Source organism: Pseudomonas sp. Sample_23, assembly GCF_004307595.1.
GTDB classification, from domain to species: Bacteria; Pseudomonadota; Gammaproteobacteria; order Pseudomonadales; family Pseudomonadaceae; genus Aquipseudomonas; species Aquipseudomonas atacamensis.
This window is the reverse complement of the sequence record NZ_RCNX01000069.1, coordinates 11,776-52,346: the sequence shown is the minus strand read 5'-3', so window position 1 is coordinate 52,346 and position 40,571 is coordinate 11,776. Positions and strand designations below refer to the sequence as shown.

Below are 40,571 nucleotides of genomic sequence, written 5' to 3'. Positions count from 1 at the left end.
GCGGCTTGGTGGAGTTTTTTTGAGTCGAGGGATTCGTAGGGGGAGGTGGGATCGGATTCTGGTGGGTTTGGTGTTGGTTTGATCATGGTGAAGCTCCTATTAGGTGGAGCCGTCAGGCACTGTCGCTAAACAGTGAGGTGGCGGCTGTACGCAGGTTAGCGAACCGGTTATAGGCACCCGGCAGACCCGAAGGTCTCCCACATACAGCCACCATGGCGCAGTCGCAGACATTGAACCCGCGACAAAGCATGGAACGCTGATGCACCTATTCAAGATCCGGGTCGCTAAACCCGATCGCTGATTCGTCAGCGACCGCACCACAATAGAACCCGCCCCCAAGGCGCACAAGCCGGCGGATTCTGGCTTGGCTGTAGGCAATGGCGCAAGGATTTGTAGCCTTGAGACCGTGTCAGCAGGTGTCTTTTAAACAGCTTCGTTTAAATCGAAGAATTGCGCCGAACCTGATGGCCTCTTCGCGAGCAGGCTCGCTCCCACATTGCAATTCATGGCGCCGCAGTCCACCGCACCAGCCCACATCACCCAACCTTATGGTTGATACGGAATCAACTTGTCCCGGTCCATTTCCACCAACAACTGGTCGAGCATCTGCCGTTTGTTCTCGACCCCGGGAATCGGCACATACCACGTCATCACGCTCCAGCCTTCGCGGGAGTAGTTGTAGGTTTTGAGCAGTTGGCCATCCTTGAAGACCGAGCCGCGCAGGTTGTCCTGGTAGTGGTAGGGCATCGGGAAGGTGAACAGGGTGAAGACGTTGACCAGCGCCAGCCAGTTGACCTTGCCGTCGCTGGGTTCGGTGATCAACAGGCTGTAGCCGTTGCGGGTGTAACCGCCGTCGAGCATCGAGAACGCGCCGGTCTTTTTCAGGACGCTGACGGTTTCGCGCTGATGCTGCTCGTCGATGCGCGTATACGCCGGCCCCATGCCGAGCGTGACCGGCACGTAGGCCTGATCGGCATGGTAATCGAGCGGCTGCAAGGTGTTGGCGCAGCCGCCCAGCATCAGTGAGGCACAGAGCAGGCCGGCGACTTTTATCATCGCGCGGTTCATTGCGCGACTGCCGGGATCAGCCGGTCCTGCTGCACATCCTGCGCGAAGGCGCGGGCGATGCGGCCGAGGTTCTGTTCGCGCATCTCGCCGCCCTGATCCAGTAGCCAGACGTATTTTTGAGTGATGTTGCGATAGGTGTATTGCTTCAGTCGCTTGTCACCCTGGAACACGGTGAATTCGGTTTGCGTGTCGAATTCGTTCGACAGCGGCAGCAAGAACAACGTCGCGGTGCTCAGCAGAATCACCGGAAACGGCGGCAGGTGACGTTCCACATTGAGTTTGACCTGCACGTTGTACTCGTCAGCTTTACCGCTGCCGGTTTCGATAGTGCGGAACACACCGGTCTGACGCAGGTGGTTGCGCAGGCTGGAGCCGTTTTCCGGATCATCGACCATAACGTGAATCGGCTGCAGATAATCCTGAGCGTCCGTAAGCGTGCGCTCGGGCAAGGTGTTGGTCGCCGCGCAACCGGTCAACAGAGCGGCGGCGGTGAGGGCGATGATTTTTTTCATGGTTTGGCATCCACGGCAATACCCGGAATGGGGCCGGTGAAGATGTAGGGCTGAGCACGGTTGAGGTCGAGTTTCAGCGGTTGCAGCGTTGGCAATCCTGGCGCCAGACGTTGCGCAATCAGCGCATCGCGGGCGTTCTGATCACTCCAGCGGAACGCGCAGAAACCGGCTGTCAGGCAGAACGAGCGGAACTCGCCGATGTAATAGGCCTTGCCGGGTTCCAGGCGCATCGGCAGGTTGAATTTTTCCCGCGCCTCTCTCGAGGTGAAAACAGTGCCTAGCCCAGGTTGATAACGTGCGGAAAAGAACTGGAAATCATAGAACTCGTAATCGCCCGGCTTCAGGGGAAGCACGAATACGCTCGCTGCGCCGACACCGTCCTGAACATCCTGCGGCGTGGAGTAAGCGCCGGCCATTTTCCAGACGCCGGCCGCACCGTATTCGGAACCGCGTTTGCGGAAAAAGATTCGCTGGTTGTCAGCGGCTGATTGCTTGAGTGATTGCGGCCCGATTGAGCCAACGAGATAACTGACTGGCTCGCTTGCCTTGGGTTGCAAGGGTTCGCTGACCCAGGAAGCGCTTTCGGTAATGCAGCCGCTGAGCGTCGCGGCGAGCACGACGGCCGCTCCGAGTTTGAATAGCTGAAACATGTACATCCCTGAATCTGCTTGCGTTGATTGACTACAAACAGGAAGGTCAATCAATGCCTTCCTGGCTTGGCTTTTTATGCGGGGGCGCAGAATAAACGAGGTGATGGCACTTGGCTAGCCGCTGTAGGCGCTGCGGTACGCTGAAATCAATTGATTTGGATCTCAGGGAGCAAACTCAGGGTTTGTGGCCGACGCAGGAACCTGTGGGCGGGTTGATCGTGTTACCTCAAAAACCCAACGGGTACTGGATGACCACGTAAATCCGGTCAATATCATCGCCAGCCTGCGCTTCGTTGGCGCGGTGGGTGACGTGCGACAGCTGCACCGACAGATCCTTCGCGCTGCCGGACTGCACGACATATTTCAGGTCGATATCGCGTTCCCAGTGTTTGCCGCCGCTGCCTTGTTGCGGTTGATAGTCGCCGCTCTCGGCGTCGAAAGGGTTGTAGGCGCCGCCCTTGGGCGCGTGCGTTCCGTCGATGTGGCTGCCGCTGACGTAGCGGGTCATGAAGTTCAGGCCGGAGATGCCGAAGGCGCCGAGGTCGAGGTCGTAGCGGGCTTGCCAGGAGCGTTCGTTGGCGCCGTTGAAGTCGGCGTATTTGATCGAGTTGGCGAGGTAGATCGAGTCGCCACCGACGAAATCGAACGGCGTGTCGCCATTGATGCGTTGCCAGCCGAGCATCACCGCGTGCGCGCCAAAGTTGTATTTGCCGGAGAGGCTGAAGGCGCTGTTGTCGATCTCGCCGGCCAATGCGCGGCCGGTGTCGCGGGTGTGGTAGAGGTTGGCGTCGAGCAGCACGCCGGACTGTTTGAAGTGCAGGTTGCCGTAGTACTGGTGCCAGGTGTCGCTCAGTTCCGAGGCATACAACGCGCCGCCGATCGGGCTTGAGCTGAACAGATCGGCACCGACGAAGCTGATGCCGCCCGCTTCGGTGTTGGCGCCGTATCCAAAGAAATCGCCTTGGCCGGAAGAGCTGTCCTGGTCCTTGAACGCGGTGAAATGCCCGGCGACCAGATTGACGTTGTCGAACTCGGCGCTGTTGAGCAAAAAGCCTGTGGCGTATTCCGGTTGCAGGCGTTTGTCGGAGGTGTCGAAGACCGGGGTTTCTACGGTCATTTCGCCGAAGGCCAGAGTGGTGCGCGAAGCTTTCAATTTGAGCGCACCGCCCGCGCTGGAATAGTCGTGTTCGCTGCGGCCATCGCTGTCGACCGGTAGCAGGCCGGTGCCGGAATGGCCCTTGCCGCCGTCGAGTTTCAGGCCGGCGAAAGCGTGGGCGTCGATGCCGAAACCGACTGTGCCCTCGGTGAAACCGGATGAGAAGTTGCCGATAAAGCCTTGTGCCCATTCCTGTTTGTAGTTTTTCCCGGAGGGCGTGGGCGAGCGGTAGTCGTTGCTCAGGTAGAAGTTGCGCAGCAGGACATCGCTTTCGGCGTCGTCGAAAAAGCCGCTGGCGTGGGCGGTGCCGGTCAGACCGCAGAGCATGGCAAGCAGGGTGAGGCGGGAGGGGGCGCGGTTGATCATGGTCAGGGCCGGTGGTAATCAGGATGGCGCTGATGATCGGCGGATTGGCCTGGAAAGGATTGGGCCGGTGTGCTGAGTTGGCAGCCCTCACACCAAACCCTGTGGGAGCGAGCCTGCTCGCGAATGCGGAGTGTCAGTTAACAAAAATGCTGACTGACACAGCGCTTTCGCGAGCAGGCTCGCTCCCACAGTTTGAGTCGGGGTAGTCAGTTGGAAATGTGGCGGCTGTCAGGCCGCCATCGCTGGCAAGCCAGCTCCCACAGTATTTGTGGGAGCTGACACAGTGCATTAAGCCAGCGGCGGTGTACGCGGTGGGATCTGGCGTTTGCTGCCGGTGGATTCGAAAGCGGCGGCGAAGCGCAGCAGGTTCGAGTCGTCGTAGGCGCGGCCGGCGAAGGTCAGGCCGACGGGCATGCCGATGTCGGCCATCACACCCATGGGCACGGTGACGGTCGGCACGCCGAGGTGGCGGATCGCGAGGTTGCCGTTGGCCACCCAGACGCCGTTGCTCCAGGCGATGTCGGCCGAAGCAGGATTGACATCGGCGTCCGCCGGGCCGACGTCGGCGACGGTCGGGAACAGCACGGCGTCGAGGCCGAGGTTATCCATCCAGTCTTCAAGGTCGATGCGTCGGGTCTGCTCCAGACCGCGCAAACCATCAGGCACGGTTGGGATTTCATTCCACGGCGTGATGCCGCGTTCGGCCATGCGCACGTATTCGTCCATGCCGGCGGCCAGATCGCCTTCGCGGTTGGGCAGGGTGCCCGGGTCGTGCGGGAAGATCTTCGGCCCGTCGACGTCAACCAGACGATTAAGCTTCGGGTCGCCGTTGGCTTGCAGGAAGTCGTCGAATGCCCAGGCAGTCAGATCCCACAGTTCATGGTGGAGGAATTCTTTCGACACCAGCCCACGGGTGAACACGGTCGGCGCGCCAGGGCGGTCGCCTTCGCAGTTGGAAACCAGCGGAAAGTCGGTTTCGACGACTTCGGCGCCAGCGGCTTCCAAGGCCTGACGCGCCTGTTTCCACAAATCGATCACGGACGCGCGGGTGTTGATGCGCTGACCGGTCGGGCCGCCAATGCCGGGGGCTTCGCTGGTGCCAGCGTCCGGGTCGGCATTGATGTACATGCGCGGGATGGCGAAGCGTTTGCCGGCCAGGGCTTTGGCGTCGGCGGCCAGTTCGCTGTACGCAGCCGGGCGCACTTCGCTGACACGCGGGATCGGCACCCACGGCTGCAAGCGCCAGAGGTCGCCACGGGTGTCGGTATCTTCGGCGACGACCACGTCGAGCACTTCGAGCAGGTCGGCCATGGTCCGCGCGAACGGCACGACGACGTCCATGGTCGGGGTCAACGGCCAGTTGCCGCGCACCGAGATTACGCCGCGCGACGGGGTGTAGGCGCACAGGCCGTTGTTCGACGCAGGGCCGCGACCGCTCGACCAGGTTTCCTCGGCCAGGCCGAACGCAGCGAAACTCGCAGCGGTCGCGGTGCCGGCGCCGTTGGACGAGCCGGAGGCGAACGGTGCGGTCAGGTAGTCAGCATTGTACGGGCTTTCAGCGCGGCCATAGACGCCGCGTTGCATGCCACCATTGGCCATCGGCGGCATGTTGGTCTTGCCCAGGCAGATCGCCCCGGCAGCGCGCAGGCGCTCGATGGTGAAGGCGTCGCGATGGGCGACCAGATCGGCGAACGCCGGACTGCCGGAAGCGGCGGTCAGGCCCTTGACCAGATAGCTGTCTTTGGCGGTGTAGGGGATGCCATCGAGCGGGCCGAGGGTCTCACCTTTGGCACGGCGGGCATCGGAGGCGCGGGCTTCGTTCAGTGCTTCGGGGTTGCGCACGACGACGGCGTTGAGTGCCGTCGGGGTGTCGGCGCCATCGTAGGCATCAATGCGTGCCAGATAGGCCTGCACCAGCTCCACGGCAGTGGTCTGGCCGGATTCGAGGGCGGCGCGCAGTTGGGCGATGGAGACTTCGGTGACTTCGATCATGGGGTCACCTGTTGAGCGTGGATGTTCTGGGCAGGGGTTTTCATAGCGGTTCTCGTGGCACGGCTTGAAGCGACAAGGTCGGGACTGGCGCCTATTTAACACCATGCGGCGGGCGGAGTAATCGGTGGGGTGATGGTTTTGTTGGTAGATGGCCTGAGCATCCGTGCTGCCTGACCTTGCGCTTTCGCGAGCAGGCTCGCTCCCACACCGTGTTGCGTAAAGCGATAATCCCGCGCCCCGCAGGAAGACCGGCCGAACATGTTCTAGGCTCAGCGCATCCCGAATGCTGCACCGCTCAGGAATGTTGCCATGGAAGAAAAGCCGCTGATTGCCTTCAACAGTTCCAAAGCCTTGCTCGACGTGCTGATCCGCGCCGGGTTGATCGCGACCCTGGTGCTGTTCTGCTACGACATTTTCCATCCGTTTCTCAATGTGATGCTGTGGGCGTTGATCCTCGCAGTCACGCTGTACCCGCTGAACCAGAAACTCGGCGCAAAACTCGGCAACCGTTACGGTTGGGCGGCGATTGTGCTGGTATTGCTGGGGCTGGTGATCCTGATGGTGCCGCTGAGCCTGCTCGGCGCATCCGTGGCCGATTCGGTGAAGGTGGGCATGCAAACTGTTGAAGCGGGGCAGTTCGAGATTCCGCCGCCACCCGCCAATGTCGCCGACTGGCCGCTGATCGGCGCGCCGTTGTATGGCATCTGGATGCACGCTTCGCAGGACCTGAGCTGGGTGTTCAAGGAACTGGCGCCGCACCTGACCAGTTGGGGGCGGGTGCTGTTGCATCAGGCCGCCGGCGTCGGCGCAGGCATCGTGGTGTTTGTCGTTGCACTGATTGTCGCTGGACTGATCATGACCCACGGCGAACGCGGCCATCGCACAGCGGTGGCGATCACCACGCGGATTTCCGGCCCGGTGCGTGGCCCGCAGATCGCGCAACTGTGCACCTCGACCATTCGCGCGGTGGCGCAGGGCGTGGTCGGTATCGCCTTTATCCAGATGATCCTGATCGGTGTGGCGCTGGTGATCATGGGCGTGCCCGCTGCCGGCGTGCTGGCGTTGATGGTGTTGCTGCTGGGCATCATGCAACTGCCGGTGCTGTTGGTTACCGTGCCGGTGGTGGTGTTCGTCTTTGCCCATGACGGCGTCGGTGCCGGCACGATCATTTTCGCCGTGTGGATGGTGATCGCCGGGCTTTCCGACAACGTGCTCAAGCCGATGTTGCTCGGCCGTGGCGTTGCCGTGCCGATGCCGGTGGTGCTGATCGGCGCGCTGGGCGGCATGGTCACCAGCGGCATCATCGGCCTGTTCACCGGGCCGGTGATCCTGGCGGTCGGTTATGAATTGTTCATCGGCTGGGTCTATCAACCGGCCGACGTCAGCGAAGTGCTGGACGAAACCTCTCACGACAATCAGCCATAAGGAACGGCGCATGGGTAACAGGCTGATGGTGCTGGCGATGCTGCTGGCTGCAACACTGTGGTCCGGGCTCGGCCAGGCACTGGAAGACACCACGACAGCAACGGACGAAGCGGTAGAACTGAAAGTGGCCAACCGCAGCATCATGCTGTTTCGCGCAACCATTCTTGGCGAGGCGCCGGCCTCACGGGTCAAGCGGGCGAAGCGGGTGATCAGTGAAGCGCTGGAGGAAGACCCGGAACTGAAAATCAGCACTGATTCGATCCAGAACAGTTACATGGTGCTGATCGGCAATACCCGTGCGTTCATCGTTGCACCGAAAGACGTCGACAGCCTGGCCTATTCCTCGGTGCAGGAAGCCGCCGAGGGCGCAGCGGAAAAACTGCGCCAGGTGGTCAACGAGACCCGTGAGGCGCGCAACGTGCAGATGATTGTGCGTTCGCTGGCGCTGGCGGCGGTGGCCACGCTGATCTATCTGGCGCTGCTGTGGTGCCTGTCATGGCTGCGCCACAAGCTGTTGGCGAAACTGCCGGCGCTGATGGATCGGCACACCAAGGCGCTGAAGGTCGGGCGGGTGCAACTGATCGATTCGAATTTTCTCTACCCGTTGGTCAGCCGCTGTCTGTTGTTCCTGCGTTGGTTGCTGATCCTGCTGCTGTCCTACGAATGGCTGGGTTTTGTCCTGTCACGCTTCCCGTATACGCGGCCGTGGGGCGAAAGCCTCAACAACTATCTGGTGGAACTGGCCGGTTATCTGTTGCAGGGCATCGTCGATGCGATACCGGGGCTGGGCGTGGCGCTGGCGATTTTCTTTATCGCCCGGGGCGTGACCGCATTTACCCGACGCATCCTGCGCCGGATGGCCGCGCCGGGGACGTTCAGTTGGCTCAACCATGAAACCCTGCAACCGACGCAACGCCTGACCGCACTGGCAGTCTGGCTGTTTGCGCTGGCGATGGCTTATCCCTATCTGCCCGGCGCCGGGACCGATGCGTTCAAAGGCTTGTCGGTGCTGATCGGCCTGATGATTTCCCTCGGCGCCACCAGTGTCGTCGGGCAAGCGGCGGCCGGGTTGATCCTGACCTACACGCGGACTTTGCGCCCCGGCGAGTTTGTCAGGATCGGCGAGTACGAAGGCACCGTCACCGAGCTGGGCATGTTCACCACGCGGATTCGCACCGGCCTCGGTGAAGTGCTGACGCTGCCCAACTCGATGATCACCGGCACCGTGACCAAGAACTACTCGCGTACCGTGCAAGGTCCGGGCTACGTGGTCGACACGGTGGTGACCATCGGCTACGACACGCCATGGCGCCAGGTCGAAGCGATGTTGCTGGAGGCGGCCAAACGCACGCCGGGCGTGCTCGAAGACCCGCCGGCGCAGGTGTTCCAGACCGCGCTGTCGGACTTCTATCCCGAGTATCGCCTGGTGGCCCAGGCCATCCCCAGCCAGCCGCGCCCGCGTGCGGTGTTGCTGAGCATGCTCCACGCCAATATTCAGGACGTGTTCAATGAATACGGCGTGCAGATCATGTCGCCGCATTACCTGGGCGATCCGCAGCAGGAAAAACGCGTGCCGCCGGAGCAGTGGTTCACCGCACCGGCGCAGGCACCGAAGGATGAGTGATCCCTAGAAACGCCAGACCACGCCGCCGCCCAGCACATGCAGGGCGGCGTTTTTGTATTCGCCGGAGACCGAGCCGCCGGAGCGCGCTTTGGTCTGTTGCACGTCCATGTCACCGAGGTAGATCAGCGTGTAGCTCATGTGCACATCGACATCTTCCTGCAACGCATAGCTGACCCCGGTCGCCAGGCGCCAGGCTTCGTTCATCGGGTTGTCGACGGTGCGATCCTTGTCGTCCACTGCCGAGGAGTCGTAACCGAGGCCGACGTTCCAGCGCAGTTTCGGGTTGATCTGGTGCTGCGCGCCGATCGAGGCATGCCAGGTGTCCTTGTATTGCCGCTGCGCAGTTCTGGAAGTCGAGCCCAGGTCGGTATCGACTTCCACGCCGACCTTGCCGAAATCGCTCCAGTCCTGCCAGCCGAGGCTGCCGAGCAACGTCCACTGCGGATCGAGCTGGTAGGACACGCTGGTGGTGACGGTCTGCGGCACGTTCATGTCGACGTTCAGCTGATCGGCGTCAAGACGGTTGAGCGCCAGACGCAGCAGCGGATTGGTGATTTTCTTAAGCTCGGGTTTGTCTTCGAATTTGAGCTTGATCTTGCTGGTCCACGCCAGCCCGAGTTTGGTCCGCTCGTTGAGGTTGTAGAGCACGCCGACGTTGGCGCCCGTGCCCCAGTCGGTGTCCTTGTAACGCAACTGACCATCCTCGGCGTTGCCCAGACCGAGCACGTTATTGTTGACCGCCACTTCGGTGCGGAAGTAGCCAAGCATGAAGCGCGGGCCGAGGCCGACGGACAGGTCGTCGGTGATCTTGTAGGCATAGGTGGGCTGGAATGACACACCGATAATGGCCGACTCCTGAGCGAAATAGCGCCCGGCCCAGTCATCGTCGTAGTCCAGCGCCAGACCGAAATTGCCGTACATGCCGAAGCCGATCGAGGAGCGCTCATCGAGTTGATGGCTGATGAAGAAGCTGGAGCCGGGCAGGTACTTCAAGGCGTTGCCACCTTCGTTGCCGCCGAAGGTATTGGCGTTGTCGCGGGAGAAGCTGACGTCGCCGAGGATCAACTGCGCGTTGAAGTTGATCTGCGTGCCCGCCAGTTGGCTGATGCCCGCCGGGTTGGTCATCAGAATGCTCGGGTCGCTGGCCATGACCGCAGAGCCGGCGTTGGCCAGCCCGGTGCCTTCGTGGCCGGCCTCGTAAATCATGATGCCGCCGGCTTCGGCCTGGAGGCTGGCGAAGAGCAATCCGCCAGCGACCGAACTTTTCATCAGCTTGAACATGTGAACTCCTTGAATGGCATGCGATCCGGTTTCAAGGCTAGCTCAAGCTCGGCGCGGCGTCGGACCGATTGCCGACGCCGCACTGATCAATCGATGCGCGGATGCTGGAGCGCCAGTTCCTTGCGCTTGGCTTCCAGCGCGGCGATTTCGGCATCGATGTCTTCGATTTTCTGCTCGATGTTGTCGTGGTGTTCCTGCAACAGCTCCTTGGCCTCTTCGAGGTCGGAAGCCGCCGGGGCCGCGCCGCGCAGCGGCTTGTTGGCGGTTTCCTTCATGGTCACACCAGTGACCAGACCGACCACGGCGATGACCATCAGGTAGTAGGCGGGCATGTACAGGTCGTTGGTGCTTTCCACCAGCCAGGCCACGGCAGTCGGGGTCAGACCGGCGATCAGCACCGAGACGTTGAAGGCACTGGCCAGCGCGCTGTAGCGGATGTGCGTGGGGAACATCGCCGGCAGGGTCGAGGCCATCACGCCGATGAAGAAGTTGAGCAGCACCGCGAGGATCAGCAGGCCGGAGAAGATCAGGCCGATGCTGCCGCTGTTGATCAGCATGAACGCCGGAATGGCGAAGATGAACAGGCCAATGCTGCCGACGACGATGAAGGGCTTGCGGCCGATCTTGTCGCTGATGAAACCGATCAGCGGCTGCACGAAGAGCATGCCGACCATGATCGCGATGATGATCAGCACGCCGTGGTTTTCGCTGTAATGCAGGTTGTGCGTCAGGTAACTCGGCATGTAGGTGAGCAGCATGTAATAGGTGACGTTGGTCGCCGCCACCACGCCGATGCAGGTCATCAGGCTGCGCCAGTGTTTGGTTGCGACTTCCTTGAACGACACCTTCGGGCCACCGGCGAGGCCTTCGCGGTCGCCTTGTTCGAGTTTTTCCACGTGCTGCTGGAACGCCGGGGTTTCTTCGAGGGCGTGGCGCAGATACAGGCCGATCATGCCCAGCGGCAGGGCGAGGAAGAACGGAATCCGCCAGCCCCATTCTTCGAAGCGCTGTTCACCAAGAATCGTCGAGATCAGCACCACGACACCGGCGCCGAAGACGAAACCGGCGATCGAGCCGAAATCCAGCCAACTGCCGAGGAAGCCGCGCTTTCGGTCGGGCGCGTATTCAGCGACGAAGATTGAGGCGCCGGTGTATTCGCCACCGACCGAGAAACCTTGGGCCATTTTCGCCAGCAACAGCAGGATCGGCGCCCAGATGCCGATCGAGGCATAGGACGGAATCAGGCCGATGGCGAAGGTGCTCAGGGACATGATGACGATGGTCGCGGCGAGGACTTTCTGCCGTCCGTATTTGTCGCCGAGCGCACCGAAGAACAAACCGCCAAGCGGACGGATGAGGAAGGGCACGGAGAAGGTCGCCAGCGCGGCGATCATTTGCACGCCGGGATCGGCGCCGGGGAAGAAGACCTTGCCGAGCACATAGGCGACAAAGCCGTAGACGCCAAAGTCGAACCATTCCATGGCGTTGCCCAGTGCGGCGGCGGTGATCGCCTTGCGCATCTTGGCGTCGTCGACGATGGTGATGTCTTTCAAACCGATCGGTTTGACGGTGTTCTTGCGTGATTTCATTGCGCTGTTCCCGCTCGCTGATCCAGATTACCGCTGCGATGCCATCTCCATGATGGCGCCGGCTCTTCTGGCTCAGATACATGCAGACACGAAATAATTCACCGATAGGCTGGAATTAATTTCGACAGGTGGGGCGGGTGGTCGGTGCGCTGAAGAGCTTGGTTGGAGCATTCAAGATAGTTGTTGCCTGAGCCCATGCCATCGCGAGCAGGCTCACTCCTACAATTTTGCGCGGCGAATCACAATTCCCTGATCCAACACAAATCCCCTGTGGGAGCGAGCCTGCTCGCGATGACGGCAGCCCTTTCACCACAAGGTTAAAGCGCAGCCTTCACCTGCAAACCCACCACCAGCGCATTATCGATGTCCTGCCCGGAAAACGCCCCCGGTTCGATGATGTATTGCAGGTTCGGGCGCAGGGTCAGCCATGGGGTGGCCTGGTAGCCGTAACCCAACTCGATCAACTGCTCGGCGCTATCGAGGTTCGGGAACGCAGCACCATTGGCCAGCGCGGCATCCTGCTGCACATCGCGGCTGCGCGGGTTTGGCACGGCGCGGCCGTAGCCCAGCGCCAGGGTGTCACGCGGGCGGCCTTCGAACGGTTTGTACAAAACCACACCGGTGCCGTACCACTTGCTGAACGGCGAGGCCGCTTCGCTGGCCGCCGAATACTGACCGAAGGCATGCAGGCTGCGGCCTTCGGAGGTCGGCGAACGCCATACGGCCTGATCGATCAGCAGATAATGCCCGCCACGCCCGGACACTTCGTCGTCGCTGCCAATGCGTTTGACGTCGGAGCTGTCGTAGTAATAGCCGAGCTTGTACTCACCCGGAAGCTCGCCGGCGTGCTTGTACACCAGCTCGATCGGCACGACGGTGCCGGTGGTGTGCTTAGGCCCCAGATGCCAGGCGCGACTGGAATTGCCGTTGCTTTCTGGATCGACGTTAAACGCCGCCACACGCAACTGCCAGGACGGCGACAGGTCGTATTTGACCCGCACGCCCAGACGCGCGTTGGGGTAGTTGGTCCAGCCGCTGCCGCCGGACATGTTCAGCGGGTGACCGCAGAAACCGGCGTTCATGAAGTTGCACAGAATGCCGCTGTCGAGGCCGCCGAGGTCGTTGCCCATGGCCATGTAGCCGAGCTTCACGTTCAGCGCCGGGGTGAACAGGCTGCGCTCATAACTCAGTTCAGTCAGGCGCGTGTACAGGCCGCCGTAGTTTTCCTGAATCGGCAGGCGGTTGCCGACCAGATCTTCCGAAGCGCTGTTGCCGCGCCGGTCGTTGATGGTCAGTTGCACTTTGCCGGCGTTGTCGACGCCGTAGAGTTTGCTCAGATCAAACTGCACGCCGAGTTTGATGTTCTGCGAGTAGCGCGCCGAACGGTGCAGGCCGCCGTCGGCGTTGTAAGCGGTTTCGCCGCTGTAATCGCCAGTGAACTTGACGCCGTCTGCATCGAGTTGATGACGCAAGCCGCCCCAGTCACCGGTCAAGGTGCTGCGGGTCAGCAGATCGGAGTCGCTGGCGGCCAGCGCGGGGAGGGCAGTGGTGCAGCTCAGGCCCAGCAACAGGCCAGTGGAAAGCGTGGTTCGAGAAAAGCGAACAGCCGATGACATGTGAATCCTTCCTGCTGAAATCTTTAACGCAATAAAACGGCGACGCGGTGCTTGGGGCACCGCGCGCTTGGAGGAGGTTGGTGGTGCGGCAGCGAGTTACGGCAGGGCGTAAGCCATCACGTAATCGCCACGATCGGTCGACTGGCGTGCGCCGCCAGCAGTGACGACGATGTACTGCTTGCCGGTCTTCGGCGAGACGTAGGTCATCGGGCCGCCTTGGCTGCCGACCGGCAGACGGGCTTTCCAGACTTCTTCGCCGTTGCCGCTGTTGAAGGCGCGCAGGTAGAAGTCCTGGGTGCCGGCAATGAAGATCAGGCCGCCCTGGGTCGACAGGGTGCCGCCGAGGGTTGGCAGACCGATCTTGATCGGCAGGTGCATGCGGATGCCCAGGGGACCGGTGTCTTCAACGGTGCCGACCGGAACCTGCCATGCGACTTTCTGGGTCTTCATGTCGATCGCGGTCAAAGTGCCGAACGGCGGCGCCTGGCACGGAATGCCGGCCACCGACAGGAAGCGGTTCTTGTTCACCGCGTACGGCGTGCCTTTGAGTGGAACAGCGCCCATGCCGGTGTTCAGCGCTTCGCCACCGCCAGCGGCCTGGCCTTTGTTCTGCGACGGGATCATCTGGATCCACAGACCCAGGCGCATGTCGTTGACGAAGATGAAACCGTGCACCGGGTCAGTGGAGATGCTGCCCCAGTTCATGCCGCCCAGCGAACCCGGGAAGCTCAGCGATTTGTCGGTACCCGGCGCGGTGTATAGGCCGTCGTAGCGCATGCTCTTGAAGTCGATGCGGCAGAGCAGCTGGTCGTACGGCGTGGCGCCCCACATGTCCGATTCGGTCAGGTGCTGCGCGCCGATCTGCGGCATGCCCACGGATTTCGGCTGAGTCGGCGAGTACGGCTCGTTAGGGATGTTCGCGGCTTTCACCGGTACTTCCTTGACCTCGGTCAGCGGCTTGCCGGTGGCGCGGTCGAGCACATAGATCTGCCCGGCCTTGGTGCCGATGACCAGCGCCGGAACGCTTTGGCCGTCCTTGTCGAAGTCGATCAGGCTCGGCTGCATCGGCAGGTCGAAGTCCCACAGATCGTTGTGCACGGTCTGGAACACCCAGCGTTCTTCACCGGTGCTGGCGTCCAGCGCGAGGATCGAGGCGCCGTACTTGTGGTCCAGTTCGCTGCGCTCGACACCATAGATGTCGGTGGACGAGCTGCCCATCGGCAGGAATACGGTGTTGGTCGCCGCGTCGTAGGACATCGGCGCCCAGCTGTTCGGCGTGCTGCGTACGTAGGTTTTGCCGTCGGCCGGCGCGTTGCGATCCTGCGGGTTGCCCGGGTCGAACGCCCAGCGCATGGTGCCGGTGATCACGTCAAAACCACGGATCACACCGCCTGGCATGTCGCTTTGCACGTTGTCGGCAACACGACCGCCAACCACCACGGTGGTGCCAGCCATCAATGGCGCGGACGACAACTGATAGTAGCTGTCCGGAACATCACCCAGACCGGCCTTCAGATCGACCTGGCCGTTGTTGCCGAAACCCTGGCAGAACTCGCCGGTGTCGGCATCGACCGCGATCAGGCGGGCATCGATGGTGTTGGTCAGCAGACGACGCTGGCAGTTGGCGGCCGGCTCGGGTTTGGCTTCGATGATCGAAGAGTTGCTCGGCTGAGCGATGGTGACGGTGGCATCGAAATAGGCCATGCCACGGCAGCGCTGCCAGACTTTCGACTGGGCGTTGATCTGGTTTTTCCAGATTTCCTTGCCGGTGTCGGCGTCCAGCGCGATCAGGTTGTTGTGCGGGGTGCAGATGAACACCTTGTTGCCGACCTGCAGCGGGGTGAGCTGGTCTTCGGCGCCGTTGCCATCGCTCTCGGCGACGTCACCGGTGTGGTAGGTCCACGCGACTTTCAATTTGTCGACGTTGTTGCGGTTGATCTGATCGAGCGCGGCGAAGCGGCTGCCACCTTCGGTGTTGCCGTAGTGCGCCCAGTCTTTCTGCGCCTTGGCCGGCTCGACCGGTGTCAGGCCCGGGCCAGCGCCAGTCGCCGCAACCGTCGGGTGAGCGACAAACATGTTGCCCGCCGCAACCGCGACACCGACCGCGAGCACAGCGGCCACGGCATACGCGCCACGACCCGCCTCGCGGCCACTGGCACGCGCCAGCAGCGGGTAGACCAGAGCGACGACCATACCGATCGCGCTGAACATGAACAGCCGCGAGAACACCGGCCAGAACACCAGCCCCGCGTCAGCCACGGCCCAGATCGCGGTGGCCACGAGAAATGCGCCGAACAGCCAGGCGCCTGCAGTTTTCTTCAGTGCGATCAGCACCCCGGAAACGGTCATCGCCAGACCGCCGACCAGGAAGTACCAGGAACCGCCCAGGCTGACCAGCTTCACACCGCCGGCCGCGAGCGCCAGACCGAGCAGGGCGATGATCACGCCAAGGCCGACCAGAATGAACGTTGAAACGCCTGAGACGCGTTGACTGTGGTTCACATTGAAAGTCCCGTTTGAATGAAGCGCGGGATTATAACGGTAACTAACCATTCAGTTAACCGCAGTTTTGCCAGGAAAACGTGCACTTCTGTGAATCACAGCGTGGTGCAGGATGGGCAAAATGCAAGTTGAGAGGGGTTTCTCGACGTTTCAGCGGGGGATGGCGAGTCGGGCTTGCAGTTGCAATGCACATATACAAACACCGCGCTGAATTCACCCCTCACCCCAGCCCTCTCCCCGAGGAGAGGGAGCTGATTTGTGGGCTTTTTGGGATATATGTTCGACTCGGTATCTCAGGTCGGCGTTACTCGCGCATTCAGCTCGGTCAGTTCCTTCTCCCTCTGGGAGAGGGTTAGGGTGAGGGCGTTTCAGGATCGATCACGATGGCAACCTTGCCCTTGGCCCGACCTTGTTCAACGTAGTGCAACGCGTCAGCTATCTGATCGAACGGAAAAGTGCGATCAACCACCGGTTTGATCACTCCTGCCTCAATCAATGCAGTGATTTTTTGCAACTGAGCGCCATCGGCACGCATGAACAGAAACGAATAACCCACCCCACGCTTGCGCGCCTTGCGCCGAATGCCACTGCTGAGCAGACGCATGACCAGCCCCAGCAGCCAGGACAAACCATGCTCCTGAGCGAACTGCGCAGTCGGCGGCCCTGACAGGGAAATCAGCTGCCCGCCCGGTTTCAACACCTTTAACGATTTCTCCAGCACATCGCCGCCGAGGCTGTTGAGCACCACGTCGTAGTCGCGCAGCTCAATGGCGAAATCCTGTTGCTTGTAATCGATCACTACATCAGCGCCCAGCGCCTTGATCCACGCGACATTCGCCGTGCTGGTCGTAGTCGCAACAAAAGCGCCGAGGTGTTTGGCCAGTTGAATGGCGACCGTGCCAACGCCACCGGAGCCGGCGTGAATCAGCACTTTCTGGCCTTTTTGCACGTTGGCGACTTCGACCAGGGCCTGCCACGCCGTCAACGCCACCAGCGGCATGCAAGCCGCCTCGGTCATGGCGAGATTGGCGGGTTTCAACGCGATCGCTTGTTCGTCGACAGCGATGCGTTCGGCAAACGTGCCAATCCTGTTTTCAGGCGCACGCGCATAAACCTCATCGCCCGGCTTGAAACGCTTGACCGCCGCACCGGTGCTGAGCACCACACCGGCGACATCGTTGCCCAATATCAAAGGCATTTGATAGGGCAGGATCATCTTGAATTCGCCGCTGCGAATCTTCAGATCCAGCGGGTTGACGCTGCTGGCGCGCACTTCGATCAGCACGTCGTGCGCGCCGACCTGCGGTTCCGGGATGTCGCCGATCCGGCCGTTCTGCTTGCCATAGCGCTCGATGAAAAATGCCTTCATTGCGGATGCTCTTGTCGGTAGAAACCCGCCGGCATAGCGGCGGGTCTGGATGAGGTCAGGCTTGCGTCAGATAACGTTGCGCGACCGCCGACTGGCGGATCTGCCCCAACAGGCCTTGCCGCGCCGCTTGCAAGGCATCCCAGCGCTCGCCTTCGTGCAGCGGCGGGATGGTCACGACTTCGCGACGGTCGAAGCCGACCAGCGCGGCGTCGACCATGTCGCCGACTTCCATGATGTCGGTGAGGGTGTTGATGTCGATACCGGCGCGGTCCCAGATTTCCGTACGAGTGGCCGCAGGCAATACGGCTTGCACATACACGCCTTGTGGCGACAGTTCCAGGCTCAGGCCCTGGGAGAGGAACAGTACGAACGCCTTGGTCGCGCCATACACCGACATGCCGAACTCCGGCGCCAGGCCCACCACCGAGCCGATGTTGATGATCGCGCCGTCGCCGGCCTTGGCCAGACGCGGGGCGATCGCACTGGCCAAACGCACCAGCGCCGTGGTGTTCAGCGCGACCAGTTGCGCCACGCTGTCGGTGCTCTGCTCGATGAAGGTACCGGACTGCGCGGCGCCAGCATTGTTGACGAGGATACCGATGCGCGCGTCGTCACGCAGACGCGCCTCGACGCTTTGCAGGTCGCTCAGTTGCGTCAGGTCGGCCTGTAGCACTTCGACATTGACGTTGTGCTCAGCGCGCAAACCGGCAGCAAGGTTGTCCAGGCGCGCCTGGTCACGGGCGACCAGCACCAGATCGTGCCCGCGTTGGGCGAAACGTGCGGCGTAGACCGCGCCGATGCCGGTGGAGGCGCCAGTAATCAGAACAGTAGGGCGAGTAGTCATGGTGTGGGCTCTTTGTCAGTTGAAGACTGATTGCGGGCCTTTAGGATGATGATCGAAATCTAACCTGTCAATGGTTTTGATTATGGCCAACATCTATGTATCATCGGCCCATGAATTTTCAGCGCTGGAGGTATTCAACATGCGCGTATCCAAGGCTCAGGCTCAGGCCAATCGCGAGCACATTGTCGAAACGGCATCAGTGATGTTCCGCGAACGCGGTTATGACGGGGTCGGCGTGGCTGACCTGATGGCGGCCGCCGGTTTTACTCACGGCGGTTTCTACAAGCACTTCGGCTCCAAGGCCGACCTGATGGCCGAAGCCTCGGCCAACAGCCTGGCGCAGTCCACGGCCGCCGCCGAAAGCATGAGCGTGCAGGATTTCATCAATGTGTACGTGTCGCGCGAGCATCGCGACGGCCGTTCCACCGGTTGCACCATGGCAGCGCTGTGCGGCGATGCGGCGCGGCAGTCGGGGGATGTCAAAGCGGCGTTCGCTGAAGGTATCGAGCGCACGTTGCAGACGCTCGGCGAGAAATACCCGACGGCAGCGGATGCACCGCAAGGTGAGGGCCGAACCCGGATGATCGACCTGCTGGCCCGCGCCGTCGGGGCGATCATGCTGTCGCGCGCCTGCCCGGATGACTCGGCGCTGGCCGATGAGATTCTGGCGGTGTGTCACGCTTCGATGACTGAGTCGCTGCCCGCGATCGAAACTGCGGAACAAGCCACGCAGGACAGCTGAAGCGATCAGTGCTGACGGTGCAGGGCCTTGTCGAGTGCCGCCAGCAAAACCTCTTCTTCGAAGGGTTTGCACAGGCATTCAAACGCCTGGTAATGCCCGGACTCAGCCAGCGCCGCTTCGTCCCAATGGGCGGACATGCAGATCACCGGAAACTGTCGCGGCAGCTGGCGCATCACGTCGATGCCGGACAGGCCGGGCATGCGCAGATCCAGCAGCAGGCAGGCGATCTCGGCGAAGTCGGCTTCGCCGAGAAACGCTTCGCCACTGGCATAAACCTGCGCGCGATACCCGACCGAACGCAGCAGATTCGACAGGCTTTTGCGCACCGACGCGTCGTCATCGACGATGCAGACAATCGTCGGTCGGGGGTTCTCGATCGCCGTCGGACGACCCGCCGGGGCGCTCACGACAGGCTCGATGGGCCAGGCGAAGGCGCAGCGCTGATCAGTCCGTAGAGTTCGACGAGGTTGACCAGCGAGCGGGTCTGCATCTTCGCCATGATGTGTTTGCGATGAACCTTGGCGGTCACTTCACTGGTGCCCAACTGGTTGGCGATCTGCTTGTTCGACAGGCCACCGACAATCAGCGGCAGCACCTCGCGCTCACGCGGTGTCAGCTGCGCCGCCAGTTGCCGCACGTGCTGAACCCGTTGCCATTGATTGAACGCAGTCGCGGCGTGTTGACGGGTGCTGCGCAGAATGCCGAGCAGTTCATCGTCATCGAATGGTTTGGTCAGGAACTCCACCGCGCCGGCCTTCATCGCCTGCACCGACATCGGAATCGTGCCGTGGCCGGTCATGAAGATCACCGGCCACGGCAAGCCGCGCTCGTTCAGCGCTGCCTGCAATTGCAGGCCTGTGGTTTCGGGCAGGCTGACGTCGAGCAACAGGCACGCCGGGCCATTGGCGATGTCGGCCTCGAGCAGTTCTTCGGCGGACTGGAAAATCCGGTGTTCGATGTCTTCGGCGCGCAACAAGCGGCTCAATGCGCTGCGCACGCAGGCCTCATCGTCAACGATGAACACCGGCACCGATTGCGTATCGACCAACGGCGGCTGCGCCACCATCGGCGCCGAGGCCAGGGCGTTGAACACGGGCAGTTTGGGTTCGCGGTCTTTCAATAATCGGTAACCTCGACGGGCAACCGTCTGGATGATTTCTTTTTCCCCGAGCAGTTTGCGGAGAGAGGAAATCTGCACTTGCAGATTGTTCTCTTCGACGACGATGTCCGGCCACACCTGATTGATCAGCTCGTCCTTGCTGACGATGCGCCCATCGGCCTGCATCAGTACCGAAAGTATTTCGAACGCCCGCCCGCCCATGCGCAAGGGCCGGCCATCGAGAAAGGCTTCGCGCCGTTCCAAAGAAATCGTGGCTTGGCCGAGTCGGATCATGCAGGCCTCTGCGTTGCGGTGAGAAGGACAGGGCGCGGGCGCCGGGTTATCAGGCTCGTACGCTAGGGGACGGCCTGGCATAAAGCAATTATCCCGAGGGATAAGACGTGCGCTTGTATAGCGCAAGAAACAGCCGCGCAAGGCTCTGGACGGCCATCTTGAGGCTGCAGACGGACATCAGCGCAGCGGCTGGCGCTCTGGCAAAAAAACGCTGGGTATACTTCGCCACCAGCCTGAATCCCATTTCCAGCGGTGAATGCGTATGCCCGGCCAGCCATCTTCATCTGCAATTTCCCGCGCGGCCGATGCGCCGATGCTCGATGAAGCATGGCTGGAGAACTGTCGGTTCAGTCTGCTGCGCCGTGACCATGAACTGACCTGGTTCAGCCTTGAAGACGGCCGCTCGGGCCAGAGCTGGTTCGCTGTGCGTGCGCCGATCCAGCGTCCGGCGCTGTGCCAGCGGCTGGAGCGCGATTTCCATTTGCAGTTGCCTTCGCAGTGGGCGCTCAACCCGCTCGCGCTGATTCGCTCGGCGGACGGGCCGGTGTTGGTCTACCCGCAACGGGGCGCGCCGCTGGCTGGACTGATCGACGCCGCCGGCTTACCACTCGGACGGGTGCTGAATATCGCCGTCGCCGCTGCCAATGCGCTGGTCCACTCTCGCCATCCGGAAACACCGCAAAACCCTGTGAGAGCGAGCCTGCTTGCGAAAGCGTCATTCCAGCCGACATCACCCTTGACTGACCCACCGCTTTCGCGAGCAGGCTCGCTCCCACAGTGTTCTTTATTGCCTTGGCATCTGCTGGTCGATGCTGACGACAGCGTCAGGCTGATGGGCTTTCACACCCACGCGCAGGAAACGCCCGCGACTGAACTGCCGAGCCTGGAACACTGGCCTTATCTGGCGCCGGAACAGCTGCAGGGCGACGGCGTCGATTCCGATGAGCGCAGCGACGTCTATGCGCTGTCGGCAATCATCTACGAGGCGCTGACCGGGCGCCCGCCGCTGATCGCTCGCGACGCCTCGCAATGGCTGCATGTGCACGCCACCGTCCAGCCTTTGTCGCCAGCGCAATACCAACCCGACCTGCCGCAAGGCATTTGCCATGTGCTGCTCAAAGGCCTGGCCAAGGAGCCGGACGCGCGCTATCAAAGCATCGAATCGCTGGCCGCCGATCTGACCTGGTGCCTGCGGCAATGGCAGAAAAAAGGCCAGATCGAAGCGTTCCGCCTCGGTGCTTTCGATGCTCGCGCAACGGCCACGCGCGGCGATGTGCTGTTTGGTCGTGATGACGAACGTCAGCAGCTGCTTGAACAGATCCGGCGCGTGCGCAGCGACGGCATCGCTCGCGTGCTGCTGGTTGCCGGCGCACCGGGAGCGGGGAAGTCGACACTGATCCAGCAAGTCCTGCGTAGCCAGGCACCCGGTTATTGGGCCAGCGGCAAGATCGAACTGCTGAACAATGACCGCCCCTTCGCGCCGCTGGCGCAGATTTTTCAGTCTCTGATCAGCCAAGTGTTGACCAAGCCCACGCTGGCCTTGCAGGCCTTGGCCGAACAACTGCGCGAAACCCTCAAAGGCCGTGGCCGCTTGCTGCTGGACCTGGCACCGGAAGCCGAACTGCTGATCGGCGCCACCGCCGAACTGCCGAACATGCCGGCGCGCCACGCCCTGGATCGGGTCAATCGGGCGCTGCTCGATGTGCTCGAAGTCTTTGCGCAACCGGGGCATCCGCTGCTGCTGTTTATCGACGACTTGCAGTGGGCTGACGATTCGACGCAGGCGTTTCTCAAAGCATTTATCGCCCGACCGACGCGGCATCTGCTGCTGGTTCTGGCGTATCGCGAGGGCGAGTTGACGGAGCATCCGGGCGGCTGGCTCGATGAGATGCGCAGAGCACCCGCGCTGCCAGTCAGTGACCTTCGACTAGGGCCGCTGTCGGTGCAGGCCGTTGCGCAACTGATGGCGGTCGAACTCGATGCTGACGTCGACAACCTCGAGGCGCTGGCCCGCGTCGTGCATTTCAAAACCGCCGGCAATCCGTTGTTCGTCAGCCAGGTGGCGCGCGCGCTGGTGGACGAGCGTCTGCTGCGTTTCGACGCGACGACGCGGCGCTGGGTGTGGAATCCAGCCGACGTGAACGGCTATCGCTACGCCGACAACGTGGCCGAATTGATGGTGCAACGCTTGCAGCGTCTGCCGGCCAGTGCCCGTGAAGTGTTGCGCACCGCGGGTTACGTCGGTGGCCGCTGTGACGAAACGCTGTTGGGCGATTTGCTGGGCGACGATCCGGCGCAATTGCTGCGTGACGTGGATTATCTGGTCAGCGCCGGATTTCTCCTGCGCGAGCCGGGCCAACTGGTGTTTCCCCACGATCGAGTGTTGGAAGCCGCCGCTGCGCTGACCGCACCGGCCGGGCGTTCGGCTGAGCATGCGCGCATCGCGGCCGCCATGCTCGATCAATGCGGCGAGCAGCGGCAGGCGCGGGTCTTCGACATCGCCAGTCAGATTCAGCGCAGCGCCGGCAATGCGCTGCAAGCGCCTCGACGCGCTGAGTTCATCCAGTTATTGCTCGGAGCTGCCGAGCGCGCCCGCGATAGCGCCGCTGTCGAGCAGGCCGTGGATTATTTGCGCAGCGCCGAGGTATTACTCGGCGACAACGGCTGGACGCAGCTCTACCCGCAAGCCTTCGCGGCGCGCTGGCTGGCAGCCGACTGCGCGATGTTGCTGGCGGATCTGCCCGGCGCGCAACAGCGTCTCGACGATTGCCTGGAACACGCTGCCACCGTGCTGGACCGGGCGAAAACCTACCGCCTGCGCGCCAGCCTGCGCACCTTGCATTCCGATTATCACGGCGCGATCGGCGAAGCGCTGGCCGGTCTTGCGTTGCTCGACATTGACCTGCAGCGACAACCCTCGAAGGCGCAACTGGGCGAAGCGTTCGAACGGGTTCGGCAATTGGTCGGTGCGCGGCGGATCGCTGAGTTGACGGCGTTGCCCAAAGCCAACGAGCCGCGAATCGAAGTGGCCATGGAACTGCTGAGCACGCTGATCGCCTCGTTCTTCGTGCAGGACGATATCGCTTTCCTGCACCTGGCGAAGATGGTTGAACTGACTTTGCTCCATGGCACCACGCCGAGCAGCGGCTACGGTTTTGCCTGGTACGGCGTGATGATCGCCGACCGTTATGGCGAATATCTGGACGGTGTTGCTTTCGCCGAACTGGCGCTCGATCTGACTGATCTGCACGGCTATGAGGCGGGGCGCACCGGCACGCTGGTGGCGCTGGATCAGGTCAGCGCGTGGACCCGGCCGATGGCTTACGCGCGGCAGAAGGCTTTCGCCGCGTTTGAGTGCGGTCAGGCCGGCGGCGATCTGGGCATGTCGTGTTACGCCTGCAACCACATCGGCTCCGATCTGCTGTTCATGGGCGAGCCGCTGCCAAACGTGTTGAACGAGCTGGACGTCGGCCTGAGTTGGGTGCGGCAGTTTCACTACATCGACATCGAGCGCATTCTGCTGGCGCAACAGGCGTTTGCCAGCGATTTGCGCAATGGGCCTGAGCCTCGTTCGATCGCAATGCTGGATGCTTTGGAACATGACCGTTTTGGCCCGCTGCATCGCGACCGTGTTTCACAGCCGACGCTGTTGTGGATGTGGTTGTATTCGGGCATGTCGGCGTTGTATTTCGGCGAAGTGCGTTACGCGTTGCGCCGTTTCGAAGACGCCGAGGCGTTGACCTGGTCGCTGCCGGCGCACATTGATCTGGCGCATTACTACCTGTTCTACAGCTTGGCACTGGCCAGTCCCGAGGCGCCGGGCTCTGTTGCCGAAAAACTGCAGAAACTGGAGCAGCAACGGCAGCGTTTTCTCCCATGGGTCGAGCTCAATCCTTCGACCTTCAGCAACAAACTGCTGCTGATCGAAGGCGCGATGGCCCGCGTGCGCGGCGAAGGGCTGGCCGCCATTCGCTGGTTCGACCAAGCGCAAATCGCGGCGGCCGCTGCCGGGTTTATCCATGAGCAAGCACTGGCACATGAACAACTGGCCGAGGTCTGCCTGGCCAACGGCCTGGTCTCCGGCACGCATCATCACCTGCGTGTTGCGCGCGACTGCTATGTGCTGTGGGGCGCTGAAGCCAAGGCGCGCCAGCTCGAAGCGCAGCATCCGTTTCTCGCCCACGAGCATTCCCTGGAAGCGGGAACGCCGGTGACGCGGGTGCGCCTTGACCTGGAAGTCGGCATTGAAGCGGCACGCGCGGTCTCGCAAGAGGTGTTGCTTGATCGGCTGGTGGAGACCTTGATGAATCACTTGATGATTCAGGCCGGTGCCGATCGCGGCGCGCTGCTGTTGGTCGCCGAGGGTGAGTTGCAATTGGCCGCTGCCGCGCATGTCGAGGCGGGCAACGTGCGGGTCAGTCAGGACGACGATCGCTCGCTGGAGCAGATTGCGCCGGTTTCAGTGCTCAATTCGACCATGCGCACGCGCACGCCGCTGGTGCTTGACGATGCCCGCGCCGACTGCCCGCAAGCCTACAGCGCCGACTTGCGCGAGCGGCAGACGCGCTCGCTGATGTGCCTGCCGTTGCTCAAGCAGGGCGCGCTGATCGGTCTGGTGTATCTGGAAAACAGCCTGGTACCGAAGCTGTTCAGTGCCGAACGCCTGACCATGCTGGAAATTCTCGCCTCGCAGGCAGCGGTGTCGCTGCAGACCGCGCGGCTCTACGCGCAACTGGTCGAAGACAACCGCTTGCGCGCGCAGATGGAAGCCGACTTGCGCAGCTCGCGGGCGGAACTGGCGCGCAACTCGCACCTGAAAATGATGGGCGAACTGTCGGCCTCGATCGCCCACGAAATCAGCCAGCCGCTGCTGGGCATTTCATCGAACGCCTCGGCCAGTCTGCGCTGGCTCAAGCGCGACACGCCTGATCTCGACGAGGCTATTCAGGGACTGGAAGACATCCGCTCCGACAGCGCCCGTGCCACCGAGATCGTCCAGGCCTTGCGCGCCCTGGCCAGGCAGGCGCCGTTGCAACGATTACCGGTGTCGATTGACGCGTTGATCGGTGAGGTCGTGCAACTGACGGCCAGCGATGTGCACAATCGTGGGGTGAGCTTGCACACGCAACTCAACGCTGCTGACCCGGTACTGGGGGATCGGGTGCAGATCCAGCAGGTGATCTACAACCTGATCGTCAACGCGCTGGAAGCAATGGCTGGGCAGGGCGTGACTGACGGGTGCCTGGTGATTGCGTCGACGCTGTCCGATGGGCAGGTCTGCGTGGCTTTTCAAGACAACGGGCCGGGGATCGCCGAGCATCAGCGTGAAGAAATTTTCGATGCGTTCTTCACCACCAAGGGCAGCGGCATGGGCATGGGCCTGGCGATTTGCCGAACGGTGATTGGCGCCCATGGCGGGACGTTGCGCGTGGAAGACAGCGAAGAGGGCGCGCGGATCTGTTTCAGGCTGCCGCTTGCGCCGGACGCCAGGATCAAAAGCCCCTCACCCTAACCCTCTCCCGGAGGGAGAGGGGACTGACCGGGGTGTTTGGGGGAGATACGCCGACGTGAAAGTCCGAGTTGAACTCAGGATTGGAAAAGCACACAAATCGGCTCCCTCTCCTCGGGGAGAGGGCTGGGCGGGCGGCGTTCCGATGAGGAGTGAATTCACCGCCACTCCAAAGCCGAACGCCGGTGCACCGTTCAAAAAAAAGCCGCGAAAAATCGCGGCCAAAAGGGAGGAGTGAACAAAACCCTTTGAAGTCCCACTCAGGGCCGCAGTTCCGTCAACCGCTGGGCCATCGTCGAATTCAGCAACCCATCGCTGAGCCGCCAGACATCCGCATCCACCGGTGCCACCCGCGCTCCGCACATCAGTTGGCGCCAGACCTTCGGCGGCATGCCCACCATGCGCCCGAACGTGCGCGTGAAGTGCGAGTGATCGGAAAATCCGCATTCATAAACAATCTCGGTAATCGCCATCGAGGTCAGCAACAGCCCTTTGGCCCTGTCGATCTTCATCTTCAGCATCCATTCCTGCGGCGAGCAGCCGGTGACGATCTTGAACGCCCGGGAAAAGTGGCTGCGTGAAAGATTGCAATGTTCGGCAATCTCGCTGACGCGCAGGCTGCGGCTCAGATCGTGCAGCATGTAGGCCTTGGCGCGGCGTTCCTGCCAGCCGGACAGTGCGCCCAGTGGGCGAGCCGAGTGGCAGGAAGGGTCTGACTTCACCGATTGCGGGTTCATGGCGGCTCTCCTGATCGATGGGCAAAGTCTGGCCGCAGGCTTTATTTAAAGTCCTTAAACAAACCTTAAAAGTTATGAAGCCCAAGCCTCAGGCGTGAAACGGATAATCGACGTAACCACGCTGATCGCCGCCGAAGAAGCTGCTCGGATCCGGCGTGTTCAGTTCAAGCCCGTCGTGCAGCCGACGCGGCAGATCCGGGTTGGCCAAAAATGGCCGGCCAAAGGCAATGATGTCGGCGCGATCGGCGCTCAAGGCCAGTTCGGCGGATTCAGCGTCGTAACCGCCAGCGAGGATCAGCACGCCGTTCCAGGTCTGGCGCAACTGGGCGATGATCGCGTCCCAGCGCGGGTCGAAGTTTTCGTCCTTGACCGTGCCGACCATGGCCGGCTCGACCAGATGCAGGTAGGCCAGATTCCACTGGTTGAGCGCCTCGACCAGATAACCGAAGGTCGCTTCAGGCGTGTCATCGCCCATGCCCATGAAGCGGCCCATTGGCGTCAGACGCACGCCGACGCGCTCGGCGCCGACTTCATCAGCGACGGCGGCGACCACTTCGAGCAGAAACCGCGCACGGTTTTCCACACTGCCGCCATAGGCGTCATCACGCTGGTTGCTGTTGCTGTTGAGGAACTGATCGAGCAGATAGCCGTTGCCAGCATGGATCTCCACGCCGTCCATGCCTGCGTTCAGCGCGTTGCGCGCAGCGCGGCGGTAGTCTTCGACGATGTCGGCGATTTCCGCTGTTTCGAGGGCGCGCGGCACCGGCACATCGCCCCACACGCCGTTGCCTTGTTCATCGACGATAAAAGTCTTGCCCGGCACAGGCAGGGCGCTCGGCGCCACCGGCAAACCGGCGTCCGGCTGAAAGCTTGGGTGCGAGACCCGGCCGACGTGCCACAGCTGCATGAAGATCAGACCGTCGGCCGCGTGCACCGCCGTGCTGACTTCGCGCCAGGCCTGCACTTGCGCATCGCTGTAGATCCCCGGCGTCCACGCATAGCCCTGGCCTTGCTGAGAAATCTGCGTGGCTTCGGTGATGATCAGCGCAGCACTGGCGCGTTGGCGGTAGTACTCGGCGTTCATTGCGGTCGGCACGTCGCCCGGCTGGCCAGCGCGCGAGCGGGTCAGGGGCGCCATCGCCACGCGATGAGCAAGGGTGTAAGGGCCGAGTGCGATGGGTTGAAACAGGCGACGGGTCATGGGTAGCTCCGGATGTCGATGAGTAGGGTTCAAGTGCGGCAGCCAGGTGCCGCGCGCTGTGCAGGTAACTTAACCGGGGGTGGCGGGGCTGATAATCCGTGGCCGGCGCTACGCAGTTTTGCGCGCAACGCAACGGCACCCGCGCTCATCGCTGATGAACGCGGGCCTGGTTCAGGCGGGTTGGCTCGAGCGAGTCAGCGGCAGATTCAGCCAGCGCCGGCCAGTGGCATTGCTGACCGCGTTGCCGAGCGCAGCAGCCATTGGCCCTTGGACGATTTCGGCAGCACCGAGGAAGGGTTCGCCCGGTTGATCAAGCAAATGCACGTCGACTTTTTTTGGCAATTGCGTAAAGCGCAGAATTGGATAACCGCTCCAGTCATAGCTGCGAATGCCGCCGGCGTCGTAGGCGACTTTTTCGTAGAGCGTCCAGCTGGCCGACTGGACGATGCCGCCCTCGACCTGATTGCGCAGGCCATCGGGGCTGACGATCTGGCCGACGTCGACCGCCGTCACCACATGATCGACACGGATCTCACCAGTCTGCGGATGCACCCGCAGCTTCACCGCGAGGGCGCAGTAACCCATGATGTTCTTGTAGCGGGCGAAGGCAAAACCGATCCCCGCGCCGGGCTCGCTGCTCTTGTGGGGCCAGCCGATTGCGTCACGCACGCGCTCAATCACAGCCCGGGCACGTGGGTCGCTCAGATGCGCCAGGCGCAACGCCAGCGGATCGAGCCCGGCCTTGATCGCCAACTCATCAATACCTGCCTCGATGGCGAAGATGTTGATGTGCGCACCCAGCGAGCGCATGGCCGAAGTGCGGAACGGCATAGTGGTGACGAAGTTCATGTTGATCCGCGTCGCGCCCAGCTCGTACAGCGGCACCGCGTTGCGATCGCCGTCACCTTCGGGCTGGGCGATCGGCACCGACGGCGCCGAAGCGAAGGGTTTCGCCAACAGGCGTGCCGGCAGCAGGCGACCAGCGTTGACGATGCGTTCGTTGTGCGGGGTGGTCCACAGCTCGTAGTTCCAGTCCTGCAAACGGCCCTGACTGAGGCCGGCATCGATTTCGGTGACCATCGCCGAGCTGTACGGCTCCCAGAGATTTTCCTGCTCGCGCATCCATTGCACACGCACCGGCGTGCCCGGCAGGCGCATGGCGATCAGCGCGGCATCGGCGGCGGCATCATCGGCGCCGTTGTGGCCGTAGCAACCCGAGCCTTCAGTATGAATGCAGCGCACGCGGTCCGGCGGCAGACGCAGCATTTCGGCGATGCCTGCGCGCAGCGGATAGACGCCCTGAGTGTGGGTCCACACCGTGAGCACGCCGTCGTTGAACCAGGCCACCGCACAGGACGGGCCGATCGAACCGTGCATCAAGTACTGCTTGGTCACCCGCGCCTTGAAGCGCGTTTCGGTCGCGCCGCCGGGATTGCCGTTGTTGCTGATCGGATAGCGCTTGGAGGGCAGTTGCTTGAGCAAATCGTGAATCCCGGCGGCTTCGGGAATCGCCTCGCCGCCACTCCACTTGGCACTCTCCATGCCGGCGCGCATGGCCTTGATCGCTTGCCACTCATCATGGGCGACCACGGCCAGATAGTTGCCGTCGCGAATCACTTTGACCACGCCGTTCAACGCCTCGATGGACGCGGCATCGAACGCCTGAAGCGTGCAGCCGGGACGCGGCGGGCGGATGACACGCGCGTGCAGCATGCCCGGCAGGCGCATGTCCTGGACGAATGCCGCGCCGCCGCTGACCTTGGCCGGAATGTCCAGGCGCGGCAGGTTGTGGCCGATCAGTTTGAAATCGGCCGCCGCCATCGCCGGTGATTGCGCCTTTGCGTATTGGTGCACATCGACATGCCTGACCGCGTCGGCATATGCCATGCGCTGACCGGCTGGCCCTTCGATGATGCCGTCGCGAGTGCTCAGTTGTGCCGCATCGACTTGCCAACTGCGCGCGGCGGCGTCGACGAGCATTTCCCGCACTTGCGCGGCGGCGTTGTACAGCGCGGTGCCGCTGTCGAAAATGCTGTGGCTGCCGGCGGTGTAGCCTTCATTCGGCGTCAGCGCGGTGTCGGCGGTGAGCAAGTTGATTGCGCTGGCCGGCACCTGCAAACGCTCGGCGGCAATTTGCAGCAACGCGGTTTTCACCCCGGTGCCCAGTTCGACCTTGCCGGTGTACACGGTGATGCCGTCGGCGCCGATGCGAATCCACGCGTCGAGGTATGGGTTGGTGCGCAGGCTGCCGGGCAGATCGGGGGCCAGCACTACGGTGCCGAGGGTGTCGACTTCGGTGTCGGCCAAGACACGCCGCGCTACCGGCATCAGCGTAAAAGCCATGAGCAACGCGCCGCCACGCAGGAAGGCCCGGCGGCTGGGGTTCAAGCCGTTTGCTTCGCTCATGTCAGGCTCCCGTTGTGCCCAGCCACCTGTTTGATCGCCTCGATAATGCGCAAGTGCGTGCCGCAACGGCACAGATTGCCGGCCATGTGTTCGCGGATGGTTTGTTCGTCCGGGTGCGGATCGCGTTCGAGCAACGCCTGCGCGCGCATCAGCATGCCGGCGATGCAGTAACCGCATTGCGCGGCCTGCTTGTCGATGAATGCCGCTTGCAACGGGCCGGGTTTGTCTGCGCTGCCGAGGCTTTCCACGGTGCGGATTTTTTTCCCTTCAAGGCCTGCGCACGGCGTGAGGCAGGCGAACACCGGTTGGTCGTCGACGATCACCGTGCACGCGCCGCACTGGCCCAGGCCGCAGCCGTACTTGGCGCCGTTGAGGTTCAAGTGGTTGCGCAGCGCATACAGCAGCGGCATGTCCGGTTCCAGCTCCAGCGCTTGGGCGGCTCCATTGACGGTGAGAGTGATCTGGCTCATTTCGTCTCCTGACGTAACGCTTCAATAGTGGAAGAAAGGTCGGTCCATGGCTGCTCGGGTCTGGCTTGCTCGCGCAAATACGCCGCCAGTGCGCCGAGCTGGGCGTTATCGAGGCTGGCGGCGAACGGCGGCATCACCGGGCCGGGCGCGCCGGGAATGGCGGGCACGCCTTCAAGCACGGTCTTGAGAAAGTTGCGCGGGCTGGCCGCTTGTAGTGCCGAGGTGCTTTGCAGGCCTGGGCGGCCGTCGATTTCGCGCATCGGCGCGGCGGGTGCGTGACATCCGGCGCAGGCGCTGCTGAAGAGCAGGGCGCCGGTGCTGTGATCCGCTGGACTGCTCGGCTGCTTTCTCGCGGTGGTTTCGGTCACCGCGTGCGGGTTTTGCAGGCTCAGCAGGTAGTCGGCAATCGCCTCGGCTTCGCTGGCCGGCAAGCGCGCCAGACTCAGGCTGACCGGGCGCATCGGGCCGGCGGGTGTGCCGTGGCCATCGACGACATCGGCGCGCAGATAGCCGACCAATTGCTCGCGATTCCACGGATTGGCGCGCTGCCCGAGGCCGACCAGGGCCGGCGCTTCCCAGCCATCAACGCTGCCGCCCTGCAGATATTGCGAGGATTTCTCCGCGCCAATCAGGTTCAGCGGCGAATGGCAGCCGGCGCAGTGGCCCGGGCCGTCGACCAGATAGCGTCCGCGATTCCATGCCGCGCTGTGTTCGGCCTGCGGCGTGAGCGGCTCGCCATGCAGAAACAGCAGATTCCAGAACGACACCAGCGGGCGGATGTTCATCGGGAAGTTCATCTGATTCTGCCGCGCCGGGGCGTGTACGGCGGGGCCGCTCATCAAGTAGGCATAGGCATCGGCGATGTCCTCGGAGCTCATGCGCCGGTAATGCACGTAGGGAAACGCCGGGTAGAGAAAGTGGCCGTCGCGGGCAATGCCTTCACGCATCGCCCGCTCGAAGGCCGGCAGTGACCATTCGCCGATGCCGGTCTGCGCATCCGGGGTGATGTTGGTGCTGTACAGCGTGCCGAACGGCGTCACCAGCGGCAGCCCGCCAGCCAGGTATTCGCCGCCGGGGCGGGTATGGCACACCGCGCAGTCGCCGGCCTCGACCACCCGTGCGCCGCGTTGCAACTGCGCAGTATCGAATGACGTCGGCCGTTTGATTGGTGCGATCGCCGGGCGCCACATCAGCGCGACGGCGACGATCAGGCCGAGCACCGCGAGCACGGCGACGCTGATCCACAGGGTTCGGGATTTTAGCAAATGGCTGTTCATGGTCGGCAGAAAAACGCGGCGGACAGTGGCAGGACGAGTGCAGTGCGGGTCATGGAAACGCTCCTTGTAGCAGCCGGGGAAGGGCGCCGATGCGGACGTCAGCGCCAGGGCCAAAGCGTAGAGAAGACCCTTGCAGCGGAGAATCACCGGCCCGCGCAACAGCGCGTTGCGCCACAAGCAACGTTGCGCACGGCGCATCAGTGCGTTGCCAGTGGCACGGATTCTCGCTGCCGTCGGCTGACCGTAGCCTTGGCACAACTTTCCCGAACTCAACGAGGTGTCACCATGCTTACGGGCAACCCTGCCGTTGCGGCCCCGGCCGAACAGCCTGCTTCACTCTCCGGCCTGATGGTCGCGTTTCTGGCCTTCTGCTGCGGCGCGGTCGTCGCCAACCTGTATTACGCACAACCCATCGTCGAGCTGATCGCGCCGCAGATCAGCCTGTCCAGCGCCAATGCCAGCCTGATCGTCTCGCTGACGCAGTTCGGTTACGCGCTGGGCTTGTTGCTGCTGGTGCCGCTGGCTGACCTGATGGAAAACCGCCGTCTGGTGGTCGGCTTCACCCTCGCTGCCAGTGTCACGCTGCTGTGTGCTGGCCTGACTCATTCGCCGTCGCTGTTCCTGCTGCTCTCTTTGCTGATCGGCCTGACATCCGTAGCGGTGCAGATTCTCGTGCCGCTGGCCGCACATTTGGCACCGGAAGCCAGCCGGGGGCGCGTGGTCGGCAACATCATGAGCGGCCTGCTCCTGGGGATTCTGCTGTCGCGGCCGCTGTCGAGTCTGTTGGTTGAAGTGTTCGGCTGGCGCGGGGTGTTTTACAGCGCGGCGGCACTGATGGCGGTGATCGCGTTGATCACCGCTGTGGCACTGCCGCGCCGGGTGCCGACGCACAAGGCCACCTATGTCGCGTTGATCGGTTCGGTGTTTGCCTTGGCCCGACGCTTTCCTGTGTTGCGCCAGCGTTCGCTGTATCAGGGTTTGCTGTTCGCCAGTTTCAGCCTGTTCTGGACCCTCACGCCAATTGAGCTGATGCGTCATCACGGCTTCAGCCAGGCGCAAGTGGCGATCTTCGCCCTGGTCGGTGCGGTGGGTGCGATTGCCGCGCCGATCGCCGGGCGTCTGGCCGATGCCGGGCACGGTCGTCGCGGTACCCTGGTGGCGTTGCTGCTGGCGCCGCTGTCACTGTTGATCGCCGCGCTGCCGGGCAGTGGTTATGTGTGGCTGGTGGTGTGTGCGGTGCTGCTGGATTTTGCCGTGCAATTGAACATGGTCCTCGGCCAGCGTGAGGTCTACGCCCTCGACCCGCACAGCCGCGCCCGCCTAAATGCGGTGTACATGACCAGCATCTTCGTCGGCGGCGCCCTCGGCTCACTGGTCGCCAGCCCGCTGTACGAACACTTCGGCTGGAACCTCTCGGCCGTTGCCGTGGCGGTGTTGCCGGCGTTGGCGCTGGCGTTGTTCCTGGGTCGCAAGGCTGATGTCTGAGGTCGCGATGAGGCCCGGCAAGCACGACGATACAAGACGTGTGGCGGGCGCTGATGCACAATCAGCGGCGTTCCCTCACCACCGGATCCCGCTTATGGACAAGTTGCTGGCCTTGAAGATGTTTGTCGAAACCGTGCGCTGCGGGGGCTATTCCTCGGCGGCGCGCAAGCTTGGGATTTCGACGTCTTCGGTGACACGGCAAGTGGCGGGGCTGGAAAACGAGTTGGGCGCGAGCCTGCTCAATCGCACCACGCGCAATACCAGCGTGACCGTCGCCGGCCAGACCTATTTCGAGAAGGCCGTGGCCATTCTCGATGCCATCGACGAAGCCGATGCGGTGGTCGCCGATCGTGGCAGCGATGCCCAAGGCCGCTTGCGCATCAGTGTGCCGGTGGAGTTTGGCCGGCGACTGATTGCGCCGCACCTGAGCCGCTTGCTTGAACGCCATCCCGGGCTGGAGATCAGTCTGTCGCTGAGCGATCAGGTCAGCGATTTACTCAGCGAGCAGATCGACGTTTCAGTGCGGCTCGGCTCGACGGTAGTCAGTGAGGACATCGTCAGCAAACGCGTCGGCCACTTTCAGCGTTGGATTGTCGCCAGCCCGGATTATCTGGCGCGCAGCGGCGTGCTGGAGCATCCGCGGGATCTGCTCGAGCACCAGTGCCTGCGCTTCGACTACGGCGGCAGCCATCACAACTGGACCTTTCAGGGCGACGAAGAGCCGATTCAGCTCAACGTCCAGGGTCGCCTGCAAAGCAACAATGCCGACATCCTGCGCGAAGCGGCGATTGGCGGTGGCGGTGTGGCGCTGCTCGCCGACTGGCTGGTGCGCGATGACGTCGCCGCCGGGCGCCTGACGCGCTTGCTTGAGCACTACGAGGTCAATCCCGGCAGCGCCAGCAGTTGCATCAACGCGCTGTACCTGCCCAACCACCGTGGATCGAGCCGGATCAACGTGTTCATCGATTTTCTCGTGGAAATCCTCAAACCCGCCGCACCCGCTGCTTAGCACTGCACACTCTGTTGCTGCAGCCGCTGCACACTGCTTGTATGCTTGCGCCCCGGAACACGTGGCCGCCGTGAGTGCCGACGTTCGAATGATGGCTGGAATGGATACCGGACTTCCTTAAGGTACTGACGTGAAGCGTGATACTCGCCTTGTAATGCTCCTGCTGCTGGTGATCGGCTGTTCCCTGACTTCGCTGACGATCTGGAAAGTCTGGTCTTCGCGCGAGCGTGCGCTGGCGGAAGTCGACGTGCATGGCCTGAACCTGACCCAGGCGCTCAACACCTACACCGAAGGCATCGTCCGGCAAAGCTCGCTGCTCTTGCTCGGGCTGGTGGAACGTCTGGAAACCGAGGGCAACGGCCCGGCGCAGATTCAGCGCATCCAGAGCCTGATCGACCGCCAGCAGGCGTTGATGCCCCAGCTCAGCGGCATCATCATCTATGACCGGAACGGGCATTGGCTGATGTCCTCCAACCGGCCGATTCCGGAGGGCGCCAACAGCAGCGACCGCGCCTATTTCATTCACCACCGTGACAGCCCGAGCCGCGAGCCGTTCATTGGCCCGCCGATCCAGAGCCGTGCCAATCACGAATGGGTGGTGACCATCAGTCGGCGCTTCAACGACGATGGCGGGCAGTTCGCTGGCGTGGTAGCGGTGACGCTGGGGGTGGAAAACTTTTTGCGCGTGTTCGGCAAACTCGACGTTGGCCAGGACGGCGCGATCGGTCTGTCTTACACCGATGGCACGCTGCTGGTGCGCTACCCGTTCCGCGAGCAGGACATGGGCCGCAACTTCTCCAAATCGCCGATCTACGCCAAATACCTCGTCGACCGTTCTGTCGGCACTGCCTCCTACACCTCCAGCCTCGACGGCGTCGAGCGGCTGTACGCGTTCCGCAAAAGCGAAACGCTGCCGCTGATCACCACCGTGGCCCTGGGCAAGGATGAAGCGCTAGCGGCGTGGCGCATCGAAGCGGCGCTGTCGGCGGTGGTAGTGATCGGGCTGCTGGGGCTGACCGGATTGATCGGCTGGTTCCTGATTCTCGATATCCGCCGCCGCACTGAGGCTGAAGAGGCGTTGCGCGATGCCCAGCAGCAGCTGCTTGCGTCCAATCGGCAGCTGGAATTACTGGCGCTGAAGGATGCGCTGACCGGCCTGGCCAACCGCCGCTGTTTCGATGAAACGCTGACGGTGGAAGCGCGGCGCGCGCAGCGTGACGGGACTTCGCTGGCCTTGCTGATGATCGATATCGACCACTTCAAATTGTTCAACGATGCCTTGGGCCACGTCGCCGGCGATGCCTGCCTGCAAGCGGTCAGCAAGATTCTTGAAGGCTGCGTGCGACGCCCCTCGGATCTGGTCGCGCGCTACGGTGGCGAGGAAATGGCGGTGATCATGCCGGCCACCGACAGCGCCGGTGCGACCGTGGTGGCGCAACTGATGCTCGAGCGTTTGCAGCAGGCGAGCATCGCCCACCCGGGCAGTCCGTTTGCTCGGATTACGGTGAGTATCGGCATGGCGGTGGGGACGGGCGCGCAGCTGGATTCGCTGCCGGCGTTGATCCAGACCGCCGATCAGGCGCTGTACCGCGCCAAAGCGGCGGGGCGCAACGGGATGGCCGGGCAGGCCTGAGGCGCACTAGAAAGCTTCGCCGTTATCCAGTTTCGCCAACAGCATTTGTCCGCGTTGCCACAGTGCATCCTGCTTGGCCAGCGGCATGCGGTCGAGGTTCTTGTACATCATGCCCATGCGCTGATTGCCACGCAGAATGTCGCCGTGGCGCATGAGGAAATGCCAGTACAGCGCATTGAACGGGCAGGCATCGTCCGCGCTGCTTTCCTTGACCTTGTAGGCGCAGTCGCCGCAGTAATCCGACATCCGATTGATGTACTGGCCGCTGGCGCAGTAAGGCTTGGAGCCGAGATAACCGCCATCGGCGTGCATGACCATGCCGAGGGTATTGGGCAGTTCGACCCAGTCGAAGGCGTCCATGTAGATCGCCAGATACCACTCACAGATTTCCTTCGGCGCAATCCCGGCGAGCAAGGCAAAGTTGCCGGTGACCATCAGCCGCTGGATGTGGTGAGCGTAGGCATGTTGCAGGCTTTGGCCGATGGCCTGGCGCATGCAGTTCATCTGCGTTTCACCCGTCCAGTAGAACTCCGGCAGCGGGCGCGTGTTGCCAAACACATTGCCCTCGGCGTAATCCGGCATCTTCAGCCAGTACACACCGCGCAAGTATTCACGCCAGCCGATCAACTGTCGAATGAAGCCTTCGGCCGCGTTGAGGCCGATGCTCCCCGACCAGTAAGCCGCCTCGACATCGCTGCACAGCTGGCGCAAATCGAGCAGGCCGATGTTCAGCGCGGCACTGATCCGCGCGTGAAACAGAAACGGCTCATCACTGGCCATGGCGTCCTGGTAATCACCGAAACCGGCCAGCGCATAGTCGAGAAAGTATTGCCACAGGGCTTGGGCGTCGGCGTGGGTCACCGGGTAATTGAAGTCGTCCAGCGTGCCGTAATGGCTGGCGAAGCGCTCGCCGACCAATACCAGCACCTCTTGGGTGATTGCATCATTGGCGAAACGTGCCGGGTAGGGCGGTTTGGCGTGTTTAGGCAGCGCCTTGCGATTCTCCGCATCGAAATTCCACGCACCGCCGACCGGCGTGCCGTCGCCATTGAGTAGCAGCCGACTCTTGCGCCGCATCTCGCGGTAGAAAAACTCCATGCGCAGCTGCTTCTTGCCGCTGGCCCAATTGGAGAACTCTTCGCGGGAGCAGAGGAAACGGCGGTCTGAATGCCAATGCACGGGCAAGCCCGAATCTTTGATTGACTGCTCAAGGCGCCAGTCGCCGCATTCGGTGATATGAATCTGTTCGGCGCCGGTGAGGGTTTGCAAGCGCTGTAGTTCGCCGAGAATTGAGCCGCTGTTGTCCGGGGCGTCGAGGCGGACGTATTGGACACGGTAGCCTTTATCGCGCAACGCCTCGGCAAAGTGGCGCATGGCGCTGAAGATCAGGGCGATTTTTTGCGGATGATGAGCGACGTGGGTCGCTTCCTCCATGACCTCGACCATCAGCAGCAGGTCGTGCTGGGGGTCGAGTGGCTGCAGGGAGGCCAGGTCGAAAGACAGCTGGTCGCCGAGGATCAGGAGCAAGCGGTGGGCAGGGGGCATGGAGCGAAGTCCGGTGAGCGATTCGAACTCCAATAGTTATACAGATTGTTTGCTATGTATAGGTTTTAGCGGCCACTGACATCCTGTAGTGGGCGCGAGCCTGCTCGCGAAAGCGTCCTGTCAGTCAATACAAATGCTGACTGACCCACCGCCTTCGCGAGCAGGCTCGCTCCCACAGGGATTTGTGTGGGGTTCTTAAGCGGGGTAGGTCGGATAATCGATATAACCCTCGGCACCGCCGCCATACACCGTCGCCGGATTCAACTGATTCAACGGCCAGTCATTGGCAATCCGCGCCGGCAGGTCCGGGTTGGCCATGAACGGTCGGCCAAACGCAACCAGATCGGCCAGCCCCGACTCAAGCAATTGCGCGCCGGTTTTGGCGGTGTAGCGACCGGCATAAATGATCGCGCCGCTGAAGGTGTCGCGTACGGCCTGGCGAAAGGTCTGCGGCATCGCTGGCGCGTTGTCCCAGTCGGCTTCGGCGATCGACAGGTAGGCGATGCCGACGTCTTCAAGAATCTTGATCGCCGCAATGTAAGTTGTGTGCGGATCTTCCTCGACCAGGCCCAGATACGTCCGCGCTTCATCGGTGGTAGTGAACAACGGCGCGAAACGCACACCGACCTTGTCCTTACCGATGCATTCGGCAACACCGGCCACCACTTCGCGCAAAAAGCGCAAGCGATTATCCAGCGAGCCGCCGTATTGGTCGGTGCGCAGGTTGCTGTGGGCGGAGATGAACTGGTTGACCAGATAACCGTTGGCGCAATGCAGTTCGATGCCGTCGAAACCCGCCTCCATCGCGTTGCGCGCGGCCTGGATGTACAGCTGAATCAGTTCCTGCACTTCATCGGTGCTCAACGCCCGCGGAGCCGATGGCGGCACCAGTTCACCGACACCGGGCGCGGTTTCGATGAACACGCTGACGCGATCCGTGGCGACCGCAGAGGCCGACACCGGCGCATCACCATTGGGCTGCAACGCCGTGTGCGAGACCCGACCGACATGCCAGAGCTGGGCGAAGATCACGCCATCCACGGCGTGCACCGCCTCGGTGACTTTGCGCCAACCGGCGATCTGCTCCGGCGTGTGAATGCCCGGCGTCCACGCATAACCTTGGCCGCGCGGTTCGATCTGCGTGCCTTCGGTGACCAGCAAACCGGCACCGGCGCGCTGCTGGTAATACTCGGCCATCAATTCGTTGGCGACATTGCCCGGTTGTGTGCTGCGCTGGCGGGTGAGAGGCGGCAGAACGATGCGGTTTTTCAGGGTGTGGTTGCCCAATTTGGCGGGCGTGAAAAAAGCGTTATTCATGGAGTAAACCTTGAATCTGATTAGACCAGTCGACTAGTGACTGGGCAAAAAAACAACGCCGGGCTGTACGCACGCGGCGTTGATCGGGTTGGAGCGATGGATTCAGCCGAGCATCTTCAACAGCTTTTCGGCAACGGCGGCGGAGCTGGCCGGATTCTGGCCGGTGACCAGTTGACCGTCAGCCACCACATGCACCTGCCAGTCGGCGACTTTCGAGTAACGCCCGCCCAGACGCTGGAACTCGTCTTCGATGAGGAACGGCACCACGTCAGTCAGGCCGACCGCCGCTTCTTCGGCATTGGTGAAGCCGGTGACATCACGGCCCTTGACGATTGGCTGGCCGTCAGCGCGCACCACATGACGCAACACGCCGGGTGCGTGGCAGACAAAACCGTGGGGCTTGTTGGCGCGGTCGAAGGCTTCGATCAGCGCGATCGAGGCCTTGTCTTCGGCGAGATCCCACAGCGGGCCGTGGCCGCCTGGGTAGAACACGGCATCGAAATCTTCGGCCTTCACATCAGCCAGACGGCCAGTGGTGGCGAGTGCCTGTTGTGCGGCCGGATCGGCGCGGAAGCGATCGGTTTCGGCAGTCTGCGCGCTTGGCTCATCGCTTTTTGGATCGAGCGGTGGCTGGCCGCCGGCAGGCGATACCAGGGTGACGTCGGCGCCGGCGTCCTTGAAGGCGTAGTAGGGCGCGGCAAACTCTTCCAGCCAGAAACCGGTTTTCTTGCCAGTGTTGCCGAGTTGATCGTGGGAAGTCAGAACCATCAAGATTTTCATAGAGCACCCTTGGGTTGGTCTGGCATCGGCAGAAGGCGAGGGATTCGCTTGTTGTCGGTGCCGCATGAATTTGTGTGTCGGGGCGCAGCATAGTTTCCAATTAGACCAGTCGTCTAGTAATTTTTTCAGAAAATGTTTTTGCCCGTCGGTTATGGCAAACTCCCGGTCCTGAAAACTATACGACTGGTCTATTGTCTGGAATTTTGCGCACCATGAAGCCGACCTTTGACGACACCCGCCAACACTTGCTCGACACCGGCCACCGGATGATGGCCGAGAAGGGCTTCACCAGCGTCGGCCTCAACGAGATCCTGCAGACCGCCGGCGTGCCCAAGGGCTCGTTCTATCACTACTTCAAATCCAAGGAGTTGTACGGCCAGGCGTTGCTCGAGGATTACTTCGTCGACTACCTCGCCGACATGGAGCGCCGCCTGACATTGCCTGGGCTGACGGCCTTCGAGCGTTTGATGGATTACTGGCAGGGCTGGCAGAACCGCTGCACCCTCGAAGGCCACGGCGATGAATGCCTGGTGGTGAAACTCAGCGCCGAAGTCGCCGACCTGTCTGAGTCAATGCGCCTGACCCTGCGCGACGGCGCTGAACGCATAGTCGCGCGCATCACCGAATGCATCGAACAAGGCCAGACCGACAAAAGCCTGCCGGAGGGCGATGCGCGCAAGTTGGCGGAGACGCTGTATCAGCTCTGGCTCGGCGCGAGCCTGCTGAACAAATTGCAGCGCACCGGACAGTCGCTGGAGACCTCGATGGCGATGACCCGGCAGTTGTTGCAAGCCTGAGCCTCGCCGCAGATCCCTTGTAGGAGTGAGCCTGCTCGCGAAGAGCGCGGCACATTCAACATCTTCATCTCCTGACCGAATGCATTCGCGAGCAGGCTCGCTCCCACAGGTTTTCGCGCCGTGTGCCAAATCCCGGCAGCACACAAAACTCAATGTGGGAGCGAGCCTGCTCGCGAAGACGGCGGCACATTCAACATCTTCATTGCCTGACCCAACGCATTCGCGAGCAAGCTCGCTCCCACAGGTTTTCGCGGCGTGTGCCAAATCCCGGCGACA

29 protein-coding genes are annotated in these 40,571 nt (G+C 62.4%); 8 read left to right on the top strand and 21 right to left on the bottom strand.

Going from position 1 to position 40,571, the window contains the following annotated elements; genetic code table 11:
• Positions 1-546: 546 nt before the first annotated feature.
• From D8U82_RS18210 to D8U82_RS18190, 5 genes are all read right to left on the bottom strand, one after another.
• Positions 547-1,056, bottom strand: coding sequence for a hypothetical protein (locus tag D8U82_RS18210; RefSeq protein ID WP_024013039.1), 510 nt, complete (start codon positions 1,054-1,056; stop codon positions 547-549).
• A gap of 8 nt (positions 1,057-1,064) precedes the next feature.
• Positions 1,065-1,580 (bottom strand): hypothetical protein, encoded by a 516-nt coding sequence (locus D8U82_RS18205; protein WP_122706290.1) that lies wholly within the window; start codon positions 1,578-1,580, stop codon positions 1,065-1,067.
• The gene (locus D8U82_RS18200) at positions 1,577-2,230 is read right to left on the bottom strand and encodes a hypothetical protein (protein WP_038862158.1); all 654 of its coding nucleotides are present in this window, start codon (positions 2,228-2,230) and stop codon (positions 1,577-1,579) included. Before D8U82_RS18200 ends, D8U82_RS18205 begins: the two co-directional genes overlap by 4 nt.
• Positions 2,231-2,456: 226 nt before the next feature.
• Positions 2,457-3,752: an OprD family porin gene (locus tag D8U82_RS18195; protein WP_130902682.1), complete on the bottom strand. Its 1,296-nt coding sequence runs from the start codon at positions 3,750-3,752 to the stop codon at positions 2,457-2,459.
• Between the two features lie 288 nt (positions 3,753-4,040).
• Entirely contained in the window at positions 4,041-5,744 is a 1,704-nt protein-coding gene (locus D8U82_RS18190; RefSeq protein WP_130902681.1) for an amidase, read from the bottom strand.
• Positions 5,745-6,053: 309 nt separating this feature from the next.
• Between D8U82_RS18190 and D8U82_RS18185 the strand changes: the two genes are divergently transcribed.
• Together D8U82_RS18185 and D8U82_RS18180 are read left to right on the top strand one after the other, a co-directional pair.
• A complete protein-coding gene (locus D8U82_RS18185) occupies positions 6,054-7,169 on the top strand; it encodes an AI-2E family transporter (RefSeq protein WP_110600494.1) in 1,116 nt (371 codons plus the stop codon).
• A gap of 10 nt (positions 7,170-7,179) precedes the next feature.
• Complete coding sequence (locus tag D8U82_RS18180; RefSeq protein WP_122505604.1) at positions 7,180-8,793, top strand: mechanosensitive ion channel domain-containing protein; 1,614 nt, start codon at positions 7,180-7,182, stop codon at positions 8,791-8,793.
• 3 nt (positions 8,794-8,796) lie between these two features.
• On the opposite strand, the gene D8U82_RS18175 is transcribed toward D8U82_RS18180, so the two are convergent.
• The 6 genes from D8U82_RS18175 to D8U82_RS18150 all read right to left on the bottom strand — a co-directional run bounded on the left by D8U82_RS18175 (position 8,797) and on the right by D8U82_RS18150 (position 17,994).
• Positions 8,797-10,062 (bottom strand): OmpP1/FadL family transporter, encoded by a 1,266-nt coding sequence (locus D8U82_RS18175; RefSeq protein ID WP_241089374.1) that lies wholly within the window; start codon positions 10,060-10,062, stop codon positions 8,797-8,799.
• A 98-nt stretch (positions 10,063-10,160) separates the two neighbouring features.
• Positions 10,161-11,663 carry a glycine betaine/L-proline transporter ProP gene (gene proP, locus D8U82_RS18170; protein ID WP_024013032.1) on the bottom strand — a complete coding sequence of 501 codons (1,503 nt, stop codon included), beginning with the start codon at positions 11,661-11,663 and terminating at the stop codon, positions 10,161-10,163.
• Between the two features lie 317 nt (positions 11,664-11,980).
• A complete protein-coding gene (locus D8U82_RS18165) occupies positions 11,981-13,279 on the bottom strand; it encodes a carbohydrate porin (protein ID WP_130902680.1) in 1,299 nt (432 codons plus the stop codon).
• Between the two features lie 96 nt (positions 13,280-13,375).
• The gene (locus D8U82_RS18160; protein WP_130902679.1) at positions 13,376-15,781 is read right to left on the bottom strand and encodes a glucose/quinate/shikimate family membrane-bound PQQ-dependent dehydrogenase; all 2,406 of its coding nucleotides are present in this window, start codon (positions 15,779-15,781) and stop codon (positions 13,376-13,378) included.
• A 352-nt stretch (positions 15,782-16,133) separates the two neighbouring features.
• Positions 16,134-17,150, bottom strand: a complete 1,017-nt coding sequence (locus tag D8U82_RS18155; RefSeq protein ID WP_130902678.1) for an NADP-dependent oxidoreductase — start codon at positions 17,148-17,150, stop codon at positions 16,134-16,136.
• A 55-nt stretch (positions 17,151-17,205) separates the two neighbouring features.
• On the bottom strand, positions 17,206-17,994 hold the full coding sequence (locus D8U82_RS18150; protein ID WP_130902677.1) for an SDR family oxidoreductase: 789 nt from the start codon (positions 17,992-17,994) through the stop codon (positions 17,206-17,208).
• 139 nt (positions 17,995-18,133) lie between these two features.
• On the opposite strand from D8U82_RS18150, the gene D8U82_RS18145 reads away from it, so the two are divergent.
• Positions 18,134-18,736: a TetR family transcriptional regulator gene (locus D8U82_RS18145; RefSeq protein WP_130902676.1), complete on the top strand. Its 603-nt coding sequence runs from the start codon at positions 18,134-18,136 to the stop codon at positions 18,734-18,736.
• Between the two features lie 5 nt (positions 18,737-18,741).
• On the opposite strand, the gene D8U82_RS18140 is transcribed toward D8U82_RS18145, so the two are convergent.
• Together D8U82_RS18140 and D8U82_RS18135 are read right to left on the bottom strand one after the other, a co-directional pair.
• Entirely contained in the window at positions 18,742-19,143 is a 402-nt protein-coding gene (locus D8U82_RS18140) for a response regulator (protein ID WP_241668072.1), read from the bottom strand.
• Positions 19,140-20,129: a response regulator gene (locus D8U82_RS18135; protein WP_130902675.1), complete on the bottom strand. Its 990-nt coding sequence runs from the start codon at positions 20,127-20,129 to the stop codon at positions 19,140-19,142. The genes D8U82_RS18140 and D8U82_RS18135 overlap by 4 nt, the downstream gene beginning before the upstream one ends.
• 262 nt (positions 20,130-20,391) lie before the next feature.
• Here D8U82_RS18135 and D8U82_RS18130 point away from each other — a divergent pair, with 262 nt between their 5' ends.
• The gene (locus D8U82_RS18130; protein WP_241668071.1) at positions 20,392-25,641 is read left to right on the top strand and encodes an AAA family ATPase; all 5,250 of its coding nucleotides are present in this window, start codon (positions 20,392-20,394) and stop codon (positions 25,639-25,641) included.
• A gap of 257 nt (positions 25,642-25,898) precedes the next feature.
• On the opposite strand, the gene D8U82_RS18125 is transcribed toward D8U82_RS18130, so the two are convergent.
• From D8U82_RS18125 to D8U82_RS18105, 5 genes are all read right to left on the bottom strand, one after another.
• Positions 25,899-26,375: an AraC family transcriptional regulator gene (locus D8U82_RS18125; RefSeq protein ID WP_130902674.1), complete on the bottom strand. Its 477-nt coding sequence runs from the start codon at positions 26,373-26,375 to the stop codon at positions 25,899-25,901.
• An 88-nt stretch (positions 26,376-26,463) separates the two neighbouring features.
• Entirely contained in the window at positions 26,464-27,576 is a 1,113-nt protein-coding gene (locus D8U82_RS18120) for an alkene reductase (protein ID WP_130902673.1), read from the bottom strand.
• 171 nt (positions 27,577-27,747) lie between these two features.
• The gene (locus D8U82_RS18115; RefSeq protein WP_130902672.1) at positions 27,748-29,982 is read right to left on the bottom strand and encodes a molybdopterin cofactor-binding domain-containing protein; all 2,235 of its coding nucleotides are present in this window, start codon (positions 29,980-29,982) and stop codon (positions 27,748-27,750) included.
• The gene (locus D8U82_RS18110; protein WP_130902671.1) at positions 29,979-30,452 is read right to left on the bottom strand and encodes a (2Fe-2S)-binding protein; all 474 of its coding nucleotides are present in this window, start codon (positions 30,450-30,452) and stop codon (positions 29,979-29,981) included. Before D8U82_RS18110 ends, D8U82_RS18115 begins: the two co-directional genes overlap by 4 nt.
• Positions 30,449-31,729, bottom strand: coding sequence for a c-type cytochrome (locus D8U82_RS18105; RefSeq protein WP_130902683.1), 1,281 nt, complete (start codon positions 31,727-31,729; stop codon positions 30,449-30,451). Before D8U82_RS18105 ends, D8U82_RS18110 begins: the two co-directional genes overlap by 4 nt.
• A 285-nt stretch (positions 31,730-32,014) precedes the next feature.
• On the opposite strand from D8U82_RS18105, the gene D8U82_RS18100 reads away from it, so the two are divergent.
• From D8U82_RS18100 to D8U82_RS18090, 3 genes are all read left to right on the top strand, one after another.
• On the top strand, positions 32,015-33,214 hold the full coding sequence (locus D8U82_RS18100) for an MFS transporter (protein ID WP_130902670.1): 1,200 nt from the start codon (positions 32,015-32,017) through the stop codon (positions 33,212-33,214).
• 94 nt (positions 33,215-33,308) lie between these two features.
• Positions 33,309-34,223 (top strand): LysR family transcriptional regulator, encoded by a 915-nt coding sequence (locus D8U82_RS18095; RefSeq protein WP_130902669.1) that lies wholly within the window; start codon positions 33,309-33,311, stop codon positions 34,221-34,223.
• A 130-nt stretch (positions 34,224-34,353) separates the two neighbouring features.
• Positions 34,354-35,856: a sensor domain-containing diguanylate cyclase gene (locus D8U82_RS18090; protein WP_130902668.1), complete on the top strand. Its 1,503-nt coding sequence runs from the start codon at positions 34,354-34,356 to the stop codon at positions 35,854-35,856.
• A 6-nt stretch (positions 35,857-35,862) separates the two neighbouring features.
• Here the strand turns inward: D8U82_RS18090 and D8U82_RS18085 are convergent, their stop codons facing one another.
• The 3 genes from D8U82_RS18085 to D8U82_RS18075 form a co-directional block, all read right to left on the bottom strand.
• Positions 35,863-37,401, bottom strand: a complete 1,539-nt coding sequence (locus D8U82_RS18085; RefSeq protein ID WP_130902667.1) for a cryptochrome/photolyase family protein — start codon at positions 37,399-37,401, stop codon at positions 35,863-35,865.
• A 195-nt stretch (positions 37,402-37,596) separates the two neighbouring features.
• On the bottom strand, positions 37,597-38,718 hold the full coding sequence (locus D8U82_RS18080) for an alkene reductase (protein ID WP_130902666.1): 1,122 nt from the start codon (positions 38,716-38,718) through the stop codon (positions 37,597-37,599).
• A gap of 102 nt (positions 38,719-38,820) precedes the next feature.
• A complete protein-coding gene (locus tag D8U82_RS18075) occupies positions 38,821-39,498 on the bottom strand; it encodes a type 1 glutamine amidotransferase domain-containing protein (RefSeq protein WP_041480320.1) in 678 nt (225 codons plus the stop codon).
• 212 nt (positions 39,499-39,710) lie between these two features.
• On the opposite strand from D8U82_RS18075, the gene D8U82_RS18070 reads away from it, so the two are divergent.
• Entirely contained in the window at positions 39,711-40,295 is a 585-nt protein-coding gene (locus D8U82_RS18070; protein WP_130902665.1) for a TetR/AcrR family transcriptional regulator, read from the top strand.
• The last annotated feature ends 276 nt before the right edge of the window (positions 40,296-40,571 follow it).

Excerpts from the sequence above, each read along its gene's own strand:
- D8U82_RS18200 (WP_038862158.1), bottom strand. The coding sequence starts at position 2,230 with ATGTTTCAGCTATTCAAACTCGGAGCGGCCGTCGTGCTCGCCGCGACG.
- D8U82_RS18155 (WP_130902678.1), bottom strand. The coding sequence starts at position 17,150 with ATGAAGGCATTTTTCATCGAGCGCTATGGCAAGCAGAACGGCCGGATC.
- D8U82_RS18165 (WP_130902680.1), bottom strand. The coding sequence starts at position 13,279 with ATGTCATCGGCTGTTCGCTTTTCTCGAACCACGCTTTCCACTGGCCTG.
- D8U82_RS18120 (WP_130902673.1), bottom strand. The coding sequence starts at position 27,576 with ATGACCCGTCGCCTGTTTCAACCCATCGCACTCGGCCCTTACACCCTT.
- proP (WP_024013032.1), bottom strand. The coding sequence starts at position 11,663 with ATGAAATCACGCAAGAACACCGTCAAACCGATCGGTTTGAAAGACATC.
- D8U82_RS18070 (WP_130902665.1), top strand. The coding sequence starts at position 39,711 with ATGAAGCCGACCTTTGACGACACCCGCCAACACTTGCTCGACACCGGC.
- D8U82_RS18195 (WP_130902682.1), bottom strand. The coding sequence starts at position 3,752 with ATGATCAACCGCGCCCCCTCCCGCCTCACCCTGCTTGCCATGCTCTGC.
- D8U82_RS18185 (WP_110600494.1), top strand. The coding sequence starts at position 6,054 with ATGGAAGAAAAGCCGCTGATTGCCTTCAACAGTTCCAAAGCCTTGCTC.
- D8U82_RS18105 (WP_130902683.1), bottom strand. The coding sequence starts at position 31,729 with ATGAACAGCCATTTGCTAAAATCCCGAACCCTGTGGATCAGCGTCGCC.
- D8U82_RS18125 (WP_130902674.1), bottom strand. The coding sequence starts at position 26,375 with ATGAACCCGCAATCGGTGAAGTCAGACCCTTCCTGCCACTCGGCTCGC.
- D8U82_RS18085 (WP_130902667.1), bottom strand. The coding sequence starts at position 37,401 with ATGCCCCCTGCCCACCGCTTGCTCCTGATCCTCGGCGACCAGCTGTCT.
- D8U82_RS18150 (WP_130902677.1), bottom strand. The coding sequence starts at position 17,994 with ATGACTACTCGCCCTACTGTTCTGATTACTGGCGCCTCCACCGGCATC.
- D8U82_RS18130 (WP_241668071.1), top strand. The coding sequence starts at position 20,392 with ATGCCCGGCCAGCCATCTTCATCTGCAATTTCCCGCGCGGCCGATGCG.
- D8U82_RS18180 (WP_122505604.1), top strand. The coding sequence starts at position 7,180 with ATGGGTAACAGGCTGATGGTGCTGGCGATGCTGCTGGCTGCAACACTG.
- D8U82_RS18075 (WP_041480320.1), bottom strand. The coding sequence starts at position 39,498 with ATGAAAATCTTGATGGTTCTGACTTCCCACGATCAACTCGGCAACACT.
- D8U82_RS18095 (WP_130902669.1), top strand. The coding sequence starts at position 33,309 with ATGGACAAGTTGCTGGCCTTGAAGATGTTTGTCGAAACCGTGCGCTGC.
- D8U82_RS18110 (WP_130902671.1), bottom strand. The coding sequence starts at position 30,452 with ATGAGCCAGATCACTCTCACCGTCAATGGAGCCGCCCAAGCGCTGGAG.
- D8U82_RS18080 (WP_130902666.1), bottom strand. The coding sequence starts at position 38,718 with ATGAATAACGCTTTTTTCACGCCCGCCAAATTGGGCAACCACACCCTG.
- D8U82_RS18100 (WP_130902670.1), top strand. The coding sequence starts at position 32,015 with ATGCTTACGGGCAACCCTGCCGTTGCGGCCCCGGCCGAACAGCCTGCT.
- D8U82_RS18205 (WP_122706290.1), bottom strand. The coding sequence starts at position 1,580 with ATGAAAAAAATCATCGCCCTCACCGCCGCCGCTCTGTTGACCGGTTGC.
- D8U82_RS18145 (WP_130902676.1), top strand. The coding sequence starts at position 18,134 with ATGCGCGTATCCAAGGCTCAGGCTCAGGCCAATCGCGAGCACATTGTC.
- D8U82_RS18210 (WP_024013039.1), bottom strand. The coding sequence starts at position 1,056 with ATGATAAAAGTCGCCGGCCTGCTCTGTGCCTCACTGATGCTGGGCGGC.
- D8U82_RS18115 (WP_130902672.1), bottom strand. The coding sequence starts at position 29,982 with ATGAGCGAAGCAAACGGCTTGAACCCCAGCCGCCGGGCCTTCCTGCGT.
- D8U82_RS18190 (WP_130902681.1), bottom strand. The coding sequence starts at position 5,744 with ATGATCGAAGTCACCGAAGTCTCCATCGCCCAACTGCGCGCCGCCCTC.
- D8U82_RS18135 (WP_130902675.1), bottom strand. The coding sequence starts at position 20,129 with ATGATCCGACTCGGCCAAGCCACGATTTCTTTGGAACGGCGCGAAGCC.
- D8U82_RS18175 (WP_241089374.1), bottom strand. The coding sequence starts at position 10,062 with ATGAAAAGTTCGGTCGCTGGCGGATTGCTCTTCGCCAGCCTCCAGGCC.